This is a genomic window from Pseudoselenomonas ruminantium, assembly GCF_900104055.1.
GTDB classification, from domain to species: domain Bacteria; phylum Bacillota; class Negativicutes; order Selenomonadales; family Selenomonadaceae; genus Selenomonas_A; species Selenomonas_A ruminantium_C.
Genome location: NZ_FNJQ01000029.1, coordinates 1 through 42,229, shown reverse-complemented (window position 1 = coordinate 42,229; position 42,229 = coordinate 1). Strand labels below are relative to the sequence as shown.

The 42,229-nt window shown below is 49.9% G+C and carries 45 protein-coding genes; 37 read left to right on the top strand and 8 right to left on the bottom strand.

All coding sequences use genetic code 11. The features are described from left to right. Positions 1–81: 81 nt before the first annotated feature. The 4 genes from BLQ59_RS11950 (at position 82) to BLQ59_RS11935 (ending at position 2,945) form a co-directional block, all read left to right on the top strand. Positions 82–513 (top strand): Rrf2 family transcriptional regulator, encoded by a 432-nt coding sequence (locus BLQ59_RS11950; protein ID WP_074573095.1) that lies wholly within the window; start codon positions 82–84, stop codon positions 511–513. 6 nt (positions 514–519) lie between these two features. After that, positions 520–1,395: a DUF5131 family protein gene (locus tag BLQ59_RS11945; protein WP_081342559.1), complete on the top strand. Its 876-nt coding sequence runs from the start codon at positions 520–522 to the stop codon at positions 1,393–1,395. Positions 1,396–1,432: 37 nt separating this feature from the next. Continuing rightward, positions 1,433–1,657 carry a hypothetical protein gene (locus tag BLQ59_RS11940; RefSeq protein ID WP_073092893.1) on the top strand — a complete coding sequence of 75 codons (225 nt, stop codon included), beginning with the start codon at positions 1,433–1,435 and terminating at the stop codon, positions 1,655–1,657. Between the two features lie 148 nt (positions 1,658–1,805). Beyond that, complete coding sequence (locus tag BLQ59_RS11935) at positions 1,806–2,945, top strand: alpha/beta hydrolase (RefSeq protein ID WP_218122904.1); 1,140 nt, start codon at positions 1,806–1,808, stop codon at positions 2,943–2,945. Positions 2,946–3,025: 80 nt separating this feature from the next. On the opposite strand, the gene BLQ59_RS11930 is transcribed toward BLQ59_RS11935, so the two are convergent. Further along, the gene (locus BLQ59_RS11930) at positions 3,026–3,913 is read right to left on the bottom strand and encodes a LysR family transcriptional regulator (protein WP_074573094.1); all 888 of its coding nucleotides are present in this window, start codon (positions 3,911–3,913) and stop codon (positions 3,026–3,028) included. Positions 3,914–4,052: 139 nt separating this feature from the next. Here BLQ59_RS11930 and BLQ59_RS11925 point away from each other — a divergent pair, with 139 nt between their 5' ends. The 5 genes from BLQ59_RS11925 (at position 4,053) to BLQ59_RS11905 (ending at position 8,938) form a co-directional block, all read left to right on the top strand. Then, positions 4,053–5,246 carry an MFS transporter gene (locus BLQ59_RS11925; protein ID WP_074573101.1) on the top strand — a complete coding sequence of 398 codons (1,194 nt, stop codon included), beginning with the start codon at positions 4,053–4,055 and terminating at the stop codon, positions 5,244–5,246. Positions 5,247–5,380: 134 nt separating this feature from the next. Further along, entirely contained in the window at positions 5,381–6,547 is a 1,167-nt protein-coding gene (locus BLQ59_RS11920; RefSeq protein WP_176756803.1) for an alpha/beta hydrolase, read from the top strand. Positions 6,548–6,675: 128 nt separating this feature from the next. After that, the gene (locus tag BLQ59_RS11915; RefSeq protein WP_074573093.1) at positions 6,676–7,215 is read left to right on the top strand and encodes a flavodoxin family protein; all 540 of its coding nucleotides are present in this window, start codon (positions 6,676–6,678) and stop codon (positions 7,213–7,215) included. 50 nt (positions 7,216–7,265) lie between these two features. Continuing rightward, the gene (locus tag BLQ59_RS11910; protein ID WP_143005354.1) at positions 7,266–7,763 is read left to right on the top strand and encodes a cyclophilin-like fold protein; all 498 of its coding nucleotides are present in this window, start codon (positions 7,266–7,268) and stop codon (positions 7,761–7,763) included. A gap of 50 nt (positions 7,764–7,813) precedes the next feature. Beyond that, the gene (locus tag BLQ59_RS11905) at positions 7,814–8,938 is read left to right on the top strand and encodes an MBL fold metallo-hydrolase (protein WP_074573092.1); all 1,125 of its coding nucleotides are present in this window, start codon (positions 7,814–7,816) and stop codon (positions 8,936–8,938) included. Positions 8,939–9,042: 104 nt separating this feature from the next. Here BLQ59_RS11905 and BLQ59_RS16065 read toward each other — a convergent pair whose 3' ends face one another. Continuing rightward, positions 9,043–9,207, bottom strand: coding sequence for a hypothetical protein (locus tag BLQ59_RS16065; protein ID WP_176756802.1), 165 nt, complete (start codon positions 9,205–9,207; stop codon positions 9,043–9,045). A 279-nt stretch (positions 9,208–9,486) separates the two neighbouring features. Between BLQ59_RS16065 and BLQ59_RS11900 the strand changes: the two genes are divergently transcribed. From BLQ59_RS11900 to rbsK, 13 genes are all read left to right on the top strand, one after another. Further along, positions 9,487–9,693, top strand: coding sequence for a 4Fe-4S binding protein (locus BLQ59_RS11900; protein WP_256324672.1), 207 nt, complete (start codon positions 9,487–9,489; stop codon positions 9,691–9,693). Next, positions 9,690–10,259, top strand: a complete 570-nt coding sequence (locus tag BLQ59_RS11895; protein WP_074573091.1) for a hypothetical protein — start codon at positions 9,690–9,692, stop codon at positions 10,257–10,259. The genes BLQ59_RS11900 and BLQ59_RS11895 overlap by 4 nt, the downstream gene beginning before the upstream one ends. Positions 10,260–10,387: 128 nt before the next feature. After that, positions 10,388–11,386: a Gfo/Idh/MocA family protein gene (locus tag BLQ59_RS11890; protein ID WP_074573090.1), complete on the top strand. Its 999-nt coding sequence runs from the start codon at positions 10,388–10,390 to the stop codon at positions 11,384–11,386. A gap of 62 nt (positions 11,387–11,448) precedes the next feature. Next, positions 11,449–11,979 (top strand): TlpA family protein disulfide reductase, encoded by a 531-nt coding sequence (locus BLQ59_RS11885; protein ID WP_074573089.1) that lies wholly within the window; start codon positions 11,449–11,451, stop codon positions 11,977–11,979. Then, a complete protein-coding gene (locus tag BLQ59_RS11880; protein ID WP_074573088.1) occupies positions 11,979–12,632 on the top strand; it encodes a cytochrome c biogenesis CcdA family protein in 654 nt (217 codons plus the stop codon). The genes BLQ59_RS11885 and BLQ59_RS11880 overlap by 1 nt, the downstream gene beginning before the upstream one ends. A gap of 241 nt (positions 12,633–12,873) precedes the next feature. Continuing rightward, complete coding sequence (locus BLQ59_RS11875) at positions 12,874–13,782, top strand: LysR family transcriptional regulator (protein WP_074573087.1); 909 nt, start codon at positions 12,874–12,876, stop codon at positions 13,780–13,782. Further along, on the top strand, positions 13,783–14,370 hold the full coding sequence (locus BLQ59_RS11870; protein WP_074573086.1) for a chromate transporter: 588 nt from the start codon (positions 13,783–13,785) through the stop codon (positions 14,368–14,370). 12 nt (positions 14,371–14,382) lie between these two features. Beyond that, positions 14,383–14,955, top strand: coding sequence for a chromate transporter (locus BLQ59_RS11865; RefSeq protein ID WP_074573085.1), 573 nt, complete (start codon positions 14,383–14,385; stop codon positions 14,953–14,955). Positions 14,956–15,084: 129 nt separating this feature from the next. After that, positions 15,085–16,026 carry a sugar-binding transcriptional regulator gene (locus BLQ59_RS11860; protein WP_176756801.1) on the top strand — a complete coding sequence of 314 codons (942 nt, stop codon included), beginning with the start codon at positions 15,085–15,087 and terminating at the stop codon, positions 16,024–16,026. A 160-nt stretch (positions 16,027–16,186) separates the two neighbouring features. Continuing rightward, positions 16,187–16,840: a deoxyribose-phosphate aldolase gene (gene deoC / locus BLQ59_RS11855; protein ID WP_074573084.1), complete on the top strand. Its 654-nt coding sequence runs from the start codon at positions 16,187–16,189 to the stop codon at positions 16,838–16,840. Positions 16,841–16,872: 32 nt separating this feature from the next. Continuing rightward, positions 16,873–18,210, top strand: coding sequence for an L-fucose:H+ symporter permease (fucP, locus tag BLQ59_RS11850; protein ID WP_074573083.1), 1,338 nt, complete (start codon positions 16,873–16,875; stop codon positions 18,208–18,210). Between the two features lie 23 nt (positions 18,211–18,233). After that, the gene (locus BLQ59_RS11845) at positions 18,234–19,259 is read left to right on the top strand and encodes an aldose 1-epimerase family protein (protein WP_074573082.1); all 1,026 of its coding nucleotides are present in this window, start codon (positions 18,234–18,236) and stop codon (positions 19,257–19,259) included. A 19-nt stretch (positions 19,260–19,278) separates the two neighbouring features. After that, entirely contained in the window at positions 19,279–20,196 is a 918-nt protein-coding gene (gene rbsK, locus BLQ59_RS11840) for a ribokinase (RefSeq protein WP_074573081.1), read from the top strand. A gap of 137 nt (positions 20,197–20,333) precedes the next feature. Here rbsK and BLQ59_RS11835 read toward each other — a convergent pair whose 3' ends face one another. Further along, a complete protein-coding gene (locus BLQ59_RS11835; protein WP_074573080.1) occupies positions 20,334–21,395 on the bottom strand; it encodes an AraC family transcriptional regulator in 1,062 nt (353 codons plus the stop codon). A gap of 179 nt (positions 21,396–21,574) precedes the next feature. Between BLQ59_RS11835 and BLQ59_RS11830 the strand changes: the two genes are divergently transcribed. From BLQ59_RS11830 to BLQ59_RS11805, 6 genes are all read left to right on the top strand, one after another. Further along, the gene (locus tag BLQ59_RS11830; RefSeq protein WP_074573079.1) at positions 21,575–23,134 is read left to right on the top strand and encodes a hypothetical protein; all 1,560 of its coding nucleotides are present in this window, start codon (positions 21,575–21,577) and stop codon (positions 23,132–23,134) included. A gap of 47 nt (positions 23,135–23,181) precedes the next feature. Beyond that, a complete protein-coding gene (locus tag BLQ59_RS11825; protein WP_256324671.1) occupies positions 23,182–26,625 on the top strand; it encodes an alpha-L-rhamnosidase in 3,444 nt (1,147 codons plus the stop codon). Continuing rightward, entirely contained in the window at positions 26,626–27,585 is a 960-nt protein-coding gene (locus tag BLQ59_RS11820; RefSeq protein WP_081342557.1) for an MBL fold metallo-hydrolase, read from the top strand. Positions 27,586–27,590: 5 nt separating this feature from the next. Further along, the gene (locus BLQ59_RS11815; protein ID WP_074573077.1) at positions 27,591–29,498 is read left to right on the top strand and encodes a beta-glucoside-specific PTS transporter subunit IIABC; all 1,908 of its coding nucleotides are present in this window, start codon (positions 27,591–27,593) and stop codon (positions 29,496–29,498) included. A gap of 11 nt (positions 29,499–29,509) precedes the next feature. Further along, entirely contained in the window at positions 29,510–30,907 is a 1,398-nt protein-coding gene (gene ascB / locus BLQ59_RS11810; protein WP_074573076.1) for a 6-phospho-beta-glucosidase, read from the top strand. 74 nt (positions 30,908–30,981) lie between these two features. Beyond that, positions 30,982–31,437, top strand: coding sequence for a hypothetical protein (locus tag BLQ59_RS11805; protein ID WP_074573075.1), 456 nt, complete (start codon positions 30,982–30,984; stop codon positions 31,435–31,437). A gap of 98 nt (positions 31,438–31,535) precedes the next feature. Here BLQ59_RS11805 and BLQ59_RS16215 read toward each other — a convergent pair whose 3' ends face one another. Then, complete coding sequence (locus BLQ59_RS16215) at positions 31,536–31,703, bottom strand: hypothetical protein (protein ID WP_218122903.1); 168 nt, start codon at positions 31,701–31,703, stop codon at positions 31,536–31,538. A gap of 249 nt (positions 31,704–31,952) precedes the next feature. Between BLQ59_RS16215 and BLQ59_RS11795 the strand changes: the two genes are divergently transcribed. After that, entirely contained in the window at positions 31,953–32,696 is a 744-nt protein-coding gene (locus BLQ59_RS11795) for a DUF134 domain-containing protein (RefSeq protein WP_074573073.1), read from the top strand. Positions 32,697–32,983: 287 nt separating this feature from the next. Here BLQ59_RS11795 and BLQ59_RS11790 read toward each other — a convergent pair whose 3' ends face one another. Continuing rightward, positions 32,984–34,411: a hypothetical protein gene (locus BLQ59_RS11790; RefSeq protein WP_074573072.1), complete on the bottom strand. Its 1,428-nt coding sequence runs from the start codon at positions 34,409–34,411 to the stop codon at positions 32,984–32,986. A gap of 189 nt (positions 34,412–34,600) precedes the next feature. On the opposite strand from BLQ59_RS11790, the gene BLQ59_RS11785 reads away from it, so the two are divergent. The 4 genes from BLQ59_RS11785 to BLQ59_RS11770 all read left to right on the top strand — a co-directional run bounded on the left by BLQ59_RS11785 (position 34,601) and on the right by BLQ59_RS11770 (position 37,370). Then, entirely contained in the window at positions 34,601–34,822 is a 222-nt protein-coding gene (locus BLQ59_RS11785) for a hypothetical protein (protein ID WP_256324670.1), read from the top strand. A gap of 215 nt (positions 34,823–35,037) precedes the next feature. Then, positions 35,038–36,318, top strand: coding sequence for a purple acid phosphatase family protein (locus BLQ59_RS11780; protein ID WP_074573071.1), 1,281 nt, complete (start codon positions 35,038–35,040; stop codon positions 36,316–36,318). Between the two features lie 21 nt (positions 36,319–36,339). Next, on the top strand, positions 36,340–36,720 hold the full coding sequence (locus tag BLQ59_RS11775; RefSeq protein WP_074573070.1) for a PH domain-containing protein: 381 nt from the start codon (positions 36,340–36,342) through the stop codon (positions 36,718–36,720). A gap of 8 nt (positions 36,721–36,728) precedes the next feature. After that, positions 36,729–37,370, top strand: a complete 642-nt coding sequence (locus BLQ59_RS11770) for a GNAT family N-acetyltransferase (protein WP_074573069.1) — start codon at positions 36,729–36,731, stop codon at positions 37,368–37,370. 97 nt (positions 37,371–37,467) lie between these two features. On the opposite strand, the gene BLQ59_RS11765 is transcribed toward BLQ59_RS11770, so the two are convergent. The 3 genes from BLQ59_RS11765 to BLQ59_RS11755 form a co-directional block, all read right to left on the bottom strand. Next, positions 37,468–38,547: a DGQHR domain-containing protein gene (locus tag BLQ59_RS11765; RefSeq protein WP_218122902.1), complete on the bottom strand. Its 1,080-nt coding sequence runs from the start codon at positions 38,545–38,547 to the stop codon at positions 37,468–37,470. A 33-nt stretch (positions 38,548–38,580) separates the two neighbouring features. After that, the gene (locus BLQ59_RS11760; RefSeq protein ID WP_074573067.1) at positions 38,581–39,063 is read right to left on the bottom strand and encodes an HNH endonuclease; all 483 of its coding nucleotides are present in this window, start codon (positions 39,061–39,063) and stop codon (positions 38,581–38,583) included. 651 nt (positions 39,064–39,714) lie between these two features. Beyond that, a complete protein-coding gene (locus BLQ59_RS11755; protein WP_176756800.1) occupies positions 39,715–40,263 on the bottom strand; it encodes a TetR/AcrR family transcriptional regulator C-terminal domain-containing protein in 549 nt (182 codons plus the stop codon). A gap of 154 nt (positions 40,264–40,417) precedes the next feature. On the opposite strand from BLQ59_RS11755, the gene BLQ59_RS11750 reads away from it, so the two are divergent. From BLQ59_RS11750 to BLQ59_RS11740, 4 genes are all read left to right on the top strand, one after another. Further along, positions 40,418–41,206, top strand: coding sequence for an HpcH/HpaI aldolase family protein (locus BLQ59_RS11750; RefSeq protein WP_074573065.1), 789 nt, complete (start codon positions 40,418–40,420; stop codon positions 41,204–41,206). Between the two features lie 3 nt (positions 41,207–41,209). Then, a complete protein-coding gene (locus tag BLQ59_RS11745; RefSeq protein ID WP_074573064.1) occupies positions 41,210–41,716 on the top strand; it encodes a cation diffusion facilitator family transporter in 507 nt (168 codons plus the stop codon). Position 41,717: 1 nt separating this feature from the next. Beyond that, on the top strand, positions 41,718–41,843 hold the full coding sequence (locus tag BLQ59_RS16415) for a hypothetical protein (protein ID WP_256324669.1): 126 nt from the start codon (positions 41,718–41,720) through the stop codon (positions 41,841–41,843). Positions 41,844–41,952: 109 nt separating this feature from the next. Continuing rightward, a partial coding sequence (locus BLQ59_RS11740; protein ID WP_176756799.1) for a helix-turn-helix domain-containing protein occupies positions 41,953–42,229 on the top strand: 277 nt, incomplete at its 3' end.

Below are 42,229 nucleotides of genomic sequence, written 5' to 3'. Positions count from 1 at the left end.
TGTAATATAATATGTTACAACGATTATATACAACGATTGTTGTAATGTCAATAGATACAACGACTTTTAGGAGGATTTTTCATGCAGTTTTCGTTTCGTCTGCCGGTAGCGACACATATATTGCTTTGTATCGAGCGGTTCAAGGATGAGTACAAGGCTACTTCCACCTTTTTGGCCAGCAGTGTCAATGTCAATCCGGTTATCATCCGCAAAACATTGGGCCAGCTCAAAGCCGCCGGCCTGGTGGAGGTGGCAGCAGGTGTCGGTGGGGCCAAACTCACAAAAAGCCCGCAAGACATCACCTTGTGGGATGTCTTCCAGGCTGTGGAAGAGGATGAAGATTTATTTCATTTTCAGGAGAACCCCAATCCGAAGTGCCCGGTGGGCAGGAATATCCATGGAGTGCTAGGGGACAGGCTCGAAGAGGTCAGACAGCACATGTTGGCCGATTTCAAGAAAGTCACCATTGCCGATTTATTGGCGTCTATCGAGGCGAAAGAAGCGGCAGAGTGAGAAATTATGCATGACATCTGGAATCCATGGCATGGCTGCAGGAAAATCAGTCCTGGCTGTGCCAATTGCTATATGTATACGCTGGATAAGCAAAGAGGGAAGGACGGTTCCGTCATTTATCGCACGGACAATTTTGCCTACCCTTTGCAGAAAGATCGCTATGGCAGCTATAAGGTAAAGAGCGGCGAGCTTATCCGGGTTTGCATGACTTCGGATTTTTTTCTGGAAGAGGCGGACAAATGGCGGGACGAGGCCTGGGAAATCATGCGGCAGCGGCCGGATGTCATTTTCTATCTGCTGACCAAACGGCCGGAGCGGGTGGCGGACTGTCTGCCTCAAGACTTTGGCGGCGGCTGGGAAAATATCTGGTTCAATGTCACCTGCGAGAATCAAAAAATGGCTGACATCAGATTGCCGCTGCTTAAGGATTTGCCCTTCAAGCACAAAGGTGTGATGTGTGCGCCCTTGGTTGGCGCCGTAAGTTTGAAGCCCTATCTGGAGGAAGGTTTCATCGAGCAGGTTATCTGCGGTGGCGAGAACTATGAGGGGGCACGGCCCTGCAATTATGATTGGGTACTGGCTTTGCATGAAGAGTGCCAGGAAGCCAGTGTATCCTTTTCCTTCATTGAAATCGGCTCGCATTTCATTAAAGACGGCAAGCATTATCGTTTGCAAAGCAAGCAGAAACAGGCGGAGCAGGCATTTAAGGCAGGTTTGAATTTCAAGGGCAAGCCCATGCATTTTGACCTGCGGTATGCCATTGGCATTCCGGTAACGCCAGATGATTGCTATCGAGCAGTCTATGACGGTCCGCACTGCCATGCCTGCGGCAGCAGATTGATATGCAATGGATGCAGCCATTGCGGCAAGTGCGGGAATTAACTGTACAAGTAGAAGAAGCAGAATAGGAGCAAAATAAATGATTACCATATCGGAATTAAAGACAGGCGTTATCTTTGGTGACAATAACACCTGCGAATATGTTTATATGCCCGCCAGTGAAATCGGCGTGGAAGATCCCCTATGCGTTTACGAAAACAATGGGCAGCGGTCTGATGTAGACTTATCGGAAGCCCTGCGGCTTATCCGTGTGCGGGCCCTGCGGCAGGTAAAGCATCCGGTTTTGGGAAGCAGTTCCTGCTGATGCGGTGCGAAAGGGAAATTGATGAGGATGTATTACAAAAAAGCATAGAAATACATTACATATAAGTATTGGTAATGTACAAGCATAGCCATTATAATGAAATCAGTTAAGGAAAGAGGCCGTGTAGAGCGATAGAAAGGAAATGGCTATGAAAATACTTATGGGCAAAAAGCAGAAGATGCTGCTGGCGGCGGTTATGGCTGGGATGATGTCCTTTGGCCTTATGGGAGACGGCGCAGAGGCGGCAGATACAGGAGCGGCAGGCATGAAGAGTGCAGAGGTCAAAAGCGACAGAATGATCAAGGCCGAAAAATTGCAGCTCACCCAGGAGTGGGACAAGGTATTCCCCAAGAGCGACAAAGTTGAACATCGCAAGGTGACTTTCGTGAACCGTTATGGCATTACGCTGGCGGCGGATATGTATGTGCCCCGGAATCGCAAAGGCAAGCTGCCTGCTATCGCGGTCAGCGGTCCCTTTGGTGCTGTCAAGGAGCAGTCTTCTGGCCTTTATGCTCAGGAAATGGCCGAGCGGGGGTATCTCACCATTGCCTTTGACCCGTCATTTACCGGGGAAAGCGGCGGCCAGCCCCGCTATGTGGCTTCGCCGGACATCAACACCGAAGATTTTTCAGCGGCGGTGGATTTCCTCTCTACCCAGGAGAATGTGGATAAAGACCGCATCGGCATCATCGGTATCTGCGGCTGGGGCGGCATGGCTATCAATGCTGCGGCCAATGATACCCGCATCAAGGCCACGGTGGCTTCCACCATGTACGATATGAGCCGGGTGATGGCCAATGGCTATTTCGATAAGGATAAGGACGAAGCGGCCTTGAAAAAGGAACGCTATGCCAATCGTGAAGCCCTGAATGCCCAGCGTACAGAGGATTATAAAAACGGTTTCTACAAGAATGCTGGCGGCGTGCCGGATGTTTTGCCTGATGATGCTCCCTGGTTTGTGAAGGATTACTACACCTATTACAAGACGGAGCGCGGCTACCATCCCCGTTCCCTGAACTCCAATGGCGGCTGGAACCAAACGACAGCACTTTCGTTCATGAATATGCCGATTCTTTCCTATGCAGATGAAATCAAGAGTGCCGTAATGGTGCTTCATGGGGAGAAGGCTCATTCCCGCTATTTTGGTGAGGATGCTTTCAAGAAACTGAAAGGGGACAACAAGGAATTGGTAATCGTCCCCGGTGCATCCCATATCGATCTTTACGATAACAAAGCCAAAATCCCCTTTGACAAGTTAGCAGCCTTCTTTCAGGCTAACTTGAAATAATCCCCAATTTCCCCATGACAAAAACTTCCCCAAAAGGAATCCCCCTGCAAAGATTTAGGTTTGCGGGGGGATATTTTGCGTCAGAGGGTAAATCTTTCCTGCAGTGCCGCCAGGAATGCTTGGGAGGCTTTGGAAAAGACGGCATTTTTCTTCCAGGCGATTGAGGGCTCGGCAAAAATGGCAGGCTCCAGAGGGCGTGTGCAGAGATTGGTGCCCGTGGTGTTGATGAGTTCATCAAAGGAGATGGCGTAGCCCATGCCCTCTTTGACCATCAGGGTGGCATTGTAGAGCAAGGTGTAGGAACCGGCGATGTTTAGTTCGGCTAGAGGCTTTTGCAGCCAATTCAGCAGTTCATCGCCATGGGTACTGGCCGAAAGAGTCTGCCGGGAGAAAAGCAAAGGGCGCTGCCATAAATCCTCTGCCCGGATGACATCTTGTTGCGCCAGTTCATCATCTGCGCGCAAGAACAGCACCCAGCGGTCGCGGACAGGCAGGGGCAGTTCCTGATATTTAGCCGGGTCCAGCTTGCCGTAGACAAAGGCAAAGTCAATCAGGCCACGGTCCAGGCGTGTCATGGTCGTGCTGCCGTCACCGGTAACGATATGAAAACGCAGGCCGGGATGTTTTTGGCGCAAACGCTGGGCTACTTCCATGATCTGTCCGAAATGTATGGATTCTCCGGCCCCAATACGGATATCGCCGCTGATTTCTTCATTGCGCAATAGTTCTCCGGTTGTCTTGTCTACCAGCGACAGGATTTCCTCTGCCCGGCGGCGCAGCAGCTGCCCGTCTTCCGTAAGCAGGATGCGCCGTGGCTCACGGACCAGCAGCTGCTTGCCAAACTCGTCTTCCAAATCCTTTAATTGACGGGATAAGGTAGGCTGGGACAGATGCAGTTTTTCCGCAGCCCGGGAAAAGCTTTCTTCTTGCGCCACGGTAAGGAAGTATTTGAGAACCCGCAATTCCATGATATTCAACTCCTTGGTCTGAATTTGACTCTATAATACTATGAAAATCTATTACTGTAAAGCATAGGTAATGATTATGTATAAGTATTGGTATTGCATATGTGGAGAATTTATAATGGGATTGAAAGGACGTGAATTTATGGAGAAGGAAAAAGGGATAAACAAACAGCTGCTTCTGCTTATCCTGGCCACTGGTGTTTTTAGTATCCTGAATACGGAAATGGGCTTTATCGGCATTCTGCCTTATATTGCCGAAAACTATCAGGTGACGGTGGTGCAGGCAGGTTGGCTCATCAGTCTCTTTGCGCTGGGAGTGGCCGTGGCGGGGCCAACGATGCCGCTTATTATGTCCCGCTTTAATCGCAAGTGGGTTATGGTCTTTATTTTGGGACTGTTTACCGTTTGCAGTACGATTGCTGTTTTTGCCGAAAATTTCTATGTGCTTTTGGCCGTGCGGGTGCTGCCGGCGTTCTTCCATCCGGTTTACTGCGCTATGGCCTTTACGGTGGCGGCAGGGCTGGCAAAGACCGGTGAAGAGCCAAAGATGATTGCAAAAATCAATATGGGCGTAGCCGCCGGTATGGTGGCGGGGGTGCCTATCAGCAATTTTTTGGCGGAGCAGTTCAGTCTGGCGTTCTCGATGGCGTTTTTTGCTCTGGCCACCTGGCTGGTCATGTTGGCCACGTTATATTTTATGCCTTCGATGCCGGTCAAGGAACAGCTGGGCTATGGCGAGCAGCTTGCCGTGCTGAAAAAGCCCATGCTCTGGGCATCGATTGCGGCGGTGATTTTCCTTAATGGTTCGATTTTCGGTGTATTCAATTATCTGGCGGAGTATCTGGGTGTGGTTTCCGGTATTGCACCTTCCTTGATCAGTATATTGCTGTTAGTCTATGGTCTCTGCAATGTTGGCGGCAGTATGCTGGCGGGAAATCTGCTGACCGTGCGGCCGTTGATGGTGGTCAAAATCTTTCCGCTGGCGGTTGCGGTAATCTATATTGCCCTGCTGGGCGGCGGCAGCATTTGGCCGGTAATGGGACTTATCGTGGTACTCTGGGGATTGCTTGGGGGCATCAATGCCAATATCAATCAGTATTGGATTGCCAGTGCCGCCCCGGAAGCCCCGGACTTTGCCAATGGTCTCTTTTTGACGGCGGCCAATATGGGCTGCGTGCTGGGGACAACGGTCAGCGGTCAGTTCATTGATGCCTGGGGGACGCAATATGTGGTGCTGGGCGGTTTGTTGTTCTGCCTGCTGGCGGCCTTGACGGTTTGGGTGCAGTGTTATCGTCAGCGCAGCAATCCGCAGCTGATGGTTCAGACTGAGCAGTAATAGATGATATTTTGTATGCTCTATAAGCATAGTGATGTATTTTTTATAAGTATTGGTAATTCAAAAACATAATCGCTATAATGAAATCAAGCTAAATGTTAAAAGATGTAAGTGATGTAAAGGAGAGAAACGAAATGATGAAGAAAATTGGCAAAAACAAAAAGATGGTTTTGGCAGCCTTGGTGGCAGGTGTGATGTCTTTTGGCCTTATGGGGAGTGAGGTGACAATGGCCGCAACTCTGGTTAAAGCATTGGCAGCGGCTTCGCAGATGCAGCGTTCATCTATCAGCGAACTGAACAATGACACCCGCGTATTCAAGATTGACAAGTCAATCGAAGCCAAGAATGTGAAGTTTGAAAACCGCTTTGGCTTTGAAGTGGCCGGCCATATGTATCTGCCCAAGGATTTTGATGCCAGCAGGAAATATAAGGCGGTCGTGATTACGGGACCATTTGGCGCGGTGAAGGAGCAGTCCTCTGGACTTTATGCACAGGAATTTGCCAAGCATGGTTATGTGGCCGTAGCCTTTGATCCTTCCACCACAGGTGAGAGCAGTGGCAGCCGCCGCAATATGGGCTCCCCGGAAATCTTCACGGAAGACTATCATGCCGCCGTGGATTTCGTTTCCAACTTGAAATTCGTGAACCCGGATCAGGTGGGGGCCATGGGCATCTGCGGTTTGTCCGGCATGGCCATCACTGCCGCTGGCAGTGACAGCCGCATCAAGGCGGTGGCAACTTCGGCAATGTATGATATGAGTGAAAGCATCAGCGACCATTATAATGGTGCTTACTACACGCCGGAGCAGAGGGAACTCGTGAAACAGCATCTGGCCAAGATGCGTGATGAAGAAGCCAAGACCGGCAAAGCCATCCGCGGAGCCCATGAGCTGGGGGTGGATGCCAATGGTAATGTGGAGACCTTCGATACTATGTTCCCCGATAAACTGCCTGCGGATGCCAGTCCTGTCATCAAGGATTTCTTTGGCTACTATGTAGGCCGCGCCTTCCATCCGCGCGCCATCAACTCCAATAAGCTGGCCTGGGATTCGGTAACCCCGTATGGCTTCTTTGACTTCAAGCTTATGAGCAATATTGATGAGTTGGGTAAGACGCCGGTCATGCTGATTACCGGGGACAAGGCGCATTCCAAGTATTTCTCCGACAATGTCTATGCCGCCATCAAAGGGGAGAAGGAAGAAATCGTCGTTCCTGGTGCTACCCATGTAGACCTTTATGACCAGATGGACAAGATTCCGTTTGACAAGCTGTTTGCCTTCTTTGATAAGAACCTGAAGTAAAAAGCAAGAAATGCCGCCCTGCGAAATCGTGCAAGAATTTGTTGGGCGGCATTTGTATTATATGGCTTGACCTGGAGTAGACTCCAAGTGATAGAGTAAAAGAGGATAATGTGTATGGAGGAGAGAATATGAGCAAGAAAGTAGTAATTATTTCCACGAGCCTGAGAAAGAACAGCAATTCTGAGGCATTGGCCAAGGCTTTTGCTGAAGGTGCCAGGGAGGCAGGACACGAGGTGGAGCAGATTACCCTGTGGGATAAGACTATAAATTTCTGCAAAGGCTGTCTGGCCTGCCAAAAGACCATGCAGTGTGTGATCAAGGACGATGCCAATGAAATCACGACCAAAATCGGTCAGGCAGATGTGGTGGCCTTTGCTACGCCGGTCTATTACTACAGTATGTGCGGCCAGTTAAAGACGCTGCTGGACCGGGCAAATCCGTTGTTCCCCTCGGATTATCGTTTCCGTGAAGTTTATCTGCTGGCTACGGCGGCAGAGGATGAAGCAGATACCGTAGCCGGAACCCGCGTCGGCGTGCAGGGCTGGGTAGACTGCTTTGACAAGGCCGAATTGAAGGAGACGCTTTTTTGTGGCGGTGTGACGGACACAGGTGATATTGCTGGCAATGCCGCATTGGAAAAAGCCCGACAGGCTGGCAAGAATATTTGAAGTCTGCAAAATAATGTCTTGCAGCTGTATTTGCATAAGGAGAGAGGGCAATGCCAAATCGGAAAATCATAAGTGTGGTCATGCTGTCGGTGATGCTGCTGCTATCCGGCTGTACAGGTGCGCAGGAGACTGCTGCGGATACTGGCAGTAAGGTGCAGGAGGCCGTCCCACAGGAAAATAAATCCGTGGCAGAACCTAAGAAGGAGCAGGTGATGAAACTCATCATTGATGATAAAGTTGTTCCCGTTACCTGGGAACAGAATGCTTCTACGGCGGCGTTGCAGAAACTTTTGCCGTTGACCATCAAAATGTCACCTTATGGCGGCTTTGAGCAGGTGGGTTCTATTGGTCATAGTATTGACAGTGCAGATGAGCAGATGACCACGCAATATGGTGATATCGTCCTCTATGCGGGGAACAAGCTGGTCATTTTTTATGGCTCCAATTCCTGGTCTTACACGCGACTGGGGCATATTGAACTGTCACAACAGGAAATGACAGCTTTATTAAGCCATGACGAAGTAACGGTCGCACTTGTGGCAGAGTGAAAAAGGAATTGCGGGGGATAAGCTAGTCATTTAGCAGAAAGGTTATCTATATGAAGCGAAGGACTTTTATCTTGGGAGGTTTGGGCGCATTGGGCATGATGGCTGGAGGTGGGGCGTTGTTTGTGAACCGCCCGGAATTTGGCAGGCCGCCCCAGGGAGCGCGGCTGGCCCGTATGGAGGCATCGCCTCACTATATGAATGGCCAGTTCCAGAATCTGGTGCCGGTACAGGTCATGAACGAGAAAAGCGGCGAAAACCGCTTTGTCGCCACGGCGAAATTCCTGTTCGGCGATAAGTCCCAGCTCTCACCCAAAGAGGCAATGCTCTCGGATAAAACGGATTTGAAGACATTGGACGTTTCCCAGGATGCGGTGGTCTGGATGGGACATTCCAGTTTTTTCCTGCAACTGGGCGGACGGCGCATCCTGATCGATCCAGTGTTCAGTTCTTACGCTTCGCCAGTGTTTTTCATCAACAAGGCTTTTCCGGGCAGCAATATCTATACAGCGGCGGATATGCCGGAGATTGATGTGCTGGCCATCTCCCATGATCATTGGGATCACTTGGATTATCCCACGGTGATGGCGCTGAAGCCAAAAATCAAGAATATTGTCTGTCCGCTGGGCGTGGGGGAATATTTCGAGCAATGGGGCTTTGACCTCTCCATTATCCATGAGGAAGATTGGGATACGGAGATCAGATTGGCGGATGATTTTTCCGTCCATATCCTGCCCTCCCAGCATTTTTCGGGGCGGTTTCTGAGGCGCAATCCGACGCTGTGGTGCGGCATGGCCTTTGTGACGCCGAAGCGCAAGGTATACTACACCGGTGATGGCGGTTATGGGGAGCATTTCAAGGCCATTGGGCAAAAGTTTGGCGGCTTTGACCTGATGCTCGGGGAAAATGGCCAGTACAATATGGCCTGGCACGCTATCCATATGCTGCCCGAGGAAACGGCCCAGGCGGCGGTAGATGTGGGGGCCAAGCTGCTCCTGCCTGCCCATGGCGGCAAATTCGCCCTCTCCCGCCATGCTTGGCAGGAACCCTACAGGGAGCTGACACGGGCCAGCCAGAACAGGGGCTATAAACTGTTGACGCCTGAAATCGGAGAACTGGCCTATATCGGCAGCGAACAGCCAAAGCTGTTTGACGCCTGGTGGGAGCGCATGAAATAAAGGAAGCCTGTGCAGTTAGCCAAGCTGCTGCTTATGGAGGTGTAAAAATCAAAAGCGGCCACTTGCTTTCCGCAAGCGGCCGCTTTTAGGGTGGGGGTAATATCTTAACGGTTAAGGTCAAAGTCTGCCACATGGCAGTCCATGAGTTTTGACGGGTCAACATTGGAATAGATCCCGGGACGAATCTCAAACATATCGAGATTGTCGGCATTTTCCGCCATGATTACACGAGTGTAATCTTCAACGAAATCAAAGAACTTATTCATCATGATAATCCGCTCCTTTGCTGCTTGCACATAATTGAAAGATATGAACAGGCGATGCTTTTATTTACATACATTATGACATACTCGCGGCAGTATGTGAAATACGGCTTTTTGATGGATAGATAGGATTATACTATGAATCGAGGCTATTTTCACGTTTTCGCCTGTGCATTTTGTAATCCACTCACATACGTCGAAAGCGAAAAATTGGTATAATCGACGAAAGAAAGTGATCTGTATTATAACAGCAGTTTAAGATACGGATGAAAACGGAGGATGCGTATGATGAAGAAGTTATCACCCCGCCATGCGGTGATTCCCGCAGCTGAGTGTGTGGCTTGCGGAACATGTGTGGATGTGTGTCCGAGGGAGGCCATTTCCATCTACAGAGGCAGTTATGCTCAAATCCATGAGGAAATCTGTGTCGGCTGCGGCAAGTGTGCCAGGGAGTGTCCTGCTTCCATTATTCGGGTGGAGGCGAGAAGATGAAGAAACATTGGTATCACTATTTGTGGCTGTGGTCATTGTTCTATTTTGGCATGGGTTTCTTCAATATCCTCTTTGCCTGGCTGGGGCTTATTAGTTTTGCCCTGCCGCTAATCATGGCCATCGGCTATGGCAACAAGCTCTTTTGCAACCGTTATTGTGACCGGGGGCAGACCTTGCGGGCTCTCGGCCAGCTCGGCCTGTCCCGCCGGCGGGATATGCCGGGCTGGATGAAAAGCAAGGCCTTCCGCTATGGCTTCATGGTGTTTTTCTTCGCTATGTTCGGGAGCGTGGTCTATACGACCTGGCTGGTTTACAGCGGGATAGAGTCCCTGCAGCAGATGGTAAGCCTGCTCTGGACCTTCCATTTTCCTTGGGAGTGGGCTTATAGCGGTGCGGTTTCTCCCTGGGCAGCGCAGTTTGCCTTTGGACTTTACAGCCTGATGCTGACCTCCGAGGTTATTGCCTTGGGGACGATGCTGCTCTTCCGGCCTCGCTCCTGGTGCGTCTACTGTCCGATGGGCACATTGACGCAGCTTATCTGTCAGCATAAGATGCGTCAAGGATAGGATTGTCTGGAAAAAGGTGCACCGTGGGATAATGGCCGCCTTGCATATGGAAATATTGAGCCGGTTAAAAACGGATGGTATACTGTAAGCAGATAGAAACAGCGGATTATTATGGGGAGGAACTATATATGAAACTAGCAATCTTAGGAACTGGTTTTATTGTCAAGGAAGGCGCACTGCCGGCCCTGCGGGAAGTGCCGGAGATTGAAGTCACGGCAATTTTTGCCCGTGAGAAAAGCAAGGGTGTGGCGGACAAACTGGCTGTGCAGTATGATATACCCAAGGTTTATACAGATTATGACGAACTGCTGGCAAGTCAGGACGTGGAATTTGTCTATATAGGTCTGACCAACAGCGTACATTACGAATATGCGAAAAAAGCGCTTCTGGCGGGCAAGCATGTCATCATGGAAAAGCCCTTCGCTTCCACGGCAGCAGAGGTGCGGGAATTGGTGGAATTGGCCCTTGCCAAACATCTTTATATCTTTGAAGCAGTGACGCTCTTGCATTTGCCCAATTTCCATGCCATCAAGGAAAAACTGGCCGAGTTGGGCAAAATCACGGCGGTCATGGCCAATTACTCCCAGTATTCCAGCCGCTATGACCGGTATCTGAAAGGGGAAGTGCTGCCCGCCTTTGATCCGGAGCTTTCCGGCGGTGCCCTCTACGATATTAATATCTATAACCTGAACTTTATCATCGGACTTTTCGGTGCACCGAATGATGTAAGCTATACGCCGAATATCGGTTTCAACGGCATTGACACTTCTGGCACGCTGCTGCTGAAGTACAAGGACTTCACGGCAACAGCCTTGGGGGCAAAGGACTCTGAAAGTCCCTGTTTCATCACCATACAGGGAGAAAAGGGCTGGCTGAAGGTCTTGGGCGCCCCCAATGCGCTGGCAGCCTTTGAAGTATCCATCCACGGCAGCCGGGCCGTCACCCGCTATGAGCTGAACCGCTATGCCCACCGCATGGTGCATGAGTTCAAAGAATTCGCCGCCCTGTATGCGGCGCAGGACTACGCCGCTATGGAAGCCGGCCTCAAGGTGTCCCAAACCGTTTTGGAAACTGCTGAGCAGGCCAGAAAGGATGCAGGCATTGTTTTTGGCTGCGACAGGCAGTAGAGAAAAATAGAAAAGAACGAAAAAATTATGCTAGAGGCAACTAACAAGAAGGAGGGGTTCGCATGCGCAAAAACATGCTTGCCTGGCTGGCAATTATCTTATTGGCGATAACCGGTATTATCGGCTATCAGGCTTTTGCAGAGTCGGAGGAAAGCGCAGAGGTAGGCGTGCTGCCGGGGAAACGGGCTGCGGAGCTCCAACTGCAGGATTTGCAGGGAAATGCGGTGCATATCAATGCTGCGCAGGACCAGCGGATTTATGTGCTGAACTTCTGGGCGACCTGGTGCCCGCCCTGTCAAGGGGAAATGCCGGAACTAAATGAATTTGCGCAGGAAAACAAGGATAAAGTTTCATTTTATGCGGTGAACATCCAGGAGTCGGCCAATGAGGTATCTGACTTTATGCGGAAGCATAACTATACAATGCCCGTGCTGCTGGATAAGGATGGGGACAATGCCGATGCCTATCATGTGCAGGGGATTCCCACGACCATCATGATTGACAAGTCCGGTATTATCCAGTATCGGAAGACAGGTGCTGTAACCAAGGCTGAGCTGGAGGCAGAATTGGCAAAACTTGCGGGGGATCGCTGATGAGTGAAGTATCTGTGGCTGCTGCCGTTCTGGCAGGTGTGGTGTCCTTTGCTTCGCCCTGCGTTCTGCCCATGCTGCCAACCTTTGCCTTGATATTGGTGCAGGACAACGCCAAAGGCTGGCGAAATGTCCTGGCCTTTTTGGCTGGCTTCAGTCTGGTATTTATCCTGCTGGGGGCCACGGCATCTGCTTTGGGGCAGCTATTGTGGGCTTATCAGGGAGTGCTGCGGCGGCTGGGAGCCGTCCTGATGGTGATAATGGGAGTTTTTTTGACCGGCCTTTTACCGTTGCGCATCCTTGCCCGGGAGTATCGCCCCTTTTTGCAGCATGGTGCGCAGTCTGCGGGGGGAACGTTCCTGTTGGGGGCAGCCTTTTCCCTGGGCTGGACGCCTTGTACCGGGCCAATCCTGGCAGCAATATTGGTCTATGCTAGTCAGGCTGATACGTTGGGGACAGGTGTCATCCTGCTCTTGGCGTATTCGCTGGGCTTTGCAGTTCCCTTTTTTCTCTTTACCGCAGTATGGCGCAGCTATTTGACCAAGCTGCCTGGAGTTTATCGCTTCCTGCCGAATTTGCAGAAAGTTTCCGGTGTCGTGTTGATCCTTCTGGGAATCCTGCTTTGGCGAAATGATTTGGTCAAAATCATCCTTTGAGTTGGAAACTGCCGAGCGGGCCAGGATGGATGTGGGCATTGTTTTTTGCTGTGCTAGGCAGAGATAGCAGTATGGAAATCCCTTTAAGTAAGCCCTTTTTCAGGGGCAGGCTTGAAGGGATTTTTTTATGCACAGAGACTTGCAAATTGCAGACAATAGCGGTATGATATAGCAGAACTAAATACAAAAAAGATATTTAACAGTGAATGATATATAAAAAATATATGAAGGAGGCAATACTTTGGATCTGAAGCAGTTGCATTATTTCATGACCATTGTTACGGAACAGCAGATTACTGCCGCCGCCAAGAAGCTGAATATGACACAGCCGCCGTTATCCTATCAGATGAAGCTGCTGGAAAAGGAACTGGGAACCCAGTTGTTCAACCGCGGTTCTCAGTATATTGAGTTGACAGAGGCGGGGCGCTTGCTGGCGCGGCGGGCACAGCAGCTTTTGGATATGGCCGATAATACCATCCGGGAGATCGACGAACTCAGTCAGAGCCTGCAGGGGACGCTTTCCATCGGGACGATATCCTCGTCCGGCAGCATCCTGCTCAGCCCGGGAATGCAGAGATTCCATCGGGAGTACCAGGGTGTCCATTTTGAAATCCACGATGCCAATACCTATCAGCTGATTGAGGAACTCGAGAAGGGCATCATTGAAATCGGCATCGTGCGTACGCCCTTCAACACTAGCCCCTTCAACTGTCAGTTCCTGAATACGGAGCCTATGGCCGCGGTGATGACGGCTGATTTAGACTGGTGTCCCGAGCAGGAGCGGATTACCGTAGCGGAACTGGATGAGCGTCCGCTGATTATTTATCGGCGCTTCCAGCAATTGCTGCAGGAGGTTTTTGACCAAAAGCAGATAAAGCCCGAGATATACTGCCGCAATGATGATGCCCGTACCACCGTCCTTTGGGCCAATGCCGGTCTGGGGATTGGCATTGCACCGCTCTCGGCAGTGGAACTGGCTGCCCATGAGCATCTTCATATCAAGATCATAGATGAGCCGGCACTGGAAACCCATATTGCGGCTGTTTGGCGGCGCAATACGAACCTTTCCAGGATTGGCAAGGAATTTTTGACGGCCCTTTGCGGCTTGGACCTTGCTGCAGATGCAGATACGAATCAGGAGGGAAAATAAATGTCCAACGAGGAAATGAAATCTGTGGAAGCAGCCTGCCCCAATTTTTATTGGAAACTCTTCCAATCGACTTTTCTCATCAGCGCTTTTACGGTAGGCGGCGGTTTTGTGATCATTCCGCTGCTGCGGGCCAAGTATGTGGATGAATATGGCTGGCTCAATGATAAGGATACATTGAACCTTGTATCCATTGCCCAGTCCATGCCCGGCGTGGTGGCGGTCAATGCATCCATCATCCTGGGGTATCGCATGGCAGGCATAGCAGGCGCGTTGACGGCGCTATCGGCGACCATCCTGCCGCCACTGATCACCCTGTCCATCATATCCTGCGCCTATGATTGGTTTGCGGCCAATCCCTATGTGCGCTATGCCTTGAAGGGCATGCAGTGCGGAGCAACGGCGTTGATTGTCAATGTAGCCATTGACCTGCTCAAGAAGCAGTGGCAGAAAAAATTGCTATGGCCTCTGGCCATCATCGCAGGCACTTTTGTGGCCAATTTCTTTTTTGATATCAACATCATGCTGCTGGTCGTGATTGACGGCCTGCTGGGCTTGATGTTCCTGCGCGGTGCAGAGTATGGCAAATAAGGAGGCGAGCACATGATTTATTTGACTTTATTTTGGGAATTTGCCAAAGTTGGCATTTTCTGCGTGGGTGGCGGTTATGCTTCGATGCCGCTGATCCAGGCTGCCGTGGTGGATACTTACCATTGGATGAGCCTGGGGGAATTCGTGGATATCTTCACCATTTCCCAGATGACGCCGGGGCCAATCGGCATCAACGCCGCTACATTTGCCGGCATGAAGATTGCCGGGATTCCCGGTGCCATCTGTGCCACGGTGGGCTTCTGTACGCCTTCTCTTATCCTGGGCATCGTGCTGGCTAATCTCTTCTTCAAATACGGCGATATCGGCCCCATCCGCGGCATCCTCAACGGCCTGCGTCCCGCCGTGGTGGCCCTGATTGCCGCTGCAGGCATCAGTTTCGTGGTCCTGGCCCTCTGGAATGTGGAAACCCTGCCGGAAGACCTGAGTACGGTTGATCCACTGGGGATGCTTATTCTAGCGGTTTCGCTGGTGGCTGTGCGCAGAAAAGTCGGTGTGATCAAGCTTTTGGCTGGGACAGGTGTGGCCGGATTGGTGCTGGGCATGATTCAGCAGGTCTTGCACTGAGATGAAATTCTTTCTCTGCCGGCTGACATGGTGTCAGGTGTTTGGCCAATAAGAATAAAGGTATACATGATGTTTTCTCCGTGCTATACTGATTGAGAAAAAGACAGATATTGATGGGGAGTGTTGTGTATGGCCATAGATATTAGGGATGAACAAAGTATTGCCGTTGCAAAACTATATTATGAATCAGATATGAGCCAGCAGAAAATTGCAGAGGTACTGAAACTATCAAGACCAACAGTGTCTCGTCTGTTACGATATGCTAAGGACCAAGGCTATGTTAGCATTAAAATCAGCGATCCGGTTGAAAGTATGGCTGTGTTGGAAAACAGGCTGCAAATAAAATATGGCCTTCAGGTTGTAAAAGTAGCAAGAGCCTCGATGGAAACTATAATCGAGCAAAAAAAAGCTATTGGCGAATTAGCAGCAGAGTACATCGTCAATATTGTAAAGGATGGAGATATTATTGGGATTGGCTGGGGCTCGACACTCTATGAGATGGCTAAGCGGCTGCCGGTAAAACCGCTGCAACACACGAAGGTGGTGGAGTTGAAGGGCGGTATAAGCCTTAATAGTAACAAGACCTATGCACAGGAAATTTTGGATTCTTTTACGCAGGCGTTCTCAGCAGAGGGGTGTTATTTACCTTTGCCGGTTATGTTTGACACAGTGGAGGTAAAAGACATTGTTTATCAAGATAAGTTCATCAAGCATATCCTTCAATTAGGACGAGACGCTAATATAGCTGTGTTCACAGTCGGTTCAGCCAGCGAAGGTTCAACTATATTTCATTTAGGGTATTTTATAAACGAAGAAGAAAGGCAACGCATTGCATCCAGTGCTGTGGGCGATATTTGTTCGCGTTTTTACGATGCAGATGGCGAAATTTGTGAACCAGAGCTTGATGCTCGGACTGTGGGGATTACGTTAAGTGACCTGAAGAAGAAACAAACGCGTATTCTTTTAGCTGGTGGAAAACACAAGGTTTCCGCCATAAAGGCAGCATTAGGTGGCGGATTTGCTACTGCTTTGGTGACGGACCAGTATACGGCGAAGCTTTTACTGGCGTAAAATTGAATATCTATCTAAGAGGCTGTAACAAGTGATGTTACGGCCTTTCGATTATTTGGGACTGAAATAAATTTCAAAAACAACTTTACATTATTTCAGGATAGTGCTACAATAATCACTGTAAAGAAAATTTTCAGTCAACAAAAGGAGAGGATAAAGAATGAATGCAAACGAGATTTTAGGGCGTGTTGATCATACGTACCTGAAACAAACAGCAACCTGGGCTGAGATTCAGAAAATCTGCGATGAGGCTCAAAAGTATCATACAGCTACGGTGATGGTACCTTCTTGCTATGTGTCACGTATTAAGAAACAATATGGTGATGCAATAAAGATAGCTACAGTGGTAGGCTTTCCTAACGGTAATTGCAATACCGCAGCCAAAATTGCAGAGACGGCGCAGGCTTTGGCAGACGGAGCTTCTGAAATTGACATGGTAATAAATGTTGGTATGCTGAAGGCTGGAGAAAAAGATTACGTTACCGATGAAATCAAGGCTTTGAAACGCTTAACAGGGGACAGAATTTTGAAGGTAATTGTAGAAACTTGCTTTCTGACCGAAGAGGAAAAGATCGCAGCTTGTCAGTGTGTAAATGAAAGTGGCGCCGATATCATCAAGACTTCCACTGGATTTGGTTCGGCAGGGGCTAAGCTGGAAGACATCGAGCTGTTCCGTAAACACATTAAAGAGGGCGTGGGGATGAAGGCTTCAGGTGGTATTCATACGCGTGAAGAGATGGAAGCATATCTAAAGGCTGGTTGCTGCCGTCTGGGTGCGAGTGCTGCAGTAAAAGTATTACAGTCTGAACTGTAAAAATACATAAACGTATTGGAGGGAATCATACCATGGGAAAAAAGTGGACTCAGTTAGAAAATGGTTATCTCGATCGTACACCTATCTTCCAGTTTATTCTGCTTTCTTGCCTGTTTCCGTTGTGGGGGGCAGCGGCAAGTCTAAATGACGTATTGATTACCCAATTCAAGAGTGTATTTGATTTGAGTGACTTTGCAAGCGCTCTGGTTCAAAGTGCATTTTATGGTGGATATTTCATCGTATCAATTCCGGCATCAATGGTTATTCGGAAAACTACGTATAAAACGGCAATTATCTGTGGCCTGTTATTCTATATAGCTGGTTGTTCGTTGTTCTTCCCAGCATCACATATGGCAACATATACCATGTTCTTGTTTGCCATATTTGCTATTGCGATTGGGTTGGGATTCTTGGAGACTGCATCCAACACATATAGTACTATGTTGGGGCCGGAAAAGTATTCAACTTTACGCCTTAATATCAGCCAGACTTTCTATCCGATTGGCGCAGCAGGGGGCATCTTGCTGGGAAAATATTTGATTTTCCAAGAAGGGGATAGCATGGCCAGCCAGCTGGCAACGATGACGGCTCAGCAGGCTCATGCTTATCGTTTGGATATGCTGATGAATACGTTGGAACCGTATAAGACAATGATTTTTGTCTTGTTGGGAGTATTGGCATTGTTTGCCATTACGAAATATCCATCTTGTAAGGTTGCCGGTGAGGAGAAGAAGAGCAGCGTATCGATGAAGGAAACGCTTGGTTATTTAGCAAGCAATGTGCCTTTTAAGAAAGGTATTTTGTGTCAGTTCCTTTATGTGGGGATGCAGGTAGCTGTTTGGTCTTTTACGATTCGCCTGGCTTTGGAAATGGATGCTTCTATAAATGAACGTATGGCTGCTAACTTTATGGTAATTAGTTATGCTTGTTTCTTTGTAGGTAAATTCATCGCCAACTTCCTTTTGTCAAAATTCTCGACGAATAAAGTTTTGGCTTCCTATGCTGTTGTGGGATGCTTGCTGATTCTCTATGTATCCTTTATGCCGAGTTTTACAGCTGTTTACGCGGCTGTAGCGATTAGTGTTCTTATGGGGCCGTGCTGGGCAACAATTTATGCTGAAACCTTAAAAACTGTTGAACAGAAATATACGGAAACGGCTGGTGCAGTTTTGGTTATGTCCATCATCGGTGGTGCGGTTGTACCTGCTGTTCAAGGTTATGTTTCGGATATCACGGGTTCCTTGCAATTCTCCTTCATCGTTAACTTCCTTTGCTTTGCCTATGTAGGCTATTATTTCCTTAGCAAAATTCGGGAAACGAAGCATATGGAGGAAGGTGTATCGGAAGAACATATTGTAGGTCAGCACTAAATTGTTTGATGGGGTGATTCATTATGAGTACGAAAATTATGCTTGATAGGAGTTTTTTTACGGAAACTGCCAAGGTGTTATTGGAAAATGATGAGTTTCAGGTAACAGCTTTTCAGTATCCGTCAGGAATTCAATCCTTGAAGATTAAAAACTCTCGGGGGTATGTTGAACTGCTGCCTTATATGGGGCAAATTATTTGGGATGCCAATTTTGATGGTATAAGCCTGCGCTTGAAGAATATTTTCTCTCAACCAAAACCCGCTGCATGCATTGTGGATACCTATGGATGCTTTGCCTTTCATTCCGGATTACTGGCCAATGGCTGTCCGGCACCGGATGATAATCATCCTATGCATGGTGAGTTTTCCTGTGCAGAGATGGACAATGCTTGGCTGGAATTAAATGGAGATACGGTGGCTTTGGTCAGCCATTATGAGTATTTGCAGGGATTCGGCTATCATTATATTGCTGAGCCGAAAGTTACGCTGTCCAAAGGTTCCGGACGTTTTATCATTGAAATGCATGTACATAATTTGACGGCAGCTCCTATGCCGTTGCAGTATATGTGTCATATGAACTATGCATATACCGATGGGGGCACTTTCAATTCGAATATTCCAGCTGCCGCGTTTAAGCTGCGTGAATCAATTCCAGGACATGTTCATCCGACAGAAAAATGGCTGGCTTACAATGAAGAGATAAAAACACTGCAAAAAGAAGGTAAGTCCCTGTCTGTTTTGAATCAGCCAGAAATGTATGATCCGGAAATCGTGTTTATGGCTGACCATATCGACCAGTATGCGGAAGAAATAATGGTGGAAATGGATTCACCTAAAGGTTATGGCTTTAAGACAGAGTTTTCTTCACATGATTTTCCTTGTGCTACACGTTGGATTATGTATAATCCTGATTTACAGGTTGCAGCTTTTTGTCTGCCGGCGACTTGCCGTCCGGAGGGCTTTAATGCTGCGAAAAAAGCCGGTACGCTTATTATGTTGAAGCCGGATGAGGTTCGTGACTTTAAGGTGACTACAGGGTTGAAAGAATAAGATTCAAGCAGGTGATATTATGAAAATTGCAGTAATAGGCTCCAATATGGTTGATTTAACATCCTATATTGAAAGGATGCCTCAAATTGGCGAGACGCTGGAAGCTCCATCTTTCGAAATGGGCTGTGGCGGTAAAGGCGCAAATCAAGCGGTAGCTGCGGCTAAATGTGGTGCTGATGTGCTTATGATGACTAAAGTCGGTGATGATGCCTTCGCTGATAATACGATTAAGAATTTCCAAAAAATGGGAATTGATACAACCTATGTACAGAAAGTCGCTGGCGTATCCAGCGGGGTGGCACCTATTTTTGTGGATAAAGATGGCCGTAATAGTATCCTCATTATTAAAGGGGCAAATAACTATTTGCTTCCAGCTGATATTGATGCAGCTGCAAAGGATTTATCTGCCTGCGATTTAATAATCTTACAGCTGGAAATCAAATTGGAGACGGTTTATCATGCAATCGAATTTGGTGAACAGCATCATATCCCTGTACTGTTAAATCCAGCACCAGCGACGAAAGAGCTGGATATTGAGAAAGTATGCCATTGCACGTTTTTTATGCCAAACGAATCTGAGCTGGCTATACTGACCGGCAGGCCGACGAGTACGGATGATGAGGTAAAGGCTGCTGCAGAAATGCTGATTGAAAAAGGTTTGAAGGATGTAATTGTTACATTAGGGGGACGCGGCAGTTTATGGGTATCTGCTAATGGCAGTAAAATGTTACCGGCATTTACGGTTGATACGGTAGATACTTCCGGAGCTGGTGATGCGTTTATAGGCTGTTTCGCTAACCATTATGTGAAAACACATGATGTATGGGCATCTATGCGTCAGGCCAGTGCATTTGCGGCATTGAGCGTAACCAAAAAAGGAACGCAAAAATCATATCCTGCGCCCGCGGAAGTAGATGCTTTCTTACAAAAGTGTTAAAGAAAAGCATCCATCATTCTGAAGTTGTCATTCGATAGTGTGAAAAAACCACTCCTTGATTGGAAAAAGGGGTGGTTTTTTCAGATTTTCCCATCATGAATATGGGGCCGAATTCATCAGTTTGTTTGCTCAGGATGTCAACCGCTTGAAGCATCCTGTGCTTGGCTGCGGAATTCTGCTGGTGTCATCTGAAACTGCTGGTTGAACAGTCGATAGAAGTAGGTAGGATTGGTGTAGCCGCAGCGATTGATGATTTCCTGGATGGGCAGGTTGCTATGGGATAGCAGGTTGCGGGCTTTGGTAAGCCGCAGGTGTTGGATGAGCTGGGTGAAGTTCTTGCCTGTGCTCTGCAGGAGCAGGCGCGTCATCTGGCGGTCGCTGTAGGAAAAATGCTGCGCGAGCCGGTGCAGGGTGAGGCTCTCGCTGTTGTTCTGCAGATAATGGAGGATGGGCACTAAGTTTGTTCGGCGGTCAGCCGTTATGGCTGTTTTGGCGCTGTCAGCATGGCTGCGCAGAAGGAGGATGAAGCAGGAGGTCATCAGGGAGTTGAGCATTTTATCGGCATAGAGCTTGTTTTGCCGGAATTCGTAGAGCATGGTCAGCATGATCTGCCGGATTTCGGCATTGTTTTCTGTGCGGAAGTGCAGCATGCCACTGCCATTGCCGCTGTTAAAGAGGGCACGGGTGAAGAAGGCGGTCAGCATGGCGTCTTCCTGCAAAATATTGAAAAAAGTTTCCGCAAAGGTACTGGCACGCAAGACCACATTGATGGCGAGCGTGTCTTTTTGGCATGTGCCGATGCCGTGGGTGACATGGGGGGCAACGATGCAGATATCGCCGGGGGAGAGCTGCTGGCATTCCTGGCCTGTGTAATGTTCCACTGTGCCGCTCAGCACATAGATGAGCTCGAAAAAATCATGGGTGTGCAGAAAGCCCGGCACGAAGCGGGGATGCATCATGACTTCCACGGCCTGCTTACGGCGGAACAGGTTTTCCGTGAGTTTTTCCTCGTGCTCGAAACGGGCAAAGTGCTTGAGATAGGCCGTTTCATAGCGGGGATAGGGGGCGGTGGCGGCAATGAGTTCCGGCAGGGTGCGCAAGGCACCCTTATTTTCGTGGATGAAAGGATAAGCCTGCATCAGTGCCCTGTAATCCAGTTCAACCGCTGTCAGCGGCATCAAATCGCTGAAATAAATCATTTTATGTCCTCTTAGCTTATGGTTATTCTTACTTTATGCTCATTATAAGGGAAAGTTTATTATTTGTCATGTCCGCAGAGGATAATATTCATGGCCGATTGTTATATAGTGGAATGACCGCTCCCTTGTTAAACTATCTTTAGCTTCAAGAATCCGAGATTATCAGGGGGAACGAACGTATGCAAAAGTCAGCAAGCAGGAAAATTTTAGGGGCACTTTTGGGAACGATGTTATGCGTGTCCGGCAGTGCATCGGCCGAGACGAGCTTCTTCGAGGAAGTGCCGGCAGGGGACTGGACTTACGGGGTGGTGAATGAACTCATTGCAGGCGGAAATATCGAGCATCATAAGGAAATCATCCCGAGCGGACGGGTGCTGAGCCGTTTTGAGATGGCGGTTATCGTCAAGGATGCGCAGGAGTCGGCAGGACTGAGCGCAGCCCAGCAGGAGGCGCTCAGCAAACTTGCGGAAGCCTATGCTGGCGATGTGCGCAAGGTAAAGCTTTTGGGACAGCTCGAACGAATGGATGCTTTGCAGAATAGTACAGATGATGCTTATGCAGGCACGCCGGTGCGTCCGCAGGTTGAACCGCGCAAACTTACGCCGCAGGATGTGAAAAATACCAATGATGCGGGCAAGGTCGAGGCCTATCCTGTGGGGGCCAAGCAGGCTAGCAAGGAAGCTGCACCGCCACCGAAAAAACCGCTCCTGGATGATAAATACAGCTTGTGGGGCTTTGCCCGCATGCGTTTCCAGAACAATGACTGGGGCGATGGCATGCACCGTCGTTACAATCACTACAATGTGCATCTGGTTCATATGTACAAAGTCAATCCCCGCTGGACCATCGTGGTCGGCAATGAGTTCCAGCGCGGCTTGGATACCATCAATGACAAGGAACCGCGGCATGCCGATGCGGACCTTGATATGCAGACCAACCTGGCCAATGAGCTGATCCTCGAAGGCAAATTCAAGCATTTCGATGTGTCCATTGGCCGCATGTATGATATCGGCACCTATGGTTTCGGCATTGACAGCCGCGTAACGGGCGTGCAGGTACGGGTACCCGGCAAGATCACCACCACTGCTTTCCATGGTCGCGTCATTGACTGGCCGGGCGGCCCCGGCGACAGCTGGTTTGCCAATAATGCCAATATGGGGCAGCTGATGGGAATCTATCAGGGCCGGCAGAAAGATTGGCTGGACTATACAGCCCTGAAGTTTGAGACGGCACCAGATGCCAAGAGCAAGCTCTCCTTTGGTCTCTATGGCATTTCTCCTTCAGCCCGTCATTATCAGAAGGATGACAAGCACCGTGTGCTCTATGGTTTTATGGGGTATGAACGCCAGCTTACCAAGAAATGGAATATTACAGCGGTCGTGGAAGACAGCAATGCCCATGTGGATATGGAACTTGTGCGTCTCGACCGTGAAGGCCGGGGCTTCAGAAATAAGAACTATACCAGCAGCAAGCCGGTATTCTATGGCCGCCTGACCTATGGCAAGGCCGATATCATGAAGCGGGGGTCCTGGTCTGCATGGCTCTCCTATCTCTATCAGCCGACGCTCTCGCAGTTCTCCGATACGCAGGAATTCTTCAACGCCAAGGGCTGGCGTCCGGGCATCAACTATGTGCTGGATGAAAAACTCCTGCTCGAGGCCTATGCGACCTTTGCCAAGGATATCGATACGGGCGAACGCCGCAATGACGTGCGCGCTCAGCTCAATATGTTCTTCTGATGTGAGGGAAAATAACGATGAAATCTAAGTTTTATAAATCTAAGGGCATGGCTGGTTTACTGGCCGCCATAGCTGCCATGGGCGTACCCTTTGCCGGCGGCACGACAGCGGAGGCCTTTTCTTTGGATAGATTGGCGGTTGACCATCTGGAAAATCCGCAGGCTGTTGACAGACAGCAGCCCCGCTTTTCGTGGCAGATGACAGCCGATAAAGGGGAGAGGAATGTCGAGCAGGCGTTCTACCAGTTGACCGTCAAAGATCTGCAGGGGCATATCCTTTGGGACAGTGGCAAGGTGGCCGACGGTCATGCCGTGGATATTGCCTATCAAGGCAGGGAGCTTGCGGCCGGACAGGATTATATCTGGGAGGTCAAGGTTTGGGATAAGCAGGGGCAGCTGCGGGAAAAGAGTTCCCGCTTTGCCATGGGCCTGAATCCCGACCGCGAGGGCGAAGGAGATTGGTCCGGGGCCAAGTGGATTGGCAACCGGGAAAAGACCTTGCCGTTGGAGTCGCAGAGCCTTACGGTGTTCCGCATTGCCTGCGATATGGAGCTGGGGCAGACAGCAGAACGGGCCAGCCTGGTTTTCGGCGCCAATGACCAGCGGCTGCTGGACAAGAATTTCAATATGGTGGGCACGGCAGCAGAGAAGGACAAGAGCTATTTCCGGGCAGAATTTGACTGTTCGGCTCTGAAAAGCGGCGGCGACGCCAAAATCAATTTCTATCGGTATGGCTATGTAAAAGGGGATAACGATACGAGTCCCATCGGCTGCATTGTCATCCCGGCGGGGATTGTCCATAAGGATAATTATCAGCAGAAGCACAATATCGAAATCAGCAGCATGTATGGCATCCTGGCCGCCAGTGTGGACGGTCAGGATCTGCCGGTGACAGAGCTTGATCCCTGGAGCAAAGGCATCAACGGCAATCCCTTCGGCATGAGCGGCGGTTCCAATGCCTTCCCGGCGCTGGCCGATATCGGCTATGCCGTACCTGATGGCCAAATGGCGAAGCTGTCCAAGCTGACGGTCAAAAACTTCCGCCAGCCCTTTGCACCTCTCTATGAGGAGGAAGCAGCGCGGGAATTGACCGGTCAAATGCAGCTGATGAGTCCCTCCCATGATGCGATGCCCATGCTGCGCACAGAGTTCAAGACGCAGGGGAAGAAAATCAAACAGGCCCGGCTCTATGCCACGGCGCGGGGCATCTATGATATTTCCCTTAACGGTCAGCAGGTCAGCGATGCTTACTTTGCGCCGGGCTTTACCCAGTATAACAAGACACAGCTTTATCAGGCCTATGATGTGACGAAACTCTTGCAGTCCGGCAGGGCTAATGCCATTGGCGCCCAGCTGGCTGAAGGATGGTGGAGCGGGGCCAGCACCTTCCTGGGCACGAACTGGAATTACTTCGGGGACCGCCAGTCCCTGCGGGCCAAACTCGTCGTTATCTATGAAGATGGCACAAAGGATATCATCACCACCCAGCCGGATACCTGGCAGTATTATGCCGATGGGCCTGTGAAACTGGGCAGCCTGTTCCAAGGTCAGGTACGGGATGGTACGAAAGCTGCGGCCTTGCAGGGATGGGACAAACCCGGCTATGATGCCGCTGAAAATGGCTGGAAACCGGCCGGGGAAATCAGCCTGGCCGGCACCACGGCTACGGGCAAATGGCATGAATTCCTGACCGACCGGGATTATGAGCAGGAGTTTACGGATATTGACTTTGTGGCCCAAAGCGGCAGTGAGGTCAAAGAGGCGCAACAGCATCAGCTGACCGCCAAATCCGTACAGGAAGTCCGTCCGGGCGTGTTCGTCTACGATATGGGACAGAACTTTGCCGGGGTGCCGGAGATCGATCTGACCGGTCAAAAGGGCCAGCAGGTGACCTTGCGTTATGCGGAAGTTACCTATCCCGATGGCGAAAACAAGGACATGCTGATGGTGGAGAACCTGCGGGCTGCCATGGTGCGGGATACCTTTATCCTCAAAGGCGGCAGGGAAACGATTTCGCCCCGCTTTACCTTCCATGGCTACCGCTATCTGGAAATCACAGGCCTCGATAAGGCGCTGCCCTTAAAGGCCGTGCGGGGCAAGGTGCTGACCTCTGTTCCGCAGGATACGGCAGATTATCGTACTTCCAACCAGGATGTCAATCGCCTGTTCCGGAATATCCAGTGGTCCACCCGGGCCAATTTTTTGGCCATCCCCACGGACTGTCCCCAGCGCAATGAGCGTATGGGCTGGTCGGGGGACCTTAATGTATTCGGCAATACTGCTGTGTACTTGGCCAATAGTGACAGTTTCCTGCGCCAGCATATGCAGGCCCTGCGGGATACGCAGGCCAGTGATGGCCGCTTTACCGATACCGCGCCCATGGGGCACGGTGCCGGCGGTTTTATCTGGGGCAGCGTAGGCGTGCAGATTCCCTGGCAGATGTATTTGCAATATGGCGATACGGCAGTGCTGGCCGAGCATTATGAGGCCATGAAGGCCTATGTGGACTATATGCTTGCCTGCGAGCAGCCGGACGGCCTCTATAAAGAAGCCAAAGGCCTGCCCGGTTTGGGCGACTGGCTCGGCCCGGAGAACAGCAGGAACGAGCCGCAGTATCTCTGGCAGGCTTATGGCATCAGCAATCTGGAAATCCTTTGGAAAACGGCGGAAAAACTGGGCAGAACACAGGATGCGGCTAAGTATCATACGCTCTATGAGGAGCGCAAAGCTTATTTCAATGACAAGTTCCTGACAGCAGAGGGCAAGGCACTCACTTCCACAGGAGCGAGCATGGATACCCAGACCGCTTATGCGGTGCCGTTGGCGCTGAATGTCATCCGCAAGGACAAGGAAGCCAAAGTGGCAGAAAGTCTCCTGCAGACTGTTACCCGCCAGAATGTGGATGACCTGAAGCAGATGCGGCCGGCCTACAGCCTGATGACCGGCTTTATCGGCACGGCGGCCATCAGCCATGCGCTCTCCCATACCGGCAATGTGGCAGCCGCTTACAGGCTCCTGCAGAACGACCAGTATCCCAGCTGGCTCTATCCCGTGAAGAACGGGGCCACCACCATTTGGGAACGGTTGGACTCCTATACGAAAGAGCGGGGCTTCGGCGGCAATAACAGCATGAATTCCTTCAATCATTATTCCTTTGGCGCCGTGGGTGCCTGGATGCTGGATACCTCGCTGGGTATTCGCCGGGATGAGGAAAATCCAGGCTTCAAGCATTTCTTCCTGTGTCCGGAAGTGGATGCAAACGGGCAGATGACAGAGGCCAGCGGTCATTATGACAGTGTTTACGGCAGGATTGAGAGCAGCTGGCGAAAGACAGCGACGGGCTATAAGTTCCGCTTCGTGGTGCCGGCCAATACTACGGCTACGGTGCAGTTAGCAAAGCCTGCCCATAGACTCCTGTGCAATGGCAAGGAGCTGTCCTGGCAGGAAAATATCGAGATTGGTTCCGGAACCTATGAATTCGAGGTCAGATAAATGATGATAACGAAAAAATATTTAGCCATGGCCGTAGCGGCAGCCTGCTGGGCAATGCCGCTGACGGGAATGGGAATCAGCACAGCAGCTGCTGCTCCTGCCGTGAATGCGGAAGCACAGCAGCAGGTACTTATGCCATTCCGCTCGGCCAGGATTGACAGCAATATCACCCGCATCAAGGATATGACGGGGGACATGATGTACCTGGTGGAAGGCAGGGACAAAGCCGCGCTGATCGATACCGGCGTGGGTGTGGGCAGCTTGAAAAAATATGTGGAAAAACTGACGGATAAACCGCTCGTGGTAATCCTTACCCATGGCCATGTGGACCATGCTTCGGGCACGGCAGAGTTTGCCAATGTCTATATGAGCAAGGCCGATAAAGAGCTGTTCCGGGAACATACTTCCCTGGCCAACCGTGCCGGCTATATCGGGGCAGGCAATCCTGCCTTTGCCAAGACACTTACCGAAGCCGATTTCCAGCCTCTGGATAATCCCGAACGCTTCCAGGATTTAAAAGCGGGGGACAGCATCGATTTAGGCGGCGTGCATCTGGATATCTACGATATCGAGGGCCATACCCATGGCATGAAAGCGGTACTGCTGCGGGAGAATCGCGCCCTTATTACCGGGGACGGGGCAAATATGTTCACGTTCCTGTTCTCGCAGGAAACGCTGGGGCTCAAGAGCTATAAAGCTAGCCTGCAGAAACTGCAGCAAGCCACGGCAGGGAAGTACGACAAGGTGTACTGTTCCCATGGCGGCGGGGATTTGACCGTGGACTACCTGCAGCGGCTGATTGAGGACTGCGACAATATCATGGCAGGCAAGGACGACAAGGTGCCCTTTGAGTTCATGGGGCAGAAGGCCAATATCGCCTACGAGATTGGCCCCGACCATAATCGCCTCGATGGCGGCATTGGCAATATCGTTTATGATCCGGAGAGAATTGAGGAGTAATATTTATGGAAAAATATCAAGACCTTGCCCAGGACATCATAAAATATGTGGGTGGCGAGGAAAATGTGATTTCGCTTGCCCATTGCATTACCCGCTTGCGCTTTAAACTGCAGGATGAGGGCAAGGCTGACACGGATAAGATAGAAGCTTTGGACGGCGTGATGACCGTGGTGCAGAGTGGCGGTCAGTATCAGGTGGTTATCGGCAACGAGGTGGAAAATGTCTATGATACAATCCTGGAGATAGCCAATATCCAGGGCAGCAAAGAGGCTCCTGCGGAGGAAGCAGCTGCTGACAACCGCAGCCTGCTGGATAAGTTCATTGATCTGGTATCGAGTATCTTTACGCCAATCCTGTCGGTACTGGTAGCCACGGGCATGATCAAGGGCTTTACGGCGCTGTTGATTTCCACGCAGGTCGTGGCGGCAGACAACGGCACCGGGCAAATGCTCAGCATCATCGGCGATGCCTTCTTCTACTTCCTGCCGATTTTCTTAGGTTTATCAGCGGCCCGCAAGTTTGGCATGAGCGAGTTTACGGGCATGGCCACGGGGGCGGCGCTGGTCTATCCGACATTGCCGGCCATTATGGGCGGCGAGCCGCTCTATACGCTGTTTGCCGGCAGTGTCTTTGCCTCGCCGGTGCATATGGAATTCTTGGGATTGCCTGTCATCCTTATGAATTATGCCTCCAGCGTAATCCCCATTATCCTGGCCTTGTACTTTGGCGCGAAGATTGAAAAGGCGATTGCCCGTCTGGTTCCCGCCATGTTGAAGAATTTCCTGACGCCTTTCCTGACACTTTTAGTCCTGATTCCGCTGACCTTCCTTTTGATTGGCCCCGTGGCCACCTGGGCAGGGCAACTCGTGGGGGCTGCGGCCACAGCTATCTATGAGTTCAGCCCGGTGCTGGCCGGTGTCTTTATCGGCGGCTTTTGGCAGGTCTTCGTGATCTTCGGTCTGCATTGGGGCCTGGTGCCCATCATGATCAACAACATCAGCGTGCTGGGCTATGATCCCGTGGTGATGGCGCATTTTGCCGCCTCCTTTGCCCAGGTGGGCGTGGTGCTGGCCATTATCCTGCGCACGCAGGACAGGAAGCTTAAAGAGCTGGCCATTCCGGCCTGCATTTCCGGCCTGTTCGGTGTGACGGAACCCTGTATCTATGGTGTAACCCTGCCGCGCAAGAAATTCTTTATCCTGTCCTGTCTGGGCGGTGCCGTAGGCGGTGGTATCCTGGCAGCCATGGGCGCTCGTTTCTATCTGTTGGGCGGTCTGGGTGTCTTTGGTTATCCGAATTTCATCGATGTGCAGACCAATGACCTTGCCGGCATGTATGCGGCTTTGCTTGCTTCCGGCGTGGCTTTCGCCGTCGGTCTGTTGCTGACACTGGCGGCCTATCGCCAGCTGGCCGCGGATGCAGATAGCCGGACAGAAGCAGCGGTGGCGACTCCCGAACTGCCCTTGGGGGGCCTTGCTGCACCGCTAACCGGTAAAATCGTGCCTTTGACGGAAGTGCCGGATGCGGTCTTTGCCTCGGAATGCATGGGCAAGGGTGTCGCCATTGAGCCGACGGAAGGCCGGGTAATCGCTCCGGCTGCCGGCATCGTGACCACGATTTTCCCCACCGGTCATGCCATAGGCCTCACGCTGGATGATGGCCGGGAACTCCTGATCCATGTGGGCATGGATACGGTACAGCTGGAGGGCAGATACTTCACGGCCCATGTAGCACAGGGCGATAGAGTGACGGCGGGCCAGCTGCTGATTGAATTCGAGCCGGAAAAGATTCGGGCAGCAGGCTTCAAGACCATCACGCCGATCATCGTCACGAATACCACTAATTATCAGGCAGTAACGGCTACGGCAGAAACTACCGTCAACTTCAACGATTTATTATTGACCACGATTTAAGGAGTATGTGCATGTTATTTCCCGCAAATTTCCTCTGGGGCGGCGCTGTGGCCGCCAATCAATGCGAAGGGGCATATAACGAAGGGGGCAAGGGGCTGTCCATACAGGACGTGCTGCCTCATGGCCTGAAAAGTGCCCCAACGGCAGAACCCACGCCGGACAATCTGAAACTCAAGGGCATTGATTTCTATCATCGCTATGAGGAAGACCTGAAACTCATGGCGGAGATGGGCTTCAAGGTCTTCCGCACATCCATTGCCTGGAGCCGCATCTATCCTCTCGGGGATGAAGCGGAGCCCAACGAGCAGGGGCTGGCATTCTACGAAAAGCTCTTTGCCACATGCCATAAGTACGGCATGGAACCTTTGGTGACCATTTCCCACTATGAGACGCCGCTGCATCTGGCCCGTAAGTATAACGGCTGGGCCAGCCCGCAGATGATTGGCTTTTACGAAAAGTATGTCCGGACGATTTTTGATCGCTACAAAGGGCAGGTCAAATACTGGCTGACCTTCAACGAGATCAATTCCGTGCTCCATTCCCCCTTTATGAGCGGCGGGATTGTAACCCCGCAGGAAGAGCTGTCGCTGTCGGACCTCTATCAGGCCATCCATCATGAGTTCGTTGCCTCGGCGCTGGCCACGAAAATCGCCCATGAAATCATGCCGGAGGCGCAGGTGGGCTGCATGATCCTCTCCATGCCCACCTACCCCTTGACGCCTAATCCGGACGATATCATCAAGGTCATGGAGTGCGACCATTTCAATGACTTCTTTGGCGATATGCATGTGCGCGGCGAGTATCCCGGCTATATGAAACGTTATTTCCGGGAAAACGGCATTAAAATCAAAACCACGCCGGCAGAACTGGCCCTGCTCAAAGAGCATACCGTGGACTTTGTCTCCTTCAGCTATTATCTTTCTCTCTGTGAAGGTGTGGAAGGCGAGGACATCGTTGGCAACTTCATGGGCGGCAAGAAAAATCCCTATCTCCAGGCTTCCGAATGGGGCTGGCCCATCGATCCCCAGGGCCTCCGCTACATTCTCAACAAGTTCTACGACCGCTGGCAGAAGCCGCTCTTTATCGTGGAAAATGGTCTGGGGGCAAAAGATGAATTGGTCAATGATGGGCAGGGCGGCAAAACCGTTCAGGATGATTACCGCATCCGGTATATGACGGAACATCTCAAGCAGGTGGCCGAAGCCATCGAGGACGGTGTGCCTGTCATGGGTTACACCAGCTGGGGCTGCATCGATCTGGTCTCGGCCTCCACGGCGCAGATGTCCAAGCGTTATGGCTTCATCTACGTAGACCGCAACGATGACGGCACAGGCACCCTGCAGCGCTATCCGAAACAATCCTTTTATTGGTATAAAAATGTGATTGCCAGCAATGGCGCCTGCCTATGAGAAAAAAGGATTTTGTCCGCAGGAAAGCGAATTTTATATTTGATTGATGATTTCAGAGGTAGGGAGGAATTGTAATGAGATTGCAGAAAAAGCTTGGTGCAGTGGTTTTGGGCACTATGATGCTGGCTGCTTCGGCAGCGATGGCCAGTGTGGCACCCCAGCAGGTGGCTATCGCGGGCATCGAGCCGGGCATGAGTCTGGAGCAGGCCAAAGCAATTGGCGGCGAAGTGGCTTATGCCGATTACGAGAAGACCGTATTCAAGAGCGGCGTGATTGTCAAAGTGGATGATGACCGTCCCGGCATTGTGGAAGAAGTCGTGATCAAACAGGGCACGGCGGCTACTCCGGCGGGGATTGCTTTGGGCATGAGCGCCGATGAACTCAATGGCGCCTATGGACAGGCAGACAAAGTGGATCAGGATCGCAATGACACAGAGTACACCTATCGCACTGCCGATGGCAGCAAGAAGCTGGAGTTCAAAGTCAGGGATGGCGTGATCGTGAAGATTTCCTGCGAACTGCGCGACTAGTGCTTGGCGCTCGTGCCGGAACATATCATGGGAAAATTGGTCAATGAATTATAAAAAACTCACTGCGAACTTGGGAAAAGTTTGCAGTGAGTTTTTGCTTATATTAACTGCTGTTTAAAGAAGTCAGCAACAGTTCTGGCGGCTCCTTTGATATCCTTGGAGAAGCCATGGTCTTCGGCAGGGATGAGTTTGACCTGGCAGTTGAAGTATATCCGCTGATAACGGAGGCTGTAAGGAACATCATGAAGGAAGTCGTGAATTTTCAACGTTGTATGGATAGGAAGCTCCTGTTGTCCGTGCTGGCAACGGGGCTGCTTCGAGGATATTCAGGAGTTGACGGTGTTTTTGTTTCATGGTAATTTCGCAGGCCTCCACGGATGATAGCTTTGCTGCTATTATACCAAATCGGACAGATTTCCTCTAGATATACGGTTATGATGTTTTAGAAATTGACATATGTCATAAATATGCTATAATCCTATTAAGACATATGTCAAAAACAAGGGGGGGTACGGATGAGCAGGCCATTGAAAAAAAGACGGGTATGTGCTGAGCCCCTGTGTGCGTGTTTTGTTCCGGAAACGGATGAAGGCAAGCCGCCGGTGCAGATTTCTTTGGAAGAATATGAATGCGTGCGCCTGATGGATTACGAAGGCATGACGCAGGAGGAATGCGCCCAGCAGATGGGAGTGGCCCGTACCACGGTGCAGGCCCTTTATATGGCGGCCCGCAAGCGGATTGCCGGCTGTCTGGTGGAGGCACGGCCGCTGCAGATTACCGGCGGCAATTTTGAACTATGCCCTGCCTGTCCGGGGAGCCGACATGCCGTAAGATTTGTACAGCAGAAAGGAAGTACAGCGAATATGAAAATTGCAGTTACCTATGAAAACGGTCAGATTTTCCAGCATTTTGGCCATACGAGCCAGTTCAAGATCTACACCGTGGAGGACAATGCGGTGCAGGAAGCGCATATCCTGGACAGCAATGGAGCCGGGCATGGTGCATTGGCCACCTTGCTGCAGGATGAGCATATCGACACCCTGATTTGCGGCGGCATTGGTCTAGGCGCCCAGAATGCCCTGGCCCAGGTCGGCGTTACGCTCTATGGCGGCGTGCAGGGCGAAGCGGATAAGGCCGTGGAGGATTTCCTGGCGGGGAAACTGGCCTATGATCCAGCTGTGCACTGCAGCCATCATGGACATGGGGAAGGCCATACCTGCGGCAGCCACGGCTGCGGCGGCCATGGGCATATGGAGTAATATTCTCTGCGCAGGCAGAAAAGGGATAACGAAACACCAAAGGGCAGGGCCAACTCAGCCCTACCACCCGGATGGATGACGCAAGGAAGCGCCAGTGCATCAGCATTGGCGCTTTTCTGTATACCAAAAGAGCCTCACAGGTTACCAAGCTGGAGACTCTCTTTCGGTGTAACCCAGTGGGCTACCTCTCTATATCGTTTGTAGTCTTATTATAGCACTTCATCTATGGCCTGACCAGAAAATTTGCGTAATCTGTCACGCCCGGTCAATCCGCCTGCATTGCGTGGTTATGACAGGAAAACGGATGTAACTTTGCTGGCATCGATAAGGTTATGGCTCTGGACGTAATCACTCCAGCCAGCCTGCAAGGCAGCCAGTTCATTGGTATCATTCTCCGTCAGGGCATCCGTGGGCTTCTTATGGTTAAAGATGTCATGAGAAGTATCGGTGACGGGGGCGCTTCTGTCGTCCACATGGGCAAGCCGCTGATGGAAGTCCATATCGAAGCTGTCCTCCGGGGCACGGCTATCCAGCACATCCCGGGCGCTTTTGACTTTATGCTGGCTATCCTCATCCTGCTTGCCGGTCATCTTGTCTAGCATTTCGGCAGTCTGCTGGAACTGCTGGCGCAGGTTGTCCAGGTAGCTGGTATCCGTTTTGAAGGTTTCCTGGGCTTTCTTTTTGTTGGGTTCCACATTCCGGGCGTTGTTCTTCTTTTTATAGGCTTTGGCGATGGCGGCTTCCACATCCTCTTGATATTTTTTGTCCTTAATGTCCAGTTCGCCGCCCCCCTGAACATAACGTACCATTTTCTCTATCTGGGTCAGCAGGGGATTTTTATCGGGGTTATCGCCAGTAATAACGCCAAAAGCAGTTTTTATATCCTCAAAGAATTTATCATCTGTACCGAAGTTTTTGGCGTAATCATTCAGCTGGCTGGCCAATTGGCCAAAGAGGCCGCCGGAAATTTCTTTGGAATTTTCCAGCACGGTATCTCCGGCTTGGGCATAAGTCATCACGGTAACATTATTGTCTTTGAGAACATCGTAAGCTTCTGAATAGCTGGCGTATGGTTTCAAAATATCGCTGATGGTGTCACTGATGCTCTGTTTCAGGGTGTTTTGCAGTTTATCCGTAACAGTCTGCACATCGGCAGCTTTGCTTATTGCGGTGTTTTCCTTCAGGCCCTCTGCAAAAGTCCAAGTGTAGTGCTGGCTTTTTATGGTAGTGATGTCGGGGCGGGTCAGCTTGCCGTTGGCATCAAGGTTTAATTTTATATTACCGATATAGCCAGGGCGATTGTTTTGGGATAATCGGTCAAGCTCTGCCCGGATGGCTTTTTCTTCCGGGGTAAGCTCCTTTTTCAGCAAAGGGGTAAGATCAACCACTTCTATCTTGCCGTCGAGATTGTCCAGCGTGGCATTAGCAGACTTAACCACGCCTGTTCTGGGGCGTGACAAAATCTCCTCTATCCCTGCTTGCAATTCGGCCAGTTCATCTTCCAGACTCTGGTCAGCACGGTGGGTCAGATAGGCCGTTGACCCGCGCTCAATCCAATGGCTTTTATAGCTTTCTTTCGCCCCGCTCAGTTCCACCTGATACGCAGGGGAGTCCTGCTGCGCAACCGTTTTCTGCTGACGCTGTACCGCCTTTAAGGTATCTACGGCGGCACTGACACTTAGATTGCTGCCGTCTGCTGCTCGTCCAATAAGCATGGTATAATCCCTCCTGTAAACATACCTCCCTGTAAAACCGAACTCGTCCCAATATATTATCGGCAGGAAAGGGGGATTGGTTAAGTTGTATTTTGTATTTTTCACGCTCTATTTACCAAAAGATTTAACAAAATAGGCCCTTTCTCCGATAATATACATGGCAGGAGCGATTGTAGCTGCATTCTCAGCATGGCCGCTCACGTTGCCCAAGGCAACCCTGATAAAATTGCCGAAATCCGGCAGGAAATCGAAAAGGCCGTGGCCATCTTCCGCCGGGATTATCAGGCGGCCACCAAGGAGAAGGATTTGCCCCAGATTTGTCTGGATACCTACGATGCCATCATGTCAGGCCTCGACAAACTTCAAGCTGAGTACACCGAAGCCAATGAGGCGGCAAGCCTGTCGGCATAAATAAACGCCCAGAGGGCGGCTGATCCGTCAGTTTGACCGGTCAGCCGCCCTCTGGGCGTTTCGGTATTACTGAATCGGGATTGACTTGGAGCGGACTCCAAGTGCTAAAGTAATAACATGCCAAGGGCGCAGGGGAAAATCCTAACGGCAGGAAGGTATCTGCCTGTGCATGGGCGAATTTGTTAGTAAGATAGCTGTAAAGAATAGGTGGAGAAATGAACAGAAGAACATTTATTATCGGCGGTATGGGCGCTTTGGGGCTGCTGGCGGGAAGCGCATTTTTGGCCAAGGGAACTTTGTACCGCAAGGCGGCCAATGGGGTGCGCAGTCTGGCGGGTGATCTGGATGCCCAGTATCTGCGGCAGATCATTACGGCAGATGCTGCCCATAGCCGGACAATCATGTGGCAGGCGGAGGATGTCTTGAACAAGCCCGCCATCGAATACCGCATCAGGGGGAAGGAAGAAGTGCGGCAGGTGCCAGCGCAGGAAGATTTTTTCACCGATGATGGGGTGAAGAATCAGCAGTATCTAGCAAAGCTAGAGGAACTGCAGGCCGATACGGAATATGAATACCGGGTGATAGCCGAGGGAGCCGCCAGCGACTGGCATAAGATGCATACGGCAGGAACGGGCGATTTTGAGTGCCTGATATTTCCCGACTCCCAGTCCAGTGATTACAGCGATTGGGAAAATCTAGCGCAAAATGCCGCCCAGCGCAATCCACAGGCAGCGTTCTTTATCAATATGGGGGATATCGTGGACAATGGCGAAGACCATACCCAATGGCAGGCCTGGTTCCATGGCGTAAACGGCATGATTGACCGCATGCCCTTTGTTCCCCTGATGGGCAATCACGAGACCTATGACCAGAACTGGAAAGTCCGGCTGCCGGAGGCCTATCTGCATTATTTTGCTGTGCCGGAAAATGACAGTCAAAATTTCGGCCGCTACTACTATTCCTTTGACTACGGAGCCGTGCATTTCATGGTGCTCAACAGCCAATGGGATGAAACGGAGGAGTTCAAGCCGGGGCTGATGGCAGAACAGCTGGACTGGCTGCGGAAAGATGCCCAGCAAAGCAACAAAAAATGGAAAATCGTGCTGGTGCATAAGGATGTATTGCAATACCGCATCCATAAACGCCCGGAACGGCAGGAGGGCATCTCGGATTTGGGCAAAAATTTCATGCCCCTGTTTGATGAGCTGGGCATTGATATTGTCTTTACCGCCCATCTGCATACCTACCGCAATCGGGGGCACATCAAGAACTTCCAGCGGGACAGTCAGGGGCCATTATATATCCTGACCGGCGTGGCCGGCAATGTCCGCTATCCCGGCTTATGGGTGGATCACCATTTGGATGAAGTGGTGGCCCCCCAGCCGGAAACGGACAATTATCTTACCATGAAGGTGACGGACAAGGAAATAACCGTCAAATGTTTCCTGCCGGATGGTCAGGAAATTGATCATATAAAAGTGACAAAAGCAGAGTAACCGATATGAGGGGGAATCATCATGAGCATTTTTAGTGGCTTGATTGGCAATGCAGCGGAGACGGATATTGTGGATGTAAAGAAGGATTATGGTAAGCTCCTGGGCCGCAACGAGGATGTGATTCAGGCCTATCAGTGGGTTCGGGACTTGCTGATCTTTACCGATTTCCGGCTTATCCTGGTGGATATCCAGGGGGCAACCGGCAAGAAGGTGGATTACCATTCCATTCCCTATAAGAGCATCCGCCACTTTGCCGTGGAATCCACGGGCCATTTTGATTTGGAGGCGGAACTGAAGATCTGGGTAGCAGGACTCGGGGCAGAGCCACTGGTCTACACCTTCAGCAAGGATGCGGATGTTTATAAGGTGCAGGCGCTGTTAGCCGAATGTGTGGGAAAGTGATAATATGAATAAGGCAAATTATTATTATCCGTAGGGAAACGAAAGCAGATTACAGAACCGTAGAAACGCTGGTACGTGAAAGCTTTTGGAATGTGTACCAGCCAGGCTGCGTGGAGCATTATGTACTGAAATGCTTGCGCCAGGCAGAGGCTTTTGTGCCGGAGCTGGCTTTCGTCATGGAAAAAGACGGGGAAATCATCGGTCAGAATGTCTTTGTGAAGGCCGAAATCGCCTGTGATGATGGCGCGTCCTTTCCCATTATGACCATGGGGCCGATATGTATAGCCCCGGCTTACAAACGGCAGGGATATGGAAAAATCCTTTTGGATTATTACCTGCAAAAAGCCGCAGAATACGTCTGTAAAGCTTTGTGTTTTGAAGGAAATATCGACTTTTATAGGCATAGCGGCTTTGTAACGGCAGCGACTTACGGCATCCGCTGTCACGGCCTGCCGGAAGGGGCGGATAGCTCCTTCTTCCTGTGTAAGGAACTGGTGGTGGGTGCCCTTAAAAATGTGCAGGGTGAATATGCTGCGCCAGCCTGTTATTTTGCAGCTGCGGAGCAGCCCGAAGAATTTGCCCGCTATGAAGCCACTTTCCCAGCAAAGGAGAAGCTGATTCTGCCTGGGCAGATATTTGCTGAAGGTTAAAAGAAAAGCCTGCTATTTCGCATTTTACTTGAAGAAGAGCCACACCTAATGTGCGGCTCTTCTTTAGTTGCGTTATTTACATTTATAATCGTATTACTTAAGCTAGCGGATCAAACTCCCCCCCTTTTAGAGCTTTAAGATTATTAATCCACTCTTTGGCCAATAAGGTAGTTGGTGTTTCCGCAGAGAAAGGGTTCGAACCAAGTTTAGTCATATATTGACTATCTTTAACAAACAAATCACTAGCTACCATACCATAAGTTGCAAAAAGCTCTTCTAGCTTTTCAACAACATAAGAACAATCAATCTTTCTTTTATCAGTTTTTGCCTGATTGTAGAATTCCGGAAGCATTGAAATCATAAATCGAAAACCAGAAATCTTGGAAAATGCGCCAAAAGCTTTGTCTCTGTCACAAAATTTAGATCCTACCGCTTTTTCCCATCCCAGCAAATAATTTGTGATAAGCTTAAACATTTGGTCATTATCTAAAGGTTTTTTATCAACATCTTTTATGTCTGCTTTATCCAAAATAGTTATGACCTGCTGTGCTTTAAAACCACCTGTAATCTTCTCAGCCCCCATTATTATTCTTCCTTTTAGTGGAGAACGTGCTTCGCAGCTTAGCGAGGATACCACAGAATGGTATGTCTTTTCCTTCCCACTCAACATATTCAGCTTTTCTCTAAACCACATTAGCAAATTAGATGCTACACTTTCTTGCTTTTCATTCGTATTTTTAAAGATAATTCTTCTTTCTTTTAATGTTGGTTTTATATAAACTACAAATGGTATATCAAACGGCACACTATCACTTATCTTTATATATTCTGGTAAAAAGGAAAACAAACGATGCTGACCATCCATAATATCGAATGAGTCTTTGTAGTCATCAAATTCATTTTCACTTTCAGGAAATTCTATTTTATATAGATATGGTATTTTGTCAGACACTGGTTTTACAGATAGTCTATCATCCTTTGTCCCAATTACTATCGATGTAGACAAGATGCCTTTGTCTGCAACGAAATCCGAAATTTCTTCCAGACGTTTCTGATTTATAGGTCTTTGCGCTTCCTGGGGTTCCTGCAGCTCTGCTTTCGTAGCCAACTTTACCAATTCTCTTGCAGGGAAAAAACCTACGTAACTTTTTACATCATGTTGAATTACTTCCAGCAAATACATTTCTCTCATATGAATCACTCTTCTTTCTTAAATCAAATCCAAAAATTTTCTAATTTGATAATCAATATTCTCATTCTTCGCTTCATTACAGGGGCCGCACAGAAGTTGCAAGTTATTTTCTAATTCATCACCAACATACTTGAATGGGACGATGTGATCGGCATGAGCGCTTTCATCAATTATGTTCGTGCATAATTTACATCTGTGAAACTGCTGTTCCAATAAAAAATGTCTGTATTCTTTGCTGATTGGCCTTCGGTAGCTTTTTTTATTAAGATGCGCCTTCACTAAAAGTATCATTCTTTTTATCTGCACTTCTGATAATGTAGTATTTAATTCAATTCTGAAGATGTTTTCAATAGTCTGCCCGATATCATTGCTTTTATCGAAGATGCGGCGTAATCGATTTTTACTTTCCGGTGTTGCGTTTCTATTACAGAATATTTTAAACTTCCCCAACAAAAATGCTTCGGCAACAGCTGAGTCCAACGCCTCAATATCATTTATCACACTTTTCACCTCCCGTTGCATAGTATATTATCATATTTAGATCTAAATGTCAAGTCTTATGTATTTAGATCTAAAAAACAGATTATTGCATTTAGATCTAAATACAATAATCTGTTTTGGGGGGCGTTTTCCTGACGGTGCATCCATTCGATAAATGTATAGCGTGCGTCCGTAGACAGAATATACAGCATCCCGCTCTTTATGCTGCGGTTCCTGACAAAGACAATGCGAACAGGAAGATGATGCTTCCTTGTCCTTATCATGAGGGAACGGTACAGGCGGTCATTGCTCTTGTTCATGGTGATTTTTGTCAGCTGTGGCAAAGTGTACAAGTGCCCATTATAACAGCGCCGCAGCACTGAATCATCGAAGACAAGCACAGTGACCCTGTTCTTGCAGATAAGCTTCCTTAGAGCAGCCGTTACCCAAACGGCCAGTAGCTGGAGAACCTTCTTCCAATTGAAGGAGGAGTTGCGCAGGTGCTATTTGTTGTCAAGAAAGGATTTATATCCTACGCAATGCCAGTATTTTCAAGGGATCGGCTTTAGTTGAGTCATTAAGCAGTATATTTACGAATAAAAGCTCGAAAGCGTTATGCACCAATGATGACACTATTGTCATAGCCCCTTTTTGATATATCAATTTGACAAGTCAGAGTAAATAAGGCCGCAGTTCCTGGGGCATGGCATCATGCAAAAGAAGGATGAATTCTTTGGCAGGTGGTTCATCATGATATAAAACCCATTCACAGAGGAAGGGGAAAATGCCGAGCACATAGAAGCGGATCATGAATTGCAGCTTTTCCGGTAGCTCATTTATGCCCTGCTGTTTACAGATATAGTTATGGATTTGGCCGATGAAATAGTCGCTGACGGCCTTTTGGAAGGAGGTTTGTCCAGACGTGTTTTTCATGGCATTGCGGTAGAACTGCTTATTCTGCTGGACGGCTATGATTCCCTGCCGAATCAGAGTGTTCCAATCGATGTCCTTGCCCAGGCGCTCATATAAAGGCGTAAGTTCCCGATGGTATATCCAGGCCAGCAATGCATATTTATCCTGGAAATGATTGTAGAAGGTGGTGGAGGTGAGCTGGCAGTTCTGGGTGATTTCCCGGATGGTTATCTTATCCATGGACTTGCTCTGCGCCAGCTCCTGCAGGGAGGCAGCCAGCAGTTCTTTGGTTGTCTGGCGTATGATCATAGCGGTTCCTGCCTTATCTTTATAAATTGCATTTTTTATAAAGTTCGTTGTCATTTTGTATTTTTCCTCTATCGAGTTCAAGGGAAAATAATTATATAATGAATTTGGTGAGTAAATACAGAATATTGTGCAAAAGAAATGGGGGTATCTTATCATGCCGATGGTGAAGGATTATCTGGAAAACAAATTCAAACACAATATCGAAGCCGGGAAGCTGCAGTTTGGCGTAGCTCAGGAAACCACGTCTATGGATGTGGCCGAGGTGCTGGCAACCTCGGATTATGACTGGCTGTTCGTGGATGGAGAGCATGGACCGCATACGGTGCAGACCATTCTGGCCGTTGCCAGAGCGATTGCGCCCTATGATATGACACCGGTTGTCCGCATTCCCCAGGCGGGCACAGGTATCCTCAAGCAATTATTGGACAGCGGTATTCAGAACATCATCATTCCCAAGGTGGAAAGTGGCGAGGAGACGGAAGACATCATGTACTGGGCTTCCTATGCACCGCGGGGCAATCGCGGCATGGGGGCTTCCGTTGTTCGTGCGGCCCGTTTTGGCCGCCATGCGGATTATTTCGAGCGTGCTGCCAAGGAAATCTGCATCCTGCCCCAGATTGAAAGCCCGAAGGGCATCGAAAACCTTGAGGCCATCGCCAAAACGCCGGGCATCGGCGGTGTGTTCCTGGGGCCCATTGACCTGGCGGTGGAAATGGGACATGGCGTCAACATCTTCCATCCGGAAGTGGAAAAGGCCATGGATTATGCCATTACCCGCATCAAGGAGCTGGGCGTTCCCGTAGGGACCATTGCCGTGACGCCGGAACAGGCCAAGCATTTTGCCGATCTGGGCGTCAGCTTCCTGGGCGTTGGCGCGGACACGGCTTTCCTGACGCAGGGAGCAGATGCGGCGCTCAAGATGTTCAAGGACGGGATGAAATAAAAGATGGAATCGCGTGAGAAAACAATTGTCCGGACCAGCATCATCGGGATTGTGGCCAATCTTTTTCTGGCCGCATTCAAGGCGTTCATTGGCTTTGTCAGCAATTCCATTGCCATCATGCTGGATGCGGTCAATAACATTTCCGATGCGGCAAGCTCCCTGATTACCATTGTAGGAGCCAAGCTGGCCGCCAGGGAACCGGATAAGGAACATCTCTTTGGCTACGGCCGCATTGAATACATGAGCGCCATCATCATTTCCGTCCTCGTGTTTTATGCGGGCATGACCTCGCTGGTAGAATCGGTCAAGCAGATACTGCAGCCGGAAACGCCAGATTACAGCACCCTTTCTCTGGTGATTGTGGCGGTGGCTGTGGTGGTAAAGATAATTCTGGGGCGTTATGTCAAGGCCGTGGGGGAAAAGGTCAACTCAGATGCCCTCATCGCATCCGCATGTGTGGCAGATACATGGCTTCTATCTGACCAAGGAGACAAAAAACATTCGCTTTGATGTGGTCATCAGCTTTGCTGCTGCCGACAGGAAGGCGGCATTTCAGGCGGTTATAAAGGATGTGCAGCAGGAGTTCCCGGATTATGAGCTGCAGGTGATCATGGATACGGATTATGGTGAGGAATAGGTTCCTAATCAGGATTAGGTGGGCGGTGTTGACCAGTCAATTTTGATATGCTCCCCTTATGAGAGACAGTAAAAAAATTAAACTGTCATCATTGGGGGGAGTATTTTTTATGTTACACAAGTCAAAAGTGTCAGCGAAAGATAAATTAAAAACTATCCGCAAATACTTAGCTGGAAAAATTGGACAACGAGCCGCAGCTCGTGAGCTAGAGGTAAGTCTTGCCTCCATTCAGCGATGGATTAAGCAGTACGAGGCTGAAGGGGAAGCTGCATTCCTGCCATATGAGAAGAATCGTACTTATACAGCAGAAGTGAAGACAAAAGCGGTTCTTTCCTACTTGAATGGTGAAGGGAGTCTGTTGGATGTCTGTAAAAATTACAAAATTC

Excerpts from the sequence above, each read along its gene's own strand:
- BLQ59_RS11950 (WP_074573095.1), top strand. The coding sequence starts at position 82 with ATGCAGTTTTCGTTTCGTCTGCCGGTAGCGACACATATATTGCTTTGT.
- BLQ59_RS11945 (WP_081342559.1), top strand. The coding sequence starts at position 520 with ATGCATGACATCTGGAATCCATGGCATGGCTGCAGGAAAATCAGTCCT.
- BLQ59_RS11940 (WP_073092893.1), top strand. The coding sequence starts at position 1,433 with ATGATTACCATATCGGAATTAAAGACAGGCGTTATCTTTGGTGACAAT.
- BLQ59_RS11935 (WP_218122904.1), top strand. The coding sequence starts at position 1,806 with ATGAAAATACTTATGGGCAAAAAGCAGAAGATGCTGCTGGCGGCGGTT.
- BLQ59_RS11930 (WP_074573094.1), bottom strand. The coding sequence starts at position 3,913 with ATGGAATTGCGGGTTCTCAAATACTTCCTTACCGTGGCGCAAGAAGAA.
- BLQ59_RS11925 (WP_074573101.1), top strand. The coding sequence starts at position 4,053 with ATGGAGAAGGAAAAAGGGATAAACAAACAGCTGCTTCTGCTTATCCTG.
- BLQ59_RS11920 (WP_176756803.1), top strand. The coding sequence starts at position 5,381 with ATGATGAAGAAAATTGGCAAAAACAAAAAGATGGTTTTGGCAGCCTTG.
- BLQ59_RS11915 (WP_074573093.1), top strand. The coding sequence starts at position 6,676 with ATGAGCAAGAAAGTAGTAATTATTTCCACGAGCCTGAGAAAGAACAGC.
- BLQ59_RS11910 (WP_143005354.1), top strand. The coding sequence starts at position 7,266 with ATGCCAAATCGGAAAATCATAAGTGTGGTCATGCTGTCGGTGATGCTG.
- BLQ59_RS11905 (WP_074573092.1), top strand. The coding sequence starts at position 7,814 with ATGAAGCGAAGGACTTTTATCTTGGGAGGTTTGGGCGCATTGGGCATG.
- BLQ59_RS16065 (WP_176756802.1), bottom strand. The coding sequence starts at position 9,207 with ATGATGAATAAGTTCTTTGATTTCGTTGAAGATTACACTCGTGTAATC.
- BLQ59_RS11900 (WP_256324672.1), top strand. The coding sequence starts at position 9,487 with ATGATGAAGAAGTTATCACCCCGCCATGCGGTGATTCCCGCAGCTGAG.
- BLQ59_RS11895 (WP_074573091.1), top strand. The coding sequence starts at position 9,690 with ATGAAGAAACATTGGTATCACTATTTGTGGCTGTGGTCATTGTTCTAT.
- BLQ59_RS11890 (WP_074573090.1), top strand. The coding sequence starts at position 10,388 with ATGAAACTAGCAATCTTAGGAACTGGTTTTATTGTCAAGGAAGGCGCA.
- BLQ59_RS11885 (WP_074573089.1), top strand. The coding sequence starts at position 11,449 with ATGCGCAAAAACATGCTTGCCTGGCTGGCAATTATCTTATTGGCGATA.
- BLQ59_RS11880 (WP_074573088.1), top strand. The coding sequence starts at position 11,979 with ATGAGTGAAGTATCTGTGGCTGCTGCCGTTCTGGCAGGTGTGGTGTCC.
- BLQ59_RS11870 (WP_074573086.1), top strand. The coding sequence starts at position 13,783 with ATGTCCAACGAGGAAATGAAATCTGTGGAAGCAGCCTGCCCCAATTTT.
- BLQ59_RS11865 (WP_074573085.1), top strand. The coding sequence starts at position 14,383 with ATGATTTATTTGACTTTATTTTGGGAATTTGCCAAAGTTGGCATTTTC.
- BLQ59_RS11860 (WP_176756801.1), top strand. The coding sequence starts at position 15,085 with ATGGCCATAGATATTAGGGATGAACAAAGTATTGCCGTTGCAAAACTA.
- deoC (WP_074573084.1), top strand. The coding sequence starts at position 16,187 with ATGAATGCAAACGAGATTTTAGGGCGTGTTGATCATACGTACCTGAAA.
- fucP (WP_074573083.1), top strand. The coding sequence starts at position 16,873 with ATGGGAAAAAAGTGGACTCAGTTAGAAAATGGTTATCTCGATCGTACA.
- BLQ59_RS11845 (WP_074573082.1), top strand. The coding sequence starts at position 18,234 with ATGAGTACGAAAATTATGCTTGATAGGAGTTTTTTTACGGAAACTGCC.
- rbsK (WP_074573081.1), top strand. The coding sequence starts at position 19,279 with ATGAAAATTGCAGTAATAGGCTCCAATATGGTTGATTTAACATCCTAT.
- BLQ59_RS11835 (WP_074573080.1), bottom strand. The coding sequence starts at position 21,395 with ATGATTTATTTCAGCGATTTGATGCCGCTGACAGCGGTTGAACTGGAT.
- BLQ59_RS11830 (WP_074573079.1), top strand. The coding sequence starts at position 21,575 with ATGCAAAAGTCAGCAAGCAGGAAAATTTTAGGGGCACTTTTGGGAACG.
- BLQ59_RS11825 (WP_256324671.1), top strand. The coding sequence starts at position 23,182 with ATGGCTGGTTTACTGGCCGCCATAGCTGCCATGGGCGTACCCTTTGCC.
- BLQ59_RS11820 (WP_081342557.1), top strand. The coding sequence starts at position 26,626 with ATGATGATAACGAAAAAATATTTAGCCATGGCCGTAGCGGCAGCCTGC.
- BLQ59_RS11815 (WP_074573077.1), top strand. The coding sequence starts at position 27,591 with ATGGAAAAATATCAAGACCTTGCCCAGGACATCATAAAATATGTGGGT.
- ascB (WP_074573076.1), top strand. The coding sequence starts at position 29,510 with ATGTTATTTCCCGCAAATTTCCTCTGGGGCGGCGCTGTGGCCGCCAAT.
- BLQ59_RS11805 (WP_074573075.1), top strand. The coding sequence starts at position 30,982 with ATGAGATTGCAGAAAAAGCTTGGTGCAGTGGTTTTGGGCACTATGATG.
- BLQ59_RS11795 (WP_074573073.1), top strand. The coding sequence starts at position 31,953 with ATGAGCAGGCCATTGAAAAAAAGACGGGTATGTGCTGAGCCCCTGTGT.
- BLQ59_RS11790 (WP_074573072.1), bottom strand. The coding sequence starts at position 34,411 with ATGCTTATTGGACGAGCAGCAGACGGCAGCAATCTAAGTGTCAGTGCC.
- BLQ59_RS11785 (WP_256324670.1), top strand. The coding sequence starts at position 34,601 with ATGGCCGCTCACGTTGCCCAAGGCAACCCTGATAAAATTGCCGAAATC.
- BLQ59_RS11780 (WP_074573071.1), top strand. The coding sequence starts at position 35,038 with ATGAACAGAAGAACATTTATTATCGGCGGTATGGGCGCTTTGGGGCTG.
- BLQ59_RS11775 (WP_074573070.1), top strand. The coding sequence starts at position 36,340 with ATGAGCATTTTTAGTGGCTTGATTGGCAATGCAGCGGAGACGGATATT.
- BLQ59_RS11755 (WP_176756800.1), bottom strand. The coding sequence starts at position 40,263 with ATGATCATACGCCAGACAACCAAAGAACTGCTGGCTGCCTCCCTGCAG.
- BLQ59_RS11750 (WP_074573065.1), top strand. The coding sequence starts at position 40,418 with ATGCCGATGGTGAAGGATTATCTGGAAAACAAATTCAAACACAATATC.
- BLQ59_RS11745 (WP_074573064.1), top strand. The coding sequence starts at position 41,210 with ATGGAATCGCGTGAGAAAACAATTGTCCGGACCAGCATCATCGGGATT.